38 protein-coding genes and 17 tRNA genes are annotated in these 42,679 nt (G+C 40.9%); 29 read left to right on the top strand and 26 right to left on the bottom strand.

The window, feature by feature from the left end:
- Positions 1-59: 59 nt before the first annotated feature.
- The 16 genes from H5186_RS18620 to lolB form a co-directional block, all read right to left on the bottom strand.
- Positions 60-134 (bottom strand) — tRNA-Gln (locus H5186_RS18620).
- A gap of 38 nt (positions 135-172) precedes the next feature.
- Positions 173-257, bottom strand: a tRNA-Leu gene (locus H5186_RS18615).
- Positions 258-423: 166 nt separating this feature from the next.
- Positions 424-498 (bottom strand) — tRNA-Gln (locus tag H5186_RS18610).
- Positions 499-538: 40 nt separating this feature from the next.
- A tRNA-Leu gene (locus H5186_RS18605) sits at positions 539-623 on the bottom strand.
- 84 nt (positions 624-707) lie between these two features.
- Positions 708-782 (bottom strand) — tRNA-Gln (locus tag H5186_RS18600).
- Positions 783-822: 40 nt separating this feature from the next.
- Positions 823-907: transfer RNA gene (locus tag H5186_RS18595), tRNA-Leu, on the bottom strand.
- Positions 908-1,002: 95 nt separating this feature from the next.
- A tRNA-Met gene (locus H5186_RS18590) sits at positions 1,003-1,079 on the bottom strand.
- Positions 1,080-1,084: 5 nt separating this feature from the next.
- A tRNA-Gln gene (locus H5186_RS18585) sits at positions 1,085-1,159 on the bottom strand.
- Between the two features lie 38 nt (positions 1,160-1,197).
- Positions 1,198-1,282: transfer RNA gene (locus H5186_RS18580), tRNA-Leu, on the bottom strand.
- A gap of 63 nt (positions 1,283-1,345) precedes the next feature.
- A tRNA-Met gene (locus H5186_RS18575) sits at positions 1,346-1,422 on the bottom strand.
- Between the two features lie 278 nt (positions 1,423-1,700).
- A complete protein-coding gene (gene ychF, locus H5186_RS18570) occupies positions 1,701-2,792 on the bottom strand; it encodes a redox-regulated ATPase YchF (RefSeq protein WP_145240629.1) in 1,092 nt (363 codons plus the stop codon).
- A gap of 34 nt (positions 2,793-2,826) precedes the next feature.
- The gene (pth, locus tag H5186_RS18565) at positions 2,827-3,411 is read right to left on the bottom strand and encodes an aminoacyl-tRNA hydrolase (protein ID WP_145240631.1); all 585 of its coding nucleotides are present in this window, start codon (positions 3,409-3,411) and stop codon (positions 2,827-2,829) included.
- A 17-nt stretch (positions 3,412-3,428) separates the two neighbouring features.
- Positions 3,429-4,034: a 50S ribosomal protein L25/general stress protein Ctc gene (locus tag H5186_RS18560; protein WP_145240633.1), complete on the bottom strand. Its 606-nt coding sequence runs from the start codon at positions 4,032-4,034 to the stop codon at positions 3,429-3,431.
- A 160-nt stretch (positions 4,035-4,194) separates the two neighbouring features.
- Entirely contained in the window at positions 4,195-5,142 is a 948-nt protein-coding gene (locus H5186_RS18555) for a ribose-phosphate pyrophosphokinase (RefSeq protein ID WP_145240635.1), read from the bottom strand.
- A gap of 100 nt (positions 5,143-5,242) precedes the next feature.
- On the bottom strand, positions 5,243-6,100 hold the full coding sequence (gene ispE / locus H5186_RS18550) for a 4-(cytidine 5'-diphospho)-2-C-methyl-D-erythritol kinase (protein WP_259400373.1): 858 nt from the start codon (positions 6,098-6,100) through the stop codon (positions 5,243-5,245).
- 1 nt (position 6,101) lies between these two features.
- Complete coding sequence (gene lolB / locus H5186_RS18545; RefSeq protein ID WP_149980714.1) at positions 6,102-6,689, bottom strand: lipoprotein insertase outer membrane protein LolB; 588 nt, start codon at positions 6,687-6,689, stop codon at positions 6,102-6,104.
- An 83-nt stretch (positions 6,690-6,772) separates the two neighbouring features.
- Here lolB and hemA point away from each other — a divergent pair, with 83 nt between their 5' ends.
- From hemA to H5186_RS18480, 13 genes are all read left to right on the top strand, one after another.
- On the top strand, positions 6,773-8,029 hold the full coding sequence (hemA, locus tag H5186_RS18540) for a glutamyl-tRNA reductase (RefSeq protein WP_182719176.1): 1,257 nt from the start codon (positions 6,773-6,775) through the stop codon (positions 8,027-8,029).
- A 7-nt stretch (positions 8,030-8,036) separates the two neighbouring features.
- Positions 8,037-9,122 (top strand): peptide chain release factor 1, encoded by a 1,086-nt coding sequence (gene prfA / locus H5186_RS18535; protein ID WP_145240641.1) that lies wholly within the window; start codon positions 8,037-8,039, stop codon positions 9,120-9,122.
- Between the two features lie 2 nt (positions 9,123-9,124).
- Positions 9,125-9,967: a peptide chain release factor N(5)-glutamine methyltransferase gene (gene prmC / locus H5186_RS18530; protein WP_149980712.1), complete on the top strand. Its 843-nt coding sequence runs from the start codon at positions 9,125-9,127 to the stop codon at positions 9,965-9,967.
- 50 nt (positions 9,968-10,017) lie between these two features.
- On the top strand, positions 10,018-11,559 hold the full coding sequence (locus H5186_RS18525; RefSeq protein ID WP_182768073.1) for a response regulator: 1,542 nt from the start codon (positions 10,018-10,020) through the stop codon (positions 11,557-11,559).
- Positions 11,560-11,670: 111 nt separating this feature from the next.
- Positions 11,671-12,045 (top strand): SirB2 family protein, encoded by a 375-nt coding sequence (locus H5186_RS18520; RefSeq protein ID WP_182740343.1) that lies wholly within the window; start codon positions 11,671-11,673, stop codon positions 12,043-12,045.
- Positions 12,046-12,169: 124 nt separating this feature from the next.
- On the top strand, positions 12,170-12,997 hold the full coding sequence (locus tag H5186_RS18515; RefSeq protein WP_145240647.1) for a tetratricopeptide repeat protein: 828 nt from the start codon (positions 12,170-12,172) through the stop codon (positions 12,995-12,997).
- A gap of 16 nt (positions 12,998-13,013) precedes the next feature.
- A complete protein-coding gene (locus tag H5186_RS18510; RefSeq protein ID WP_182794762.1) occupies positions 13,014-14,267 on the top strand; it encodes a DUF819 domain-containing protein in 1,254 nt (417 codons plus the stop codon).
- 9 nt (positions 14,268-14,276) lie between these two features.
- Entirely contained in the window at positions 14,277-15,131 is an 855-nt protein-coding gene (kdsA, locus tag H5186_RS18505; protein WP_145240651.1) for a 3-deoxy-8-phosphooctulonate synthase, read from the top strand.
- A 119-nt stretch (positions 15,132-15,250) separates the two neighbouring features.
- On the top strand, positions 15,251-16,147 hold the full coding sequence (locus H5186_RS18500) for a transcriptional regulator GcvA (RefSeq protein ID WP_145240653.1): 897 nt from the start codon (positions 15,251-15,253) through the stop codon (positions 16,145-16,147).
- A gap of 1 nt (position 16,148) precedes the next feature.
- Positions 16,149-16,787 carry an alpha/beta family hydrolase gene (locus tag H5186_RS18495; protein ID WP_182784626.1) on the top strand — a complete coding sequence of 213 codons (639 nt, stop codon included), beginning with the start codon at positions 16,149-16,151 and terminating at the stop codon, positions 16,785-16,787.
- A 25-nt stretch (positions 16,788-16,812) separates the two neighbouring features.
- The gene (locus tag H5186_RS18490) at positions 16,813-17,181 is read left to right on the top strand and encodes a DUF423 domain-containing protein (RefSeq protein WP_182768075.1); all 369 of its coding nucleotides are present in this window, start codon (positions 16,813-16,815) and stop codon (positions 17,179-17,181) included.
- Between the two features lie 38 nt (positions 17,182-17,219).
- The gene (rlmM, locus tag H5186_RS18485) at positions 17,220-18,305 is read left to right on the top strand and encodes a 23S rRNA (cytidine(2498)-2'-O)-methyltransferase RlmM (RefSeq protein WP_182740340.1); all 1,086 of its coding nucleotides are present in this window, start codon (positions 17,220-17,222) and stop codon (positions 18,303-18,305) included.
- A gap of 47 nt (positions 18,306-18,352) precedes the next feature.
- Entirely contained in the window at positions 18,353-18,706 is a 354-nt protein-coding gene (locus H5186_RS18480; RefSeq protein WP_145240659.1) for a YkgJ family cysteine cluster protein, read from the top strand.
- 58 nt (positions 18,707-18,764) lie between these two features.
- On the opposite strand, the gene cysZ is transcribed toward H5186_RS18480, so the two are convergent.
- Positions 18,765-19,475 (bottom strand): sulfate transporter CysZ, encoded by a 711-nt coding sequence (gene cysZ / locus H5186_RS18475; protein WP_220491324.1) that lies wholly within the window; start codon positions 19,473-19,475, stop codon positions 18,765-18,767.
- Between the two features lie 275 nt (positions 19,476-19,750).
- On the opposite strand from cysZ, the gene H5186_RS18470 reads away from it, so the two are divergent.
- Together H5186_RS18470 and H5186_RS18465 are read left to right on the top strand one after the other, a co-directional pair.
- Positions 19,751-20,224 carry a nuclear transport factor 2 family protein gene (locus H5186_RS18470; protein ID WP_259400372.1) on the top strand — a complete coding sequence of 158 codons (474 nt, stop codon included), beginning with the start codon at positions 19,751-19,753 and terminating at the stop codon, positions 20,222-20,224.
- 102 nt (positions 20,225-20,326) lie between these two features.
- Entirely contained in the window at positions 20,327-20,947 is a 621-nt protein-coding gene (locus H5186_RS18465; RefSeq protein ID WP_182794761.1) for a sulfotransferase, read from the top strand.
- Here the strand turns inward: H5186_RS18465 and H5186_RS18460 are convergent.
- Positions 20,938-22,329: a hypothetical protein gene (locus tag H5186_RS18460; RefSeq protein WP_182794760.1), complete on the bottom strand. Its 1,392-nt coding sequence runs from the start codon at positions 22,327-22,329 to the stop codon at positions 20,938-20,940. The genes H5186_RS18465 and H5186_RS18460 overlap by 10 nt on opposite strands.
- Before the next feature lie 297 nt (positions 22,330-22,626).
- On the opposite strand from H5186_RS18460, the gene H5186_RS18455 reads away from it, so the two are divergent.
- From H5186_RS18455 to msrB, 14 genes are all read left to right on the top strand, one after another.
- Entirely contained in the window at positions 22,627-23,094 is a 468-nt protein-coding gene (locus H5186_RS18455) for a GNAT family N-acetyltransferase (RefSeq protein WP_182740336.1), read from the top strand.
- 351 nt (positions 23,095-23,445) lie between these two features.
- The gene (gene speA, locus H5186_RS18450; RefSeq protein WP_149980707.1) at positions 23,446-25,359 is read left to right on the top strand and encodes a biosynthetic arginine decarboxylase; all 1,914 of its coding nucleotides are present in this window, start codon (positions 23,446-23,448) and stop codon (positions 25,357-25,359) included.
- A 1-nt stretch (position 25,360) separates the two neighbouring features.
- Entirely contained in the window at positions 25,361-26,284 is a 924-nt protein-coding gene (gene speB / locus H5186_RS18445) for an agmatinase (RefSeq protein ID WP_182740335.1), read from the top strand.
- Positions 26,285-26,561: 277 nt separating this feature from the next.
- Positions 26,562-26,765, top strand: a complete 204-nt coding sequence (locus H5186_RS18440) for a DUF1656 domain-containing protein (protein WP_149980705.1) — start codon at positions 26,562-26,564, stop codon at positions 26,763-26,765.
- 5 nt (positions 26,766-26,770) lie between these two features.
- Positions 26,771-27,631 (top strand): HlyD family secretion protein, encoded by an 861-nt coding sequence (locus tag H5186_RS18435; RefSeq protein ID WP_182761986.1) that lies wholly within the window; start codon positions 26,771-26,773, stop codon positions 27,629-27,631.
- Between the two features lie 9 nt (positions 27,632-27,640).
- Entirely contained in the window at positions 27,641-29,677 is a 2,037-nt protein-coding gene (locus H5186_RS18430; RefSeq protein WP_182740333.1) for an FUSC family protein, read from the top strand.
- 75 nt (positions 29,678-29,752) lie between these two features.
- Entirely contained in the window at positions 29,753-30,484 is a 732-nt protein-coding gene (locus H5186_RS18425) for an RNA methyltransferase (protein WP_149980702.1), read from the top strand.
- An 80-nt stretch (positions 30,485-30,564) separates the two neighbouring features.
- Positions 30,565-33,960, top strand: a complete 3,396-nt coding sequence (locus tag H5186_RS18420; protein ID WP_182794759.1) for a chromosome segregation SMC family protein — start codon at positions 30,565-30,567, stop codon at positions 33,958-33,960.
- 40 nt (positions 33,961-34,000) lie between these two features.
- Entirely contained in the window at positions 34,001-34,753 is a 753-nt protein-coding gene (gene zipA, locus H5186_RS18415) for a cell division protein ZipA (RefSeq protein WP_149980700.1), read from the top strand.
- Positions 34,754-34,846: 93 nt separating this feature from the next.
- Positions 34,847-36,868 (top strand): NAD-dependent DNA ligase LigA, encoded by a 2,022-nt coding sequence (ligA, locus tag H5186_RS18410; protein WP_149980699.1) that lies wholly within the window; start codon positions 34,847-34,849, stop codon positions 36,866-36,868.
- Positions 36,861-37,205 (top strand): DUF3392 family protein, encoded by a 345-nt coding sequence (locus H5186_RS18405; protein ID WP_145240691.1) that lies wholly within the window; start codon positions 36,861-36,863, stop codon positions 37,203-37,205. The genes ligA and H5186_RS18405 overlap by 8 nt, the downstream gene beginning before the upstream one ends.
- Entirely contained in the window at positions 37,202-37,705 is a 504-nt protein-coding gene (locus H5186_RS18400; protein WP_149980698.1) for a DUF2919 domain-containing protein, read from the top strand. Before H5186_RS18405 ends, H5186_RS18400 begins: the two co-directional genes overlap by 4 nt.
- Positions 37,706-37,733: 28 nt before the next feature.
- On the top strand, positions 37,734-38,174 hold the full coding sequence (locus H5186_RS18395) for a hypothetical protein (protein WP_149980697.1): 441 nt from the start codon (positions 37,734-37,736) through the stop codon (positions 38,172-38,174).
- A 313-nt stretch (positions 38,175-38,487) separates the two neighbouring features.
- Positions 38,488-38,928 (top strand): peptide-methionine (R)-S-oxide reductase MsrB, encoded by a 441-nt coding sequence (msrB, locus tag H5186_RS18390; protein ID WP_182794758.1) that lies wholly within the window; start codon positions 38,488-38,490, stop codon positions 38,926-38,928.
- Positions 38,929-39,084: 156 nt separating this feature from the next.
- On the opposite strand, the gene H5186_RS18385 is transcribed toward msrB, so the two are convergent.
- From H5186_RS18385 to H5186_RS18350, 8 genes are all read right to left on the bottom strand, one after another.
- Positions 39,085-40,746 (bottom strand): tetratricopeptide repeat-containing response regulator, encoded by a 1,662-nt coding sequence (locus H5186_RS18385; protein ID WP_182719191.1) that lies wholly within the window; start codon positions 40,744-40,746, stop codon positions 39,085-39,087.
- Positions 40,747-41,648: 902 nt separating this feature from the next.
- Positions 41,649-41,724, bottom strand: a tRNA-Val gene (locus H5186_RS18380).
- Between the two features lie 19 nt (positions 41,725-41,743).
- A tRNA-Val gene (locus H5186_RS18375) sits at positions 41,744-41,819 on the bottom strand.
- A gap of 42 nt (positions 41,820-41,861) precedes the next feature.
- Positions 41,862-41,937: transfer RNA gene (locus H5186_RS18370), tRNA-Val, on the bottom strand.
- 19 nt (positions 41,938-41,956) lie between these two features.
- Positions 41,957-42,032: transfer RNA gene (locus H5186_RS18365), tRNA-Val, on the bottom strand.
- 35 nt (positions 42,033-42,067) lie between these two features.
- Positions 42,068-42,143 (bottom strand) — tRNA-Val (locus H5186_RS18360).
- Positions 42,144-42,315: 172 nt separating this feature from the next.
- A tRNA-Val gene (locus H5186_RS18355) sits at positions 42,316-42,391 on the bottom strand.
- A gap of 169 nt (positions 42,392-42,560) precedes the next feature.
- A tRNA-Val gene (locus tag H5186_RS18350) sits at positions 42,561-42,636 on the bottom strand.
- Between the last annotated feature and the right edge of the window lie 43 nt (positions 42,637-42,679).

Genomic DNA, 42,679 nt, shown 5'->3' with positions numbered 1-42,679 from the left:
GATAAAAGATAAAAGATAAAAGATAAAAGATAAAAGATAGAGAAGGGAGTTGATAAAATTGGCTGGGATACCAGGATTTGAACCTGGGAATGCCAGGATCAAAACCTGGTGCCTTACCGCTTGGCGATATCCCAACTTTAAATTTTATTAGTTTTAGTTCTAGGTAAGAACATGGTGCGGAAGGAGAGACTTGAACTCTCACATCCTAAGATACTGGAACCTAAATCCAGCGCGTCTACCAATTCCGCCACTCCCGCATCGATCATATACAGTATTAATGTATTGGAACCTAAATCCAGCGTCTAATTCAAGACAACTGCCAATTCCGCCACTCTCGCATAGTCTGTATAATTATATACGTTTTTGCTGTTTATACTCGTAGCTAGAGTTATTCTTTAACAACATTCTTTGGTAGAAGAATGTTGGCTGGGATACCAGGATTTGAACCTGGGAATGCCAGGATCAAAACCTGGTGCCTTACCGCTTGGCGATATCCCAACAAAGAAACAGTTGATAGTTTTAATTCTTATCAAGAAAATGGTGCGGAAGGAGAGACTTGAACTCTCACATCCTAAGATACTGGAACCTAAATCCAGCGCGTCTACCAATTCCGCCACTCCCGCATAGTCCGTATAATTATATACGTTTTTGCTGTTTATACTCGTAGCTAGAGTTATTCTTTAACAACACTCTTTGGTAGAAGAAGTTGGCTGGGATACCAGGATTTGAACCTGGGAATGCCAGGATCAAAACCTGGTGCCTTACCGCTTGGCGATATCCCAACAAAGAATCAATTGATAGTTTTAGTTCTTATCAAGAACATGGTGCGGAAGGAGAGACTTGAACTCTCACATCCTAAGATACTGGAACCTAAATCCAGCGCGTCTACCAATTCCGCCACTCCCGCATTATCACTTTGAATTAATCAAAGAAATGGTAGTTATTTTAAACTCTTCATTGAGTTGCAATTTAACTCTTGCAGAGCCACTTCTAAAAAAGAAATGGTGGCTAAGACGGGATTTGAACCTGTGACCCCATCATTATGAGTGATGTGCTCTAACCAGCTGAGCTACTTAGCCATTGTTGGCTGGGATACCAGGATTTGAACCTGGGAATGCCAGGATCAAAACCTGGTGCCTTACCGCTTGGCGATATCCCAACAATAACAATTGATAATTTTAATTCTTATCAAGAACATGGTGCGGAAGGAGAGACTTGAACTCTCACATCCTAAGATACTGGAACCTAAATCCAGCGCGTCTACCAATTCCGCCACTCCCGCATACGTTGTGTAATAAAACACTAGGTAGTTATTTTAAACTCTTCATTGAGCAACAAAAAATAATGGTGGCTAAGACGGGATTTGAACCTGTGACCCCATCATTATGAGTGATGTGCTCTAACCAGCTGAGCTACTTAGCCATCTTTTTTGTTAGCACTTCATCGCTGAGTGCGGGGCGTATTATGCTGATATGACCCAAATCCGTCAACACCTTTTTTGCAAAAAAACACGTATCTTGGTTTGTTTGCGGGAAAAATAGGCTAACAGGCTAAATTTTAATAAAAATGGTGTTTTTTTAACTGCTTTATTGTGACTTATTCACAACAGCTGATATTTAATGATAGTGCAAAAATAAAAAAGGCTCGTAAAAACGAGCCTTTAAAAATCACTAAAGGTGATAGGTCACACTGGGATGGTGTTAAACATTGAACAAGAAGTTCATTACATCGCCATCTTTAACTATGTATTCTTTGCCTTCTTGGCGCATCTTACCTGCTTCTTTTGCACCACTTTCACCTTTATAGGCGATGTAGTCATCAAAAGCGATGGTCTGTGCACGGATAAAGCCACGCTCAAAGTCAGTGTGGATTTTACCTGCAGCTTGTGGCGCAGTTGCACCTACTGGGATTGTCCATGCACGTACTTCTTTTACACCTGCAGTAAAGTAGGTTTGTAAATGAAGTAACTCATAACCACCACGGATCACTAGATTCAAACCTGGCTCATCCAGACCAAGATCGGCCATAAACTCAAGTTTATCTTCTTCATCTAATTCCGAAAGCTCAGATTCAATCGCGGCGCATACAGGCACAACAACAGCATCTTCAGCAGCAGCAATTTCGCGTACACGGTCAAGATATGGGTTATTTTCAAAACCATCTTCAGCTACGTTAGCAATATACATAGTTGGTTTGATTGTTAAGAAGTTAACAGAGCTAATAGCCGCTTTTTCTTCTTTAGTTAATGCTAAAGAACGTAAAGTTAAGCCTTCATCAAGGTGTACTTTTACTTTTTCAAGTACGGCATTTTGTTCTTTTGCGTCTTTATCGCCACCTTTGGCTTTTTTCGCGTTACGGAAAAGGGCTTTTTCAGCGCTATCCATATCAGCAAGTACTAACTCGGTGTTGATCACATCAATATCATCAGCAGGATCAATGGTACCTGCAACGTGAATGATGTTGTCATCTTCAAAGCAGCGTACTACGTGGCCAATTGCATCGGTTTCACGAATGTTAGCTAAAAACTGGTTACCAAGACCTTCCCCTTTCGATGCGCCTTTTACAAGACCTGCAATATCCACAAATTCCATACTCGTTGTAAGAATACGTTGTGGTTTTACAATCTTTGCAAGTTCGTCTAGACGAGGATCTGGCACCGGTACCACGCCCGTATTTGGCTCGATGGTACAAAAAGGAAAGTTAGCGGCTTCAATACCCGCTTTGGTTAATGCATTGAAAAGTGTTGATTTACCAACATTAGGCAAACCGACGATGCCACATTTGAAACCCATAGTTAAGATACCTTGTTTAGATCCGCTTAACCAATTATGGCTTAAACGAATGTAGTCTGTTTTGTGCTTTTAACACACCGTCTTTTGCAAGTATTTCCATACAACGAACTGCTTCATCTACTGCGGCATCCATTTTCTCTTGGTCTTCTTTGGCTGCTTTTCCAAGCACCCATCCGGTCACCATTTCACGGTGTCCTGGATGACCTATGCCAACGCGCAAACGCATGAAATCTTTTTGATTTGCCATCTTTGCAATAATGTCTTTTAAACCATTATGGCCACCGTGTCCGCCACCTTTTTTTAATTTGGCAACACCGGGTTCTAAATCCATTTCGTCATGGGCAACTAGGATGCTCTCAACAGGAATTTTGAAAAAGTTGGCTAAACTACCGACAGCTTTACCACTTAAATTCATATAAGTAGTAGGGATCAGTAATTTGAATTCTTGACCTTGGATGATCACTTTGCCGGTAAGGCCGTGATACTTAGGATCGTGTTTTAGCGTACAGTTGTAGCGTGCAGCGAGTTGCTCGATGAACCAAGCACCTGCATTGTGGCGTGTGTTTGCGTATTCGGGGCCTGGATTAGCCAGGCCCACAAGCATTTGAATAGAATTCAAGGTGCAAACCTTAAAATTTATTCTGCAGCTTCGTCTTCAACTGGCGCAGCTTTGTTAGCTTTGATAGTTACGATAGACTGGTCGTGATCAGCACCTTTCGCTAAATCAACAGATGAAACACCTGCTGGAAGTTTAACGTCAGAGATGTGTATTGAGTCACCAGCAACTAGGCCAGCTACGTCAACTTCTACGAATTCAGGAAGTGACTTAGGAAGACACGTGATTTCGATTTCTGTTAATTGGTGAACTACAGTGTTACCCGCTTTAGTTACCGCTTCTTCACCGATGAAGTGAACTGGTACTTTAGTGTTAAGTTTGTGAGTAGCATCTACACGTTGGAAATCAAGGTGAGTGATTTTAGGCTTGAACGGGTGACGTTGGATATCTTTAAGGATAGCTTCAACTTTTTCACCAGCGATATCAAGAGTAAGGATGTGAGTGTAAAAACCTTCACTTTCTTGTGCTTTGATAATATCTTTGTGTTCAAAAGTAAGTGATGCAGCTTCTTTGTCAGCACCGTAAAGGATCGCAGGGATTTTATCTTCACGACGTAGGCGGCGGCTCGCACCTGTACCCGTAGCTGTGCGTAATTCTGCATTAAATGTATATGTTTCGTTAGACATGATGTCTCCAATAATTAAATAGTGTAGGGCCTTTGCGACCAAGGTCCCTAGCCAAAAGGCGCGCTATCATACCACCGCGACTAATTAAAAGAAACACGATACATAAAAAAAGCGCCAACGAGGCGCTTTATTACATCAGGATATTTTAACTAAACCAAGTTTAGTGTTCGAACATCGCTGAAATAGATTCTTCATTGCTGATACGGCGAATTGTTTCAGCTAGCATGTCTGCAAGTGTTAACACTTTAATTTTATCAATTGCTTTTAATTCAGCAGACAGTGGAATTGAGTCAGTTACAATCACTTCATCAATTACTGAGTTACGAATGTTTTCTAATGCTTGGCCAGAAAGTACAGGGTGAGTAGCGTAAGCGAATACTCGCTTAGCACCGTGTTCTTTAAGTGCTTCAGCTGCTTTACATAAGGTACCGCCAGTATCGATCATATCATCAACGATGATACAGTCACGGCCTTCAACGTCACCAATAATGTGCATTACTTGAGAAACATTCGCTTGTGGGCGACGCTTATCAATAATGGCAAGATCGGTATCGTTTAATAACTTAGCAATAGCACGGGCACGAACTACACCGCCGATATCAGGTGATACAACAACAACATCATCAAATTGACGCTCTTTCATATCTTCAAGTAGCACTGGGCTACCGAACACATTATCAACTGGTACATCAAAGAAGCCTTGGATTTGCTCAGCGTGTAAATCAACCGTTAGAACTCGGTCAACACCTACACTTGATAAGAAATCAGCAACAACTTTTGCTGTGATTGGTACGCGAGCAGAGCGCACGCGGCGATCTTGACGTGCATAACCAAAATAAGGAATGACGGCTGTTATACGACCTGCAGATGCACGACGTAAGGCATCAACCATTACAATAAGCTCCATCAAGTTATCGTTAGTAGGGGCACAGGTTGATTGCACAATAAAAACATCCGAGCCACGAACATTTTCATTAATTTGAACACTGATCTCACCGTCGCTAAAACGGCCAACAACAGCATCGCCAACTTCAATATATAAACGTTTTGCAACTTTTTGAGCTAACTCAGGTGTTGCGTTACCAGCGAAGAGCTTCATGTCAGGCACGGTAGGGTTCCTCAGGCACTGAATTTTTGGACTAATAAGCGATAAAAAAAGTATAGCTTATTAACTTAAACTTTATTTACTTGTACATTACTTCATTGCTTCAATGTATAGCGTCCAACTGCGTATGAGCAGGAGAGATATTAACGCTGCTGGCAATAAAACCGTCCCAGTTATGGGGGAGATTTTCAAGAACATGTTGCGCTTCTTTTTGCGTGGCAAATTCAACAAAACAGCATGAACCTGTGCCAGTCATCTTCGACGGAGAGTATTTTAGCAACCACTGGAGGGTCTTTTCAACCTCAGGGCAGAGCTTTTTAACTAAAGGCTCGCAATCGTTGGCTAATGTTTGTTGTTGCCAGTGGCCTTTTAGCTTCGGTGTATTGCGTTTTAAATCTGGGTGAGTAAAAATTTTCGCGGTGCTGACATGTTCACTTGGATGCACTACACAATACCATTTTGACGGCAGCTCTACATTCACTAACTTCTCGCCAATGCCTTGAGCTAGGGCGCTTTTGCCGTTAATGAACACCGGCACATCTGCGCCTAACTGCACGCCAAGCGCTGCTAATTCAGATAGTGATAACTGGCATTGCCATAATTTATTAAGCGCTAAAAGTGTGCTGGCCGCATCTGAAGAACCACCACCAACGCCGCCTCCCATTGGTAATATTTTAGTTAAATTTATTTTTGCGCCAAAAAGGGAATTTGTGTGTTTTTGTAATAAAACGGCCGCTTTATAGATCAAATTATCTTTTAGGGGGATATCGGTGGTGTCACCAGTGACTTCAATTTCAGTTGTTTCAGTCAAAGTAAATGTGAGTTGATCGCCATAATTTAAAAAAGTAAATAAGGTTTCCAGTTCATGATAGCCATCTTCACGACGGCCATTAATGTGTAAAAATAAATTGAGCTTGGCAGGAGCCAATAACGAAAATGAAGTCATAGTGTGCGTAGTCATGTTAGTTAAAGTGCCACTCGTAAAGTTGAATTTTTATTTTAATATCTTGGTGTTTTAACGTGAGCTTTTTAGGTAACCAAAATCCGGCGTATTGTTGGTAATCAGCGTAGCTTATTTGCCATTGATCGCCATCGGGTGCGTGCCAAGTTACATTTTTTGCTCGGCCTAGTTCATCAACTTGCAAACTTGGATCGTCAACAGTGCCTTTTAACCAATTATCGGCGCTGTCCATCGGTATATTAAAACCAGTGAGCCTAGCAAGCAGGCGCGATGCATTAATGTCATGGTAAATGTGATCATCGTATTCAAGTTCAGCGCCGTTAGTATTTTGTGTTAATGCTAAAACACGGGTACCGATAAAACTCGTTAGAATAAGTTGGTTTAACTGTTCTTGTTGTTGCCAATTTAAGTTTGCTGATTGGCGTTCATCTGGACTAATAAAAGCCAGTTTTCCTTCAACTTGCCAATTGGTTTGTTGTGATAATTGCGACTTCCAATCGTCATAAAGAGCTGTTTGAGGGCTAATTTGCTGCGCACAACCACTTAAAAATAAAAAAAATATGAGTAAAATCAAATATAGTCGAATCAAATGTCGTTCCTTACTTTCCATATTCCGCTGATTTTTGGTAAAATTATCGTCTTTCGAGCACGGCTTAGCAATATTTGGCACATATGACCATAGTAGCACTTGGTATTAATCATAAAACCGCATCTGTAGAATTACGCGAAAAGGTTGCCTTTTCGCCTGAGCAATTGTCAGAAGCATTACAGCAACTGAGCGATCACGATCAGTTTAATGAAGCGGTTATTGTGTCCACATGTAACCGAACAGAAATCTATTGTAGCCTCGCTCAGCAAAATTCCCAAATACTGTTGCAATGGTTAGCTAGTTTCCACGGTTTGGATGAATACGAACTGAGCAGTAATGTATATTGTCATCAAGATAATGATGCTATCAATCATTTAATGCGTGTGTCATGTGGCCTAGATTCTTTGGTGCTAGGTGAACCGCAAATTCTTGGTCAAATAAAGCAAGCTTATAATAGCGCCAAAAATCACAATTCGGTGAGTGTGGTATTTGACCGGTTATTTCAAAAAACCTTTTCGGTAGCAAAACAAGTAAGAACGGAAACCGATATAGGCGCCAGTGCGGTGTCTGTTGCTTATGCTGCGGTTAATTTAGCTAAACATATATATGGCAAGTTAGATAAAACCAAAGTGCTATTAATTGGTGCCGGGGAAACAATTGAGCTGGTAGCGAAACATTTATATCAAAATGAACCACAACAGATCACCGTGGCGAATCGCACCATAGAGCGTGCACGCCTTCTGGCAGAAGATGTTAATGCCGACGTTATTGCGTTAGCGCAGTTACCTGAACGCTTACATCAGGCGGATATAGTGATCAGTTCGACAGCAAGTACTTTGCCAATTATTGGTAAAGGGGTAGTTGAACAAGCGCTAAAACAACGCCGTAATAAGCCAATGTTATTTATTGATATTGCAGTACCGCGCGATATTGAAAGCCAAGTTGGTGAATTAGATGCGGCCTATTTGTATTCGGTTGATGACTTACAGGCAATAGTAAGCGAAAATATCGCTTCAAGAGAACAAGCCGCCGATGAAGCGCAAGTGATTATTACCCAGCGCTGTGCGGAATTTGTGATGTGGATGCGTTCACTCGACTCTGTCGATCTGATCCGCTCTTATCGCCAAGATGTACACGATATTAAGTCTGAGCTGGTTGATAAGGCAATAAGCCAATTAAACACTGGTAAAGACGCAGAAAAAATTATTTTAGAGCTGGCCAACAAGTTAACCAACCGCCTAATGCACGCGCCTACCCGTGCAATTCAAGATGCGGCTAAAAAAGGTGAAGTTGCTCAGTTAAGCCAATTAAAGAAAATGTTAGGTATTGATCAGGAATAGCAGTTACATGAAAGAGTCCGTTTATCGTAAGTTAGAAACCTTAGTAGAGCGTTATGAAGAAGTACAAGCGCTGCTAAGTGATCCGTCAGTTATTAGCGACCAAAATCGTTTTCGTGCGCTTTCAAAAGAATATTCTGAGTTGGAAGAAATTGTTAAAGCATTTTTAGGCTATCAGCAAACACAAGATGATGTTGCTACAGCAGAAGAAATGCTAAAGGATTCGGATCCTGATATGCGTGAGATGGCGCAAGAAGAATACAAAGAAGCCAAAGCGCAAATCCTTGCTATCGAAGATCAAATACAAGTGTTGATGCTACCAAAAGATCCGCGCGACAATAATAATGTGTTTTTAGAAGTACGTGCCGGCACGGGAGGCGATGAAGCAGCCATTTTTGCTGGTGATTTATTCCGTATGTATACCCGTTATGCTGAAACTAAAAAGTGGAAAGTAGAGATTGTGAGCACCAATGAAGGTGAGCACGGTGGTTACAAAGAAGTCATTGCTAACATTAGTGGTGAAGGCGTGTACGGGCAATTGAAGTTTGAATCTGGTGCTCACCGGGTACAACGTGTGCCAGAAACTGAATCGCAAGGACGAGTACATACCTCTGCGTGTACTGTTGCGGTAATGGCTGAAGTGCCAGAAGCTGAAGCGATTCAAATTAATACCGCTGATATTAAAGTTGATACGTTCCGTGCCTCAGGTGCCGGTGGTCAGCACGTTAATAAAACTGACTCGGCAATTCGTATTACCCACTTACCAACAGGTGTCGTGGTTGAGTGTCAAGATGAACGTTCACAGCATAAAAATCGCGCGAAAGCGATGTCAGTGCTTGCTGCACGTCTACAACAAGCGGAAGATGAAAAACGCCACGCGGCTGAAGCATCAGAGCGTCGTAATTTAGTCGGTAGCGGTGACCGTTCGGAACGTATTCGTACTTATAACTATCCGCAAGGACGTATTACAGATCACCGTATCAATCTCACTTTATACCGTTTAAATGAGGTAGTTGCCGGCGACTTAGGTTGTGTGATTGAGCCGCTAATGCAAGAGCATCAGGCTGATTTACTAGCCGCTATGGGTGATGAGTAATCGTGACCGACACGATTGAAAGTGCTGTTTCGCGTGCTACTTTGCTGCTGCAAAGTAGCAGCGATAGTGCCAAATTAGACGCTCAAGTATTATTGCTCGACGTATTACAAAAACCACGTAGCTACTTATTTAGCTGGCCAGAACAAAAGTTAACACCGCAACAACAACAGCTATTTGAAAGTTATTGTCAACGTCGCTTAACAGGTGAGCCAGTGGCTCATATAACGGGCACGCGTGAATTTTGGAGTTTGCCACTGCAGGTTAATCCCACTACGCTGATCCCTCGCCCAGATACCGAAACACTGGTTGAATATACGCTCAGTTTGCCTTTACCTGTGGCCGCTAAAGTGCTTGATTTAGGCACTGGGACTGGTGCAATTGCGCTTGCACTTGCCAGCGAAATGCCACTTTGGCAAATCACAGGGGTTGATAGGGTTGCTGATGCTGTAGCGCTTGCGAATACAAATAAGCAGCGGTTAGGCTTTATTAATGTAGACTTTGTGCAAAGTGATTGGTTTAGCCAAGTTACAGCACAACAGTTTGATCTAATAGTTAGTAATCCGCCGTATATTGAATATGATGATATTCACTTAAATCAAGGTGACGTTCGTTTTGAACCTCTTTCTGCGTTAGTTGCCGATGATGACGGTATGGCTGATATAAAGTATATTATTACTCAAGCACGCAATTTTTTAACGTCAAATGGTTACCTTGTTATTGAGCATGGATATCAACAAAGTACTAAAGTGCATAGTTTTTTTGCACAAATGGCGTATACAAATATACTTACAGTTAAAGATTTAGCAAATAACGATCGTGTAACGCTCGCACAGTGGCCGGGATAATTATAACAATTACAGTGCGAGAGCAAAATAAACGCCTTTGAGGACTCAGTATGATGGATGATTTTTTGTTTTCGGATGAACCACAAGATGTAGAAAGTGAAGTAGTTAAGGGGACATGGAAAGTCATCATTGTTGATGATGAGCCTGAAGTTCATGCTGTCACGAAACTGGCATTGAGTGATTTTGAGTTTCAAGACAAGCGTTTAGAGTTTATTAGTGCATACTCAGGGGCTGAGGCTAAAGTACAAATAGATAATAATCCCGATGCTGCAATTGTACTGCTTGATGTGGTGATGGAAACCGACGATGCAGGTTTGAAAGTCGCGCAATATATTCGTGAAGTCGCTAAAAATAATCATATCCGTATTATCCTTCGTACTGGTCAACCCGGCCAAGCGCCAGAGCGCCAAGTCATTGTTAGTTATGATATCAATGACTACAAATCAAAAACTGAACTTACCGCACAAAAACTATTTACTGTAGTGATGTCGAGCTTACGTTCTTATCGCGATATTTTATCGATTGAACAATCTCGTCAAGGGCTTGAAAAAATCATTAAAGCATCTCGAGATATTTTTTCAGCGCACTCACTTGATCATTTTATTGAAGGGGTGATGCAACAATTAACATCGTTGCTCGGCACTGTTGATCAAGCAATGTACGCCACCAGTTTAGTGGCAGGTAACCCACAAGATAATCAGCATAAATTAGTGGTGTTTTCTGGGCGAGGCGATTTTGAACGCAGCGAAGGTAAAGCAATTGAAGAGGTATTAAATACCGAGCAGCTATCAGCATGTAAACAAGCATTTAGAGATAAAAACATTGTTTATAAAGACAATTATTTGTTTGCATACTGTTGCAGCGAACACAATCATAATTCAATGCTTTTTATATCCGGTATTCCACACGACTTATCGGATACACAGCGCCATTTAATTGAAATATTTTCGCAAAATGTACAGTTAGCGTATGAGAATGTGCAATTACAATCCGAGGTCGAAGCAACTCAGCAAGAATTAGTGCTTCGTTTAAGCGAAGCTCTGGAGCAGCGTTCAACCGAAACGGGCAATCATGTTAAGCGGGTTTCGCATATATGTCATACTTTAGCACTGGCGTATGGTTTATCGAAACGTGAGGCTGACTTAGTTCGTTTAGCGTCGCCACTTCATGATGTTGGAAAAGTGGGTATTCCTGATGCTATTTTAAATAAGCCGGGTAAATTGACCTCCGAAGAGTGGGAAATCATGAAAACGCACACTCAAAAAGGTTACCTCATCTTACAAGATTCTCGTCGTGAAATCGTTAATGCAGGTGCTCAAATTGCACGTGATCACCATGAAAAATGGGATGGTTCAGGTTACCCACAAGGGATCCAAGGAGAAGACATTCATATTTTTGGCCGTATAGTGGCGATTGCCGATGTGTATGATGCGCTGCGCCATAAACGCTGTTACAAAGAAGCGTGGACGCTTGATGATGTCGTTAATGAAATCAATCAGCAAAAAGGCAAACACTTTGAGCCTAAACTGGTCGATGCATTTAACGACAACCTAGCGGAGCTTGAAGAAATTTTAATGCGTTTTCCAGATTAAAAAATAATACCCAGTGCATTGAACTGGTGAGTTATTTAACGCATTAGAATAGGCATGTTTAACAACATTGGTACAATTTCTTTTTTAACATTAATGAGTAGTTAGGGGCATATGGATTATTTAGCAGTCAAACACACACACATGGCAATTGCAGTTTTAAGCATTGTTCTATTTTATCTACGTTCATTTTCTCGCCTCGGCAGTGGTGCAATCGCTAAAAATAAATTGGTATTTATTGGTAGTCACGCAACCGATACGTTTTTACTTATTTCAGCCTTCGCGCTGATGGCTATTGCAAAAATTAATCCACTAGAACAAACCTGGCTGCTTGAAAAGATTATTCTTGTAGTGGCGTATATTGCACTGGGTATTATTGCCAGTAAACAGCAAAAAACCAGTATAAAAATTGTGTTTTTAGTTGTTACGACTGTGGTCATTGCCTTCATTGGTAAGCTAGCGGTTGCCAAAACAGCGTTTATTTTGTAACTAAAGGTGTTCAAAGGCTGCACTAAACAGTCTTTGAACGTTAATCTAACGTGCTACGTTGGTATCTGTGTAAAAAAATAGGTAAACTAGTCATTCATTTTCTATTAAAGATGTTGCCGTATTAATGACCACCCCTTGGTTTGAAGATCAAAATGAATCCTATCAAGATGAGGCTTTTGACACATTCGTTCCCCAAGCGTTGTATCGTTGTATAAGCGCTGAAGCGAAGTGGGATCCTCAAGCTGATTTAAGTGATAGCTTTGCCACACTGAGCGACTTTGAAAATCAAGTCACCGAACTATGCCAACAATACCCTGATATTCACGAACGGTTTGATGCGCTAGTTGATATGTTTTTTACTCAGTGGTTATTTAGCGTATCCAGTTTAAAAGTCCCAGAATACACCTTAAATAGCTTTAGCTATATGCTGAGTATGCGCAGTGGTTCTGAAACAACACTGGGTATTTTATTATGCCATTTGCTGAACCATGCAGGTTTTGATGCAAATGTAACGATTAATAATAGTGAAATAAATGTCCATGTTGCTATTAGCGATGAGGAAGGTTATTTACTTGAGCCGAGTTCAGGTCAACAAAGTTGGTATATTATTCCTGAAAACGCCAGTGAAGAAAATGGTGATGAGCAAGAGCCGCTTGAGCTCATTTTTGACGAAGAAGTGTATAAGCTTTATCTAGCACAACAAAAGTGGGCCTTTATTAGCAGTAATAAATTTGGTCATGCTTTGAGCTGTGTTGAGATGCTGATGGAGCTAATAGGCGATGACCCGTACGAAAGACGCGACAGAGGCTATTTACTTAACCAGCTTGATTGTCCGAAAATGGCACGTGACGACTTACAATTTTTTATCGATGAGTGTCCAGATGATCCTGCAATTGATATTATTCAGCATCAACTTGAAGAACTTGAAGATAATCACAAAACTCACCATTAACTTTTAAGGAATTTACATGGCTGACGCCCATACTGCCCTGATCACCAATGACGCGGTTGTCTTTGGTTTATTAGCAGTAATATTAGGCTTTATTTTTAAAACATCGAACAGTCAAAATAGCGCACTGAAAAAGTTTTACAAATATGTCCCAGCATTATTACTGTGCTATTTTTTACCTTCACTATTGAATACTTTTGGCATTGTTGATGGTCATTCATCTAATGTGTACTTTGTAGCATCACGTTACTTGCTTCCGGCGTGCTTAATTTTACTGACCATTAGTATTGATTTACGTGCCATTATTAATCTTGGTCCGAAAGCATTAATTATGTTTTTAACCGGTACTGCGGGTATTGTGATCGGCGGCCCGTTGGCCATTTTGATCATGAGCGCAGTGTATCCAGAAGCAGTCGGTGGTCATGGCCCTGATGCAGTATGGCGTGGCATGACCACGATTGCTGGAAGCTGGATTGGTGGTGGTGCAAACCAAGCATCGATGAAAGAAATGTTTGAAGTTGGCGGAGATATATTCTCAGCAATGGTTACGGTAGATGTGATTGTCGCTAATTTATGGATGGCAGTATTACTGTTAATGGCTGCCAACCATAAAGCCATTGATGCGAAAACAGGCGCGGATACTAGCGCGATTGAAGAGTTAAAAAATCGCGTTGAAAAATACCAAGCCGAGCACGCACGTCTGCCAACACTCAATGATTATATGCTGATCATTGCAATTGCATTTGGTATTACCGGTCTGGCGCATTTTTGTGCAGACTTTTTAGGACCTTACTTTGACGCTAACTTTCCATGGGCACAAGAATATAGCTTAAACAGTAAGTTCTTTTGGTTAATTGTTATTTCGACGACCATAGGTATTGCATTGTCGTTTACTAAAGTACGTCATATTGAAGCCTTTGGCGCATCTAAAGTAGCCTCCAGCTTTTTATATATTTTAGTGGCATCAATTGGCCTTCATATGAATATTACGGCTATATTTGAATCACCTATGTATTTCGTTATTGGCTTAATTTGGATGCTTACCCATGCCAGTTTAATGTTAATTGTGGCAAAAATAATTAAAGCGCCGCTATTTTATATGGCCGTTGGCTCACAAGCGAATGTGGGCGGTGCGGCATCGGCACCAGTGGTTGCTTCGGCATTTCACCCATCGCTTGCGCCAGTTGGGGTATTATTAGCCGTTCTGGGCTATGGCGTAGGCACGTATATGGCATATATTTGTGGTTTAATGATGCAAGCAGTTGCACCTTAAGGAATAAAAATGAACAACCATTTAATTAAAATTAATGATATTGAACTGGCAAACGAAAAACCGTTTGTATTGTTCGGTGGCATGAATGTACTTGAGTCTCGTGATTTAGCAATGCGTATCGCTGAGCATTATGTAGAAGTGACCACTAAGCTTAATATTCCTTATGTGTTTAAAGCGTCATTCGATAAAGCAAACCGTTCATCAATTAATTCATACCGTGGTCCAGGCATGGAAGAAGGCTTAAGGATTTTTGAAGAAATCAAAAAAACGTTTAATGTTCCTTTGATCACTGACGTCCATGAGCCGCATCAAGCAGCGCCTGTGGCAGAAGTGGTTGATGTTATCCAATTACCAGCATTTTTGGCGCGCCAAACAGATTTAGTGGTCGCAATGGCGAAAACGGGCGCAATTATTAATGTTAAAAAGCCACAATTTTTAGCCCCGCACGAAATGCGCCACATCATTACTAAATTTAATGAAGCGGGTAATAACAATGTTGTATTGTGCGAGCGTGGCTCAAGCTTTGGTTATAACAACTTAGTCGTTGATATGCTGGGTATGGATGACATGAAACCAATGGCTCCGGTTATTTTTGATGCCACTCATGCTTTACAACGTCCAGGTGGGCGCAGTGATTCTGCCGATGGTCGTCGTGCACAAGCGGCAGAACTTGCTCGCAGCGGCATGGCATTAGGGTTAGCGGGTTTATTTATTGAAGCGCATCCTAATCCTAATGAAGCTAAATGTGATGGCCCATGTGCACTTGCATTAAGTAAGTTGGAAGGCTATTTAAGTCAAATGAAAGCCGTGGATGATTTAGTTAAAAGCTTTGGCCCATTGGATACCAGCGCCAGCGACTTGTAATCGCAAAGCGTGATAAGAAAAGCGACGAAAGTCGCTTTTTTTATGTCTTGAATATACACTTCCTTGGCATGTGTATATAATCTTATCCATAAGAAAAACTAATTCTAAGTTTGATCACTATGTCTCGACGTGTTCCGCCACTAAACGCATTAAAAGCATTTGAAGCTGCTGCTCGCCATTTGAGTTTTACTAAAGCGGCTGAAGAGTTATACGTCACACAGGCGGCGGTAAGTCATCAAATAAAAACTTTAGAAGAGCATCTTGGCTTAAAACTATTTTTGCGAAAAAACCGTTCTTTATTACTCACCGAAGAAGGCCAAGGTTACTTTTTAGATATTAAAGAAATATTTACTCAGCTAATTGATGCTACCGAAAAGCTATTAGCCCGTGGTGCAAAAGGCTCATTAACCGTGAGTTTAACGCCCAGCTTTGCTATTCAATGGTTAGTGCCACGCTTGAGCTTATTTAACGAACTGCACCCTGAGATAGATGTACGAATAAAAGCCCAAGATCAAGACGAAAACTCACTCACCGATGATGTTGATGTGGCTATTTATTATGGCCGTGGTCATTGGAGTGGCGTGCAAACGCATAAACTGCATACAGAATACCTAGTGCCTTTGTGTAGCCCTATGCTATTAACAGGGCCAAAGCCGCTGGATCAGCCAAGTGATTTGGCAAACCATACTTTATTACATGATACCACCCGTAAGAACTGGAAAACGTGGATGAAAACCGCCGGTGTACGTAATGTGCAAGTAAACCAAGGACCAATATTCAGTCACTCATCAATGGTGCTGCAAGCAGCTGTGCATGGTCAAGGCGTTGCTATTGGTAACAGTGTGCTTGCTAAACCTGATATTGATGCAGGACGTTTAGTTATTCCGTTTAACCACAGTTTAGAAAGTAAAAATGCGTACTATTTAGTAAGTCGTGAAACGCAATCTGAATTAGGCAAAATAGTATCGTTTAAGCAGTGGATGCTGAGTTTAGTTGAACAAGAGCAAGAGTATTAATATGACTATCGAGTGGATTAAAAGTGACCAACAACCCGCTTTGGCACAATTTATTTTTGCCCATGGTGCTGGAGCCGCTAGTGATTCAGAATTTATGCAGAAAATGGCAAGCTTGCTGGCAGAAAAAGGTATTGATGTTGGCTTATTTGACTTTGAATATATGCAAATAGCCAAGCAAAACAATAAGCGTCGCCCGCCAGATCGTGCGCCTAAATTACTGCAATACTTTGCACATATATTAACCTTTGTACAGCCAAGCTTACCGTTATTTATTGGTGGCAAGTCAATGGGCGGGCGGATGGCATCAATGCTTGTCAGTGAAGAGCGAGTAACAATGCCACCAATTTCAGGCGTATTGGCATTTGGCTATCCATTTCATCCACCAGGCAAGCCTGATAAATTACGCATTGATCATTTTGGTAAAATACCATGCCCGTTTATGGTGCTCCAAGGCGAGCGCGATACATTTGGTACCCGTGACGAATTAACACAGCTACAACTGGATAAACGCCCAGAGTTTGTGTGGCTAGCTGATGGCGATCATTCCTTAAAACCACGCAAACGCAGTGGCTTTACAGAGTTAGGTAATGTGCAAACTGCCGCTGAGCACGCTGCTAGTTTTATCAAACAGCATATTTAAAGGCATCTTTAGCAGGAAAAAAATCATGATTAAACTATTTTTAATGACTGGCAGTTTATTTTGCATGCTATCAGTGGTGTTGGGCGCCTTTGCGGCTCATGGTTTAAAAAGCCGTGTTTCTGAATATGCTATTGGCATATTTAAAACTGCGGCAGAGTATCAGATGGTGCATGGCCTTGCGTTAATTGCGATTGCCATTTTAATAAAATGGGGAATTAACCTCACATCGGCTGGTTGGTTTATTATTGCTGGTATTTTGTTGTTTAGTGGCAGTTTATATTTATTAGCAATCACCGGTTATAAGTGGCTTGGCCCCATCACACCCGTTGGTGGTTTATGTTTTATTATTGGTTGGACTATTTTATTAGTGCAAGTAGCACGGTTTAAATTTTAATAGAGAATATCGCTCAAAAGAGCAATTAAAGGGTTTTTATGTCAAGTGTAGTGATTTACTGCCGTAGTGGTTTTGAAAATGATGCCGCTGCAGAAATAACATTTCATGCCGCAGAGCAAGGTTTTGCTGGGTATGTAAAAGCAAAGCCAAATACCGGCTATGTTATTTACGAATGTTTTGAAGCGCAGCATAGTGATGAAATCATCAAAAAGGTTGATTTCAAAAATATGGTATTTGCCCGTCAGTGGTTTGCCGGCACTTTACTTGAAAACATGCCCGTCGAAGACCGTGTTGGCGAAATAGTAAAAGCAGCGGTCGATTTTCCACTTTGCTCAGAGCTACGGGTAGAAACACCCGATACCAATGAAGGCAAAGAGTTGTTAACTTTCTGCAAAAAAATCTCTACCCCACTTAAAAAGGCTTTAGAGAAACAAAACACCGTGTTACGCGAACCTAAAGCCAATCGCCCCGTAATGCACATCATGTTTTTAACTAATAACACCGCGTTTGTCGGTCATTCATATAGTTATAATAATTCCCCATTTTTTATGGGAATATTACGACTAAGAATGCCAAGTGATGCACCGAGTCGCTCGACCTTAAAACTGGATGAAGCGTTTAATGTGTTTATTGCGGAAAAAGATCGTGAAGCGCGGGTTCAAGCCGGTATGCGCAGTGTTGACTTAGGTGCCTGCCCAGGTGGTTGGACGTATCAACTAGTGCGTCGCGGTATGTTTGTTAGCGCCATTGATAACGGCCCAATGAATGATGATTTAATGCAAACAGGTCAAGTTAAGCACTTCCGTGTTGATGGTTTTAAATACCGCCCTGAGAAAAGAAATATTACTTGGTTAGTATGCGATATGGTAGAAAAACCAACCAAAGTAACCAGTCTTATGATTGATTGGGCGGTCAACGCATACGCGAAAGAACTTATCTTTAACTTAAAGCTGCCAATGAAAAAGCGCTTTGACAGTGTGTATGAGTGCTTAACGATGATCAAAGAAGAGCTTAATAAATACGGTATAAGCTATGAATTACAAGCTAAGCATTTATATCATGACAGAGAAGAGATCACAGTACATCTGAACGTGACAAAAGTGCCGCAAAGCCTATATAGCTAATTAATTTTAGTGCGGCATGAATACTGGCTAAATAAAGGTAAAAATTGATGTATAAAAACCAAAAAGTAATCTTGCGATTACGCGCTAACATTCCATCGTTTGAATGTGTTGAAGGTTGTCATGATTGTTGCGGTCCAGTGACAACATCATCTGAAGAAATGTCTCGATTACCGGTAAAAAGCGATGCAGAGCACGAAGCGGCATTAAATGAATTTAATTGTGTACACTTAGGTCCAAAGGGATGCACTGTATATGATGAACGGCCATTAATTTGTCGTTTGTTTGGCACAACTCCAAGGATGCCATGCCCAAATGATCGCGCTCCAGAGCAGCCAGTTGATCCTAAAATTGAGCGCGAAGTGCATCATTTCATCGCTAATACACGGCAAGTTTTAGTGTAAATAGTGCTGCAAATAGGGGACTTAATAATGGCTTATATTGTCGTCCCCTCTGAGCGTTTTATTCGCGATACTTAGGGCGGTATTGATCAACCCACAAGCGAGTTGCGCCGCACACAGCGACTGGCATAACAATTAAATTCACGATAGGAATGGCTGTAAGCAACAATACGGCTAAGCCGAATCCATACGAGAGAGTTTGTTTTTGTTTTAAGTCTTCTTTCATTTCTTTAAAGCAAATTTTGTGATTATCAAACGGATAATCTTTGTATTGCACGGCATACATCCAACAGGTAAACATCACCCATAACACTTGGCCGATAACAGGCAATATCCACAGTAAGATAAAAAAGCCAATGGCACGTGGTAGGTAATAGCACAACTTAGTCCACTCACGGCCAAGCATTCGTGGCACATCTTTCACTATATCCGCTAAGCCATCATCATTAATTTTTTGACCTGTTAAATACAGCTCTACTTTTTCACTGAGTAAGCCGTTAAAGGGCGCGGCGATGAAATTAGTGATCACCGAAAACAGCATACTGTAGCTAAATAAAATCACTAATACTGCAATAGGCCACATCAGCCACTCCAGCCAACTTAACCACGTTGGTAATAGATCATTTAAATAAGCAAACCCATCGGTAAGCCAGCCATATAAAAAGAATAATGAGCTACCAAAAAGCACGATATTGATTAATAAAGGAATAAATACAAATCGCTTCAAGCCTTTTTGGGTAATTAATTTGAAGCCCGAAAAAAAATATTCCATACCTTGTGTAAACTGCACGCTAAAACCTCTGATCATATCGACATTGCCCTCAGTATAAATTGCTCAGATATTTTGAACAGTATTTTTGCGTAACAAAGTGTTTAATATCTAATGAGCAATAGAGTGTATGGTCTAAAAAGCATTATCTTTATATTGATAGAAAAATCGGAGTTACTGATTGAATCGCAACAAACACTGGGATATGGTTTATATATCAACAATAATAAATTAAACGAGAGATGTTATCGGCTCGTTTATTACGCAGGAAGCTTTAAATGACTATGAAAAAGTTATATCTGTTTGCATTGTTACTAATGCCGCTGGTAAGTCAGGCTGATGTTACTGATTTGCAAAGTAAAATGATGCGTTTAGATACAGCACTTTTTGATTCTTTTAATCATTGTAATAACCCAGTACAACTTGCTAAGCACGCTAGCTACTTCGCAGAAGATGTTGAGTTTTATCATGATAACGGTGGAGTTACCTGGGATCGCAATTCCATGATAGCTAATACTAAACAATATGCATGTGGCAAGTATACGCGGGAGTTGGTCAGCGGCACGTTTGAAGTGTTTACCATTAAAGATTTTGGTGTGATGACCAAAGGAACTCACATATTCTGTCAAAATGGCGGCAATAAATGTGACGGTAAAGCTGATTTTGTGATGCTTTGGCATGACTTAGGCGACAAATTAGAAATTACTCGAGTATTGAGTTATGGGCACCGTAGTAATATGGATAATAAATAAGGGAGCTTGCGGTTAAACTACCGCTTAACTATGTTGTTGCTCTGTGGGTGATGCTGTCATTTAGGTATATACTAGCAGCCTTTTAAAAATGAGTGACGTTAGATGTCTAAGATATTTATTATCGGTCTGCCTCGAACCGGCACCACGAGCATCAGTGTTGCGTTGTTAGAAATGGGCTTGTTGGTTGCGCATACTGCGTTTACTAAAAAAGCGTTTGAAATAGCTGATGCTATATCTGACGCACCGTGTTTTAGTGACTATATGCATTTAGACGGGTTATTTCCTGGTGCTAAGTTTATTTATTTAAACCGAGACCTAAAAGCATGGTTGCCATCCATCACGATGCTGCTTGAAAAAATGGCGCCACATCTTGATCTTAAAACAGGGCACTTTAGCCCGGTTCTAAAGCGCAGCTTTCATCAAACGTTTCCCTCTATTTACCCGTTGAGTGAGCGCGAGTTAGCCGATTGTTATACTAAACATCAGCAGGCGGTATTTAAGTATTTTAAAGATCGAGATGATTTTTTATCGCTTGATGTGAGCGAACCTGGCGGCCTGTTGAAGCTAAAACAGTTTTTGGGAATGTCGCCAGAGGGCGATACTGACTTTACGAGATTAAATGTTGGCCGTAATGTGGCAAACTGGCGTGAGTATAAACACCCTAATAAGGTGAATGCCAACTTAGCCGGAGCAGAGCACCGTAAGTTCTTTGATTACGGTTGATTTTCAGCTGATTGTGGCTCTTCACTATCTACTGAACTACGAATGTTGCCACTGCTGTAAAAGGTAAGATCACCGATTAATTCAGGAACGAGTCGCTCGCTATTATAATCATAAATTTTATTCATTTGTGTTACGTGGAATGCGCCTTCTATCCGAGCAATATTATTTATTGCCCATGCCTCAACTGAATCTGAGCGAGTAAACTGCTCGGGCATTTTTTCTTTATCATCAAGTAGTGTTTGCCATAATTCGTTTTGGATCTGTGCGGGACTCCCTGTGAATTGCTCTAGCGCATCGTTTATCCAGCCCATGCCAATGTCGTTATAGGCGTTTAAGATATTGTTATAAAGCTCACGTCTATTAGAGTCAGAGCTAATATTATCTTGTTGTGCAACAAACTTACCATTATCCATTTGGTAATACTGCTTATTGGCTTGATAATTAGTTTGCTGTGCAAGGTAACTAAATAAGTTAGGTTCACGGTCTTTATCAACTTCATTGAGCATTGCCAATACATCATCCGTTTGGTGGTTTTTAACTAAGCTCATCATGTCGATGATACCACTGCTTTGTGTAAGCGTACTGTCAGATAAGTGGTCATTTAACTGCATAAGTTGATCTTCGCTGAGGTTTTTTTCTATTAATAAATTGGTGTAGTCATTTGCCAATTCATATTTTGCACTGTTAGCCTTATAGTTTGATTTAAACCAGTTTATGGCTTCAGGCATACTGATCATTTCGACTCTTTCATTACCATGCTCATTTTCACCTAATGGTGACACCGGCTTCTTATAATCATTCCCTTGTTGTAATAATTTATCCATTGTTGCAAGGGTACTGCTCAAGGCATCATCTGACAGTTTGCTTAAAGCTGAAATTAACTGTGCACTGCTGTTGTTGTTTTCTGTGCCAAAGTGATAGCTAGATGTTGTAACAACAAATTGACTAAATACAGCAAGCTCTTCATCACTCATTTTTTGCACCAAATCAAGTAGTTCTTGTGTTGGTTTTAGGTGTTGGAACATAAATTTATGTTCACCTTCAAGCCGGTCTACTTGATCTAAAAAAGCATTTATATCATCGGGATCTGTAAAGTCACCATAGCGATAGGTCGGCTCTTTAATCGGTTCACCTATGTTAATGGTGGTGCTAGAGGTGACTCTATAACGGTTCATACCAATATAAGAAGAGGGGGTGTAATCTTGATTAAGTTTGCGGCCTTTAAATGGATCATAAAGGGGCGTACTTGCTGCGTCTTCGAGCGTTGAAAGGTGGTCTTGTGGTTCGACAAGAGAAGCGGCGGCTTTAAACTCCGTGGCGCGATTAGCCGACACCGTTTGCAAAGCTATTTGCTGCGCTTGACCAAGATTGGGGAGTTTCATTGTTATTCCTTTAACGTTAACTTAGTTATTTATCGACGCAGGGCGTTAAAACTTTAGTCGTTAATCTATTTTTTAACCCGTACTTTATAAAAGGCGCTAACGTTTAACACCACAGCAAACTATTATTTTGACGTGCTTGCTACTTTTTAGAAAATAGCTAAGTGTTGTTATTTTGACATACGACAAAGTTGTGACTAATAAGATAGCAAATAAATGAAAAATCCAAAGTTCTGGGTTGTTCATTTGCAACAATTCGGTATAGTTTGTTATCAAACAATAAATATAATTAGAGCTTTTATGCAGTTAGTCGACTTAACCCCTGATGATCCGGATGTGATTAATGTTTTTTCTGATATCGATAGGCTTATAAATTCTCTGTACCCAGTAGCCACGGCACAATCGCTGTCGGTGAGTGAGCTTGGTCAAGCTAATGTTTACGCCATTGGCTTAAAAAGCGAGGAGGGTATTGTTGCATGTGGTGCGATTGTCAGACAGTTTGACACAGTACCTTATGGTGAAATTCGCCGTCTGTATGTCAAACCAAGTCATCGTGGTAAAGGCTTGTCTCGGCGTATAATGCAAATTTTATTGCATCATGCTGGCGAAGAAGAGATCCCTTTGATCCGGTTAGAAACAGGCCCGAAACAGGCTGAATCGATTAGTCTGTATGAAAATTTAGGTTTTCAACGCTGTACAAGTTTTGGTAATTATACCGATAATCCACATAGCTTGTTTATGGAGTTAGGGCTCAGTCAAGAAGGCTAATTAGTGGCTAGAAACTGGCTACGCTTTGTGTTTTAGTTTTTGATTACTTCATCGATTTTATCTCCTACACAACTACGGCTTATACACGGATATAAGTCGTAAATGGCCTTGGTCAGCGCCAATTTTATCATTGAGAGTCACGTTTTCGGCTAACTTTTTTATATATATTCCCTTTTAAGCCTTCTATTTTTTATACTAAATACGCCAGTGCCCAACAAATAAAAGGGCCGTTGTTATCGACACTAAAACTCACTCGTTACGAGCAAAAATACTTGTTGGACTTGATAAGCTATTTTTCCTTTAATGCGCGCAACAGCCGCAAGGCATTCATCAAATAAAAGAGAAAGATAAATGAAAGAGACAACATCACTAGAACAAGCTCGCACGAGTTACAATGTTCGTCATTGGAGCCAAGGTTTTTTTGGTATTAATGATCAAGGTGATGTGTATGTTGCGCCCAAGGCTGATGCCCCAGAGCAAACCATCGCACTTATTGATATTGCAAAACAACTTGAAGATAAAGGCTTGAGTTTACCTGCGTTGGTTCGTTTTCCACAAATTTTGCATCACCGCGTGCACAGCTTATGTGCTGCATTTAATACTGCGATTGAAAGCTATGGTTATCCAAAAGATTACTTGCTTGTTTATCCAATTAAAGTAAACCAACAGCGCGAAGTGGTCGAAGAAATTGTGGCAAGCCAAGCGAACGTAGAAAAGAAACAACTTGGTTTAGAGGCGGGCAGCAAGCCTGAGCTATTAACAGTATTGGCATTAGCTGAAAAAACCAGTGCGGTGATTGTCTGTAATGGCTACAAAGACAAAGAATATGTTCGCTTAGCATTAATTGGCGAAAAGTTAGGCCATAAAGTGTACATCGTACTTGAGAAACTCTCTGAGCTGGACATGGTACTTAGCCAAGCTAAAGAGCTGAACGTAAAACCGCGTATTGGTATTCGCGTGCGCTTAGCGTCGCAGGGTAAAGGAAAATGGCAAGCTAGCGGTGGTGAAAAATCAAAATTTGGTTTATCCGCTTCACAAGTATTACATGTTGTTAATCGTTTAAAAGAGACTGATCAACTTGATTTAGTTCAGTTGGTGCATTTTCACTTAGGCTCGCAAATGGCGAACATTCGCGATGTGCGTTTAGGTGTTAGCGAAGCGGCGCGTTTTTATTGTGAACTACGCAAACTCGGTGCACAAATTGAATGTTTAGATGTCGGTGGTGGTTTAGCGGTTGATTACGACGGCACTCGGAGCCAGTCTCACAACTCGATGAACTATAGCTTAGCTGAGTATGCAAATAATATTGTCTACACCATTGGTGATATTTGTAAGCAGTACGAGCAACCATTCCCGACTATTATTTCTGAGTCTGGACGTGCATTAACAGCGCATCATGCTGTGCTTATCTCTAATGTAATTGGCACTGAAAGCTATGAGCCGGAAGAAATTCAGGCGCCAACAGATGACGCGCCATTATTATTAAACAATATGTGGACATCATGGCAACAATTACATGTGCTGACAGACGACCGTGCATTAATTGAGATATATCATGATAGCCAAGGTGATTTAGCTGAAGCACATAACCAGTTTGCGATGGGATTATTAGATTTAACTCAACGCGCCTGGGCTGAGCAAATAAATTTACGTGTGTGTTATGAGCTTAATAAACACATGGATAACAAAAACCGTTTTCATCGCCCGATAATAGATGAACTTAATGCCCGTTTGGCGGATAAGTTTTTTGTTAATTTCTCATTGTTTCAGTCATTGCCTGATGCGTGGGGGATCGACCAAGTGTTTCCGGTATTGCCATTAAGTGGCTTAACTGAGGCACCACAAAGACGCGCAGTATTGTTAGATATTACCTGTGACTCTGACGGTGCACTAGATCACTATGTAGATGGGCAAGGCATTGAGAGCACCTTACCAGTGCCGGCATTTAGTGCTGAAAAACCCTATTTAATGGGCTTTTTCTTAGTGGGTGCATACCAAGAAATTTTAGGTGACATGCATAACCTATTTGGCGACACCCACAGTGCAATGGTACACATGGATGAGCAAGGCGACGCAAGCATTGTAGAAATAAACCAAGGTGACACTGTAGCTGACATGATGCGCTATGTTCACCTTGATGTAGAAGGTTTTCAATCATCGTACGCACAGCTGGTGGCTGCAAAATTACCAGCAGACGAGCAGCAAAGTGTACTTGATGAATTGCAAGCAGGTTTAGACGGTTATACTTATTTAGAAGAGCTTTAATATGACCACTTTGTTTGATCATCCAGATCACTCATTGTATTCTAATGGCATGACGTTCTTACGTCAGCCAATGGTACAAAATATTACTGACATCAATGCTGATGTTGTGGTGTTAGGTTTGCCATTTGATATGGCAACCTCAGGACGTCCAGGTGCGCGTTTAGGCCCTGATGCGATTCGTCGTGCATCAGTGCATTTAGCATGGGAAGAAACAAAATACCCATGGACGTTCAAATTGTTCGAACGCCTAAAACTGGCTGATGCTGGAGATTTTACTTACCCTGTCGGTGACGCTGAATACTTTACCGCTAAGCTTGAACAAGCTGCTGCGGGTATTTTAAGCCAAGGTAAAGCAATTTTAGGTTTAGGGGGCGATCACTTTGTAACTTTACCGTTGTTACGTGCGCACGCTAAGCGCTTTGGTAAAATGGCGTTGGTGCATTTTGATGCCCATACTGATACTTATAGCAATGGCTCACGCTACGACCACGGCACCATGTTTTACCATGCGCCGATGGAAGGGCTGATTGATGTTGATCATAGTATCCAAATTGGTATTCGTACTGATTTTGATCAAAGCAAACACGAGTTTGCAGTGATTGATGCGATGGCGGCCAATGATTTATCGGCGCAAACGATTGCTGAGCAGATTAAAGCGAGAGTAGGTGATTTACCTGTGTATATCACTTTTGACATTGATTGCTTAGATCCGGCGTTTGCCCCAGGTACTGGAACACCGGTATGTGGTGGATTAACATCAGATAAAGTACTTAAGATATTACGTGCCCTTAAAGGCATTAATATGATTGGTATGGATGTTGTTGAAGTATCACCTTCGTACGACCAAAGTGAACTTACTGCGATTGCCGCAGCCACCATTGCCAGTGAGCTACTGCATTTGTGGACCTATAAAAATAAATACTGAGCAATAGCTCCAGTAGTAATCCCTCAAAACGTGCTCTAGGCACGTTTTTTATTTACCAGATCCTTATTATCCTCAATATTTTGCTTAAAGCTTAATTTATAATATAACGCGACTGATTAATTTGCTGAGTATGGTGTAACGATTACCGCTATTAACAGCATGTTAAGTAAGATAATGTGATAATTAGCTGCTACTATATTGATAGACACTGTCGCAAAAATTTTACTTGTGATGCTTTTTAGTTTGTTGTCAAAGTACATATAACAGGGGATTGATTATGCACCACGCTGTAGTTATTGGCGGCTTAGAATTTAGCCCGTTAGTGATTTATTTCCCAATGGCATTTATTTTAACCGCTTTGACTCGCTTTATTTTACATCGTTTGGATTGGCATGATCGCATCTGGAAAGTGGCCTGGTTTGAAGTGTCTTTATTTATGTGTTTTCTCGCCTTGAGTGTCTTTTTATTAAGTGGAAGATAAATAGAATGGTTAGATATTTACGTATTATGCTCACTATTTTAGTTGTTATCGCGGCTATTTTTGCAGGCCGTTGGGTATGGACTGATTATATGCACACACCTTGGACACGCGATGGTCGCATTCGAGCTGATATTGTTACTATTGTGCCAGATGTATCAGGCTGGGTAACAAAATTAAATGTCAAAGATGGGCAGCAAGTTGCAAAAGGTGAACTGCTTTTTAGTGTTGACCAACAACGTTATCAGGCGGCTTATGATAAAAGTAAAGCAAATACTAACAATAGTTTATATAGCTGGGAACTGGCTAAACATAAGTATGAACGACGTAAAGCATTAAATACTCAACAAGCTATCAGTGAGGAAAGCTTAGAAGCGACCCGCATTAGTACTGAAATTGCCAAAGCAAATTACGACTTAGCGAAAGCGGATCAAACGGTGGCGCAATTAAATTTATCTCGCACGCAAGTTACGGCTCCAGTTGCCGGGCAAATTATTAATTTAAATCTACGCCAAGGCAATTATGTTGCACAGGGCATGCCTGTGTTCGCTATTGTTCAATCAGATTCATTTTATGTAACAGGCTATTTTGAGGAAACCAAAATCCCACTGATCCACACCAATCAAAAAGCGACAATAGAATTACTGAGCGATACAAAGCCATTAACCGGTCAGGTAGTGAGTATTGGTAAAGCAATCGCGAATATCAATACGCAAAGTAATAACCAACTTTTACCTCAAGTGCAGCAGACATTTAATTGGGTACGTTTATCGCAGCGTATTCCGGTTGATATTAAGCTAGATGCTTTGCCAGAAGGGATCCAGCTAAGCGCAGGTATGACAGCGACTATTCACCTTGCTACGGAATAGGTATTAGTTTTGCATCTTGTTTTAAATAATCTTCTATGCCCCAAAGAACAGGCTATCAAGTTTGCATTAAAAGGGGTGATTGCCATGGCAATGTCGTTGACAATTGCCATTTATTTAAATCTAGATCGACCTTATTGGGCACTTGTTTCTGCGGTGTTTTTACAGATCCGCCCTGAAAGTGGTCTCGTTATTGAAAAAGCGCTTTGTCAGATTGTAGGCACTTTGGTGGGTGGCCTATTTGGTATTTTAGTACTCACTCAGCTCAGTGCTTACCCTTATTTAGCGCTGGGTGGATTGGCTTTTTGGCTCGGTTTAAACTCTGCATTGTCAGCTATGGTGCGCCAAGCAAATTTTGTTTACGCATTTGCTATGGCCGGCGTAACGGCTGCTATCATTATTTTGTTAGTGATGGTAAACCCAGCAACGGTCAGTAGTGAAAGTATCTTCGCGGTGGCGCAATCACGAGTAAGTGAAATTATAGTCGGTTCGGTATGCGCAGGGTTAGTGAGCCATCTATTATGGCCTGTTAAGGTCAAGCAGCTCTTACAAACGCAGGCAAAGTCTGTCATTAATCAAACGTTACATTATTTGGTAACTGAGCTTGATAAAGCGGGCTCTTCTGAAAACCGTCATCAGCAAATAGATCGCATAATGGCAACGCTTGGCAGTATTAGTGAAGACTCAAGTGCAGTTCGCTACGAAGGGCCAAAAGGTCCAGGGCGTTCACGGGCTGCCAATCAAATCGCACAAAAAGTTTTATCTCTTCTTGCCTTAGTACAAATAATGGGGCGCTTACAGCGTAATCATCCTGAGCAAATCACACCAAAGATTACTCAGTTAATCAAGCAATTAAAAGATATGTTTACGCTAATAGAAAAATCAGACTGTTTTGAATACTGTGCTAAAGAAGTAAAACAGTTGCGGCGCGCATTAACTGATCACCGGGCGCAACAAACCTGTGAGCTGCCATTTGAATCACATATTTTAAATGTCAGTTTAGATATCGCGAATGAATTAACAATTTTATTGCGGGCATATAAAGCATTAGAGCAACGAGATAAAACACTGCTTAATGCTCCGAGCATGTTGACATACCGAGATCCATTAGCAGGTATTATTGTTGGTTTTCGAACCAGCTTGGTATTTTCAATCGGGGCATTTATTTGGGTTAATACTGGATCATCCGCTGCATTATTGATCATGATTTTACCCGTTATTTTTTCGATTATGTTGGCCCGTATCCCGCTGGCAATTTTACAAATAGTTATGAAGCGATTGTTAGTTGGTGTTGTGGTAGCCTCGTTTGTGGCTATTTTTTATGCTTTAAACTTATTATCACAAAGTGGTGGGCAACTTGAAATATTATTGTTGGTGTTAGCTGGGCCATATTTTATTGGCTTATTGCTACTAGGCGATCAGCAAACGTTACCTTACGGGCTAGGGTTCTGTATTCCATTTACGATTTTAGTTAAGCCCAGTACTGACATGAGCCTTGCGTTTTCAATCAATTATACGCTCAGCTCAGCTTTGGCTATTTTTCTTGGAGTATGTATTTTATTTTGGATTTTCCAACTATTTACAGGTCCGAGTGTGCAGTTGTTAGTGCATCGCGTGTTTAAAGCAACCTATAAAGATTTATCAGAAATTCATCAACATAGCTCACCCGCTCTTTGGTATAACCGACGTATGGCTGATCGGTTACTGCGTTTAACCAATTATGATCAAGGCTCAGAATCACGTGCTATTACCGATCTTGCTTTAACTGGGCTTAATCTAGGTCATGCGTCGGTGCGTTTACACTCAATTTGCCAACAGGCAGTGGGTGATAATCAGCTTAAATATTTACAACGGTGGCAAAGCTCACTGGCTAGAGCCTTTTTGCTGGCTACAAAAGGCCAGTGCGATGATACGTTTACAATGGCTTGTGATGAGCTTTACAACGAACTGATGATACATGTGAGTGATACATATCAGCTTGAAGCCATTAAAGGTATGTTTATCCGTATTAATATGACTTTTGAACGCAGCGCAAACAGCATTAATTGATCCTGTGAGGTTTTTTCAAGTTCAGAACTCGATGTTAAATCTGCTATACTGTGCCCATCATTTTATGGGGCTGTTATGATTTCAAAAAACCAACTCAAGTTAATTCGTGCATTAGGTCAAAAAAAGTACCGAAAGCAACATAATCAATACCTTGTGCAAGGTGAAAAAAACGTACTTGAGTTATTGGCAAGTGGTTTAACAATTATTGATATATTTGCGACAGCAGCCTTTATTGCGCAGTTCCAGCAGCAGTTTACTCACGTAAACATGATTGAAGCCGATGAAGATGTGTTAACTAAAGCAAGTACTTTAGTGAGTAATAATGCAGCTATTGCGATAGTTGACATGCCAACAGCGAGTGCACCGCAGGCAAGCGGTTTAATCTTAGCCCTTGATGGCGTATCTGATCCAGGCAATTTAGGTACCATTATCAGAGTAGCTGATTGGTATGGGATCAAGCATATTGTCACCAGCACAGATAGTGCCGATGCTTATAACCCTAAAACTATTAGCGCCACTATGGGCTCGTTTGTTAGAGTCTCAGTGAGTCAAGTTGAGTTGCCTGCGTACTTAAGTGGTTTAAACTTACCTATTTATGGCGCTTTTTTAGATGGAAAAAGCGTGCATAAAACTCAATTTACAGGCCAAGGTGTTTTGTTAATGGGTAGTGAGTCTCATGGAATACGTCAAGCTTGCGCAGCATTGGTAACAGATAAAATAACCATCCCCGCTTTTGGTGGTGCAGAATCTCTCAATGTAGCCATGGCAACGGGTATTATTTTAGATAATTTTAAACGCCAAGCTTAATCCCTGTACTTACTTTTATCGTCAAGAACGGTTAAATTAAATACTCAAGCTATAACAATAACAATCGGTAAACCAATTAGATGCGTTTGAGCACCATAAAATTAGCGGGTTTTAAATCTTTTGTAGAGCCCACTAAAATTCCATTCCCAGATCAAATGACCTGTGTCGTTGGCCCAAACGGCTGCGGCAAGTCTAATGTCATCGATGCTGTGCGTTGGGTGCTTGGCGAAAGCTCTGCTAAAAATCTGCGTGGCGATGCCATGACCGATGTTATTTTTAATGGCTCAACCAATCGCAAACCTATTTCTCAAGCGTCGGTTGAGTTGATTTTTGATAATACCCAAGGGCACTTACCGAATACTTTTGCCGATCGAAATCAAGTGGCGATTAAACGTTTGGTAACACGCGACGGGCAATCGCTGTATTTTCTCAATGGCAGTAAATGCCGCAAACGAGATATTACCGATATATTTTTAGGCACAGGTCTTGGTCCGCGTAGTTATGCGATTATCGAGCAGGGCATGATCTCGCGTTTAATTGAGAGTAAACCGGCAGATTTACGGGTGTTTTTAGAAGAAGCAGCAGGCGTTTCAAAATACAAAGAGCGCCGTCGTGAAACGCAAACCCGGATCAAAAGTACCCGCGAAAACCTTGAACGCTTACTCGATGTTCGCCAAGAGCTGCAAGCACAAGTTGATAAACTGGCAGTACAGTCAGTTGAAGCAAAAAAATACCGCGGGTTAAAAACCCAAGAGCGCACTTTAAAAGGGCAACTAGCGGTCTTAAAATGGCAAAAGCTACATCAGCAACAAGTGACTAAAGCCGACACAATGGCCAAGCTGAATGAGCAAATTAGCTTTTTTAAAACTGCTCATTCAGGTCATGACGATGTACTAGCAAGCCTTGAAAACCAAGTGCAATTGCAACTTGAAAAACTCAATGATGCGCAGCAAGCCCAGCACCAAACGCACACTGAATTGACTCGTGCTGAGCAACAGCAAATAAACTTAAAACAACAACAACAAGCGTTTAGTCACAATCTGATCAAACAGCAACAGTTGCAGTTACAAAATCAGCAGCTGCAACAACAACAAAAAGACCATACTGATGAGCTACAAAATGCGTTACAAGAGGCAATTGAACATACTTTAATATGTACAGAACAAGTCACTGAGATGGCCGACGCGGTGGCACAGTTGCACAGTGCCAAGCAGCGCAGTGCTACTGATTGGCAACGAGTTAATGAGCAGTTTCAGGCTATTAATACGCAATATAGCAAGCAACAAAATATAGCAGATCAACAGCTGCAAAATTTGCACTATATTAAAAACCAGCAAACGGCATTAGAAAGCGAATTAATAGAGCTGGCAGAAAATCCAATTGCTGAACAAGTAGCGCAGCAGCAGCAGTTAATGCAGTCACTAACGCAAGAGTTAGCAGCAAAACAAACTGCCTTAAACAAAGTAAATAGTAATCATCAACAAGCTCAAACCGTGTTATGCACCTGCCAAGATGCACATCAAACACTAGCACAACAACAAAACGAGAATAAAGCCAAAATAGCAGGCTTGAATACAATACTCGCAGATACTCCAGCGCAAGGTAGTGGCGATGTTTTGGCACAGTTAGTTGTACGTACTGGATTTGAGCATGTGGTTGAACAAGCATTACAAGGGCTTGAACAATTAAATGTGTCATCTATAGCAACACCTAACGGAGTATGGCCAACTACCGACACCGCACCGCAAAGCTCATTAGCGGTGTTTATAGAGCAAGGGGTTTACCCTGATTTATTACATCGTATTAAGTATAAAAATGATTTTGAATATAATGATTTAGCGGATGAGTATTGGCTTGCAGTGATAGATCGCCAAGGTAATATTCAGGGTCGCAATTGGTATCAACAAGCCAGTAAAAGTGCAGAAAATTCGTTGCTGATCAAACATAAACAGTTGGCCGAAGCAACGCAGTTAGCATCTCAACTCAGTGACGAACTAGCTATACAAAGCAATAAGCTTACAGAACAACAGCGAGTCTGTGAGCAATTGAAGGCACAAAGCGAAGAGTTAAAAGCAGCGGTACATCAGCTTGCTCAACAAGTGGCCTCAGGAAGCACTCGTCGCGATATGCTCAAAGAGCAATTACAGCAGTTTCAGAATCAACAACATAAATTACAAGCGAAGCTACAGCAGTTAAACGTTGAACACACGAGCATAGAGAATAAAGTTTTTGAACAACAGCAACATATAGCAAGTGTGGCAAAACAGCGTGATGAAATAAGTGTTGCGCTTAATGATGCTCAAGTGCAGCAGCAACACACTGATGAGCAATATAAACAGGCAAACGCTCAGCTTGAACACTATAAAACGCTTGCCCATCAGGCGACACTAAGTGAGCAAAAAGCGCGCAGTGAATGCCAACTCAGTGACACTAAATTACAGCATGCAACGACCGCCAGCGAAACTGCCAGTGAAGCTGTCAGTGAGTTAACCGCGCAAATTGAAGAGTTGGTGATCCCATTAGAAGAGGTCGCAGAGCAAATAATATTATTGTTGGAACAACATCAACAAAGTGACATTGAACTCAAAAATTTGCAAAGTGCATTGACGGAAGCTAAAACAGCTCTTGTAGATAAACAAACAACGCTTAAAGCGTCGCAGGGAGAGCTGGTACTTTTACAAGAACAATTACAACAACTTGCCCTCGAAGAGCAGAGCTTATTAATTAAAGCACAGGCAGCTCTTGAACCTCTGGGTGAGTTACAGCAAAACTTGAAAGAAGTATTGGCACAGCTCCCTGAAAACGCCAATATAAACACTTATCAAGGACAGCTTAATAAAGTAGGACAAAGTTTAAGTGACTTGGGCGCGGTGAACTTAGCGGCGATTGATGAGTTTGAACAAGCGCAGCAGCGTAGCCAGTATTTAGATCGTCAAGTCGAGGATTTAAGCAAAGCATTGACGACACTTGAAGGTGCAATTGGAAAAATTGATCGCGAAACCAAAACGCGTTTTAAAATGACTTTTGATCAAGTAAATCACGATTTTGGTCAGTTATTTCCTAAAGTATTTGGCGGCGGCAGTGCATATCTTGAATTAACCAGTGATGACTTACTGGAAAGTGGTGTTAGTATAATGGCACGCCCACCGGGCAAGAAAAATTCAACAATTCACCTTTTAAGTGGTGGAGAAAAAGCGCTGACCGCATTATCATTGGTATTTTCAATATTCAGGCTCAATCCAGCTCCGTTCTGTATGCTGGATGAAGTTGATGCACCATTGGATGATGCGAATGTTGGGCGATTTTGCCGATTAGTGGAAGAAATGTCACAATCGGTGCAATTTATTTATATCAGTCATAATAAAATTGCCATGGAAATGGCTGGCAGGTTGACGGGTGTAACAATGGCTGAACCGGGCGTTTCGCGTGTGGTCGCTGTAGATATTGAACAAGCGGTGCAAATGGCACATGCATAAATATTAATATTTGAGTAGATAAATAATAAAAGGTGAGGGGATGGCCGAACAATTAAGATGGGTTTTAATCATTATCAGTGTAATTGTCATTGGTGGATTATTAATACATGGCCTATGGTCAGTTCGTAAAAAAGATGCACCCGTTGCGACTAATGATGAGCGGGTTGAGCCTGCAGATCAAGCGCCTACTGAGCGTCAAAGCGTAGCTGAGCCAGCATCTCATACTGAGCGTGATGAACCGCAGTTTGGGGATTTAAGTTTCAGTGCTGATGAAAAGCAACCACACTCTTTTGCAGCGTCAGATGACGAACCTGCCGCTGAGGTTGATGATGTGACTACTGCAACAGATGCAAGCGTAGAGGATGAAGCTGAGCAACCGGCTGCAAGTGATTTTATCATTGTGCATATTCAAATGCCTGAAGGCTTGAGTATGGAAGGCAGCAAATTATTGCCAGCAGTAAACACACTTGGCTTTAAGTACTCTGAAGAAGGCTTTTTTAATCGCCATTTAGATCCTGCTGGTCATGGTCCAGTGCTGTTTCGGTTAGTGAACATGTACAACCCTGGTACTTTTGACATAGATAATATGGAACAATTTAGCACCGCTGGAATTAGCTTGTTTATGACCTTGCCGTGTGATGGTGACGGGCTTGCTGCATTTAATATGTTGCACAGTGCGGCTAAAAAGTTAGCAGATGAATTTGGCGCCGTTATTTTAGACTCACAACGAGAAGAAATGACCGTTGATAGTGTGCGCAATTATGTTGAAAAAGTGAGACGCTTTTCAGCTTAATCACCTGCAATATACAGTTAATTAATTAAGAATTTTATAAGCCACTTGGCGATAACTCGTTTAAGTGGCTTTTTTATGTTTTTTGAGGTCAGTATGTCCACTTTAGTGTTAGCGCAAATAACGCAACTTCGTCAGCAGTTAGAAGATCACAATCATAATTATTATGTACTTGATAACCCAAGCATTCCTGATGCAGAGTATGACCGTTTATTACAACAATTAAGTGCGCTTGAGGTAGCAAATCCTGAGTACTTGAGTACTGATTCACCGACCCAGAAAGTAGGCGGTGCGGCGCTTGCTAAGTTTGAGCAAGTCACTCATCAAGTGCCGATGTTGTCACTTGATAACGCTTTTAGTGAAGAAGAGTTCAGCGCTTTTAATCGCCGCATTAAAGAACGTTTGATGGATAACAATGAGCTGACCTTTTGCTGTGAACCAAAACTTGACGGTTTAGCGGTGTCGATTTTATACCGTAATGGTGTGTTAGTGCAGGCGGCAACGCGTGGCGACGGGCACACCGGCGAAAATATTACCACTAACGTTAAAACGATTCGTAATGTACCGCTAAAATTACGTGGTGATGACTTTCCCGAGGAAATTGAAATTCGTGGTGAAGTGTTCATGGATAGCGCCGGATTTGACAAACTTAATGCTGAAGCCGAAAAGCGTGGCGACAAAGTATTTGTTAATCCACGTAATGCAGCCGCAGGCAGCTTGCGTCAACTCGATTCAAAGATCACCGCCAAGCGACCTTTGATGTTTTATGCCTACAGTATTGGCGTAGTAACAAATGGTGAATTACCAAGTGATCATTACCAGCAATTGGCTAAGCTAACTGACTGGGGGTTACCACTTTGCCCGGAAACAAAATTAGTCGAAGGCCAGCAAGCTGCTTTGGATTACTATCAAGATATACTTGAGCGCCGCAGCAGCTTAAAGTATGAAATTGATGGTGTGGTGATCAAAATAAATAACAAAGCACTACAAGAGCGGTTAGGTTTTGTAGCGCGAGCTCCGCGTTGGGCGATTGCGTATAAGTTTCCTGCGCAAGAAGAAATCACTCAGCTACTGGATGTTGAATTTCAGGTAGGGCGCACTGGCGCAATTACCCCTGTGGCTCGTTTAGAGCCGGTATTTGTTGGTGGTGTCACGGTTTCAAATGCAACGTTACACAATCGTGATGAAATAGAGCGTTTGGGTGTAAAAATTGGCGATACTGTGATCATTCGCCGTGCTGGTGATGTGATCCCACAAATTACTCAAGTGGTATTAGAGCGCCGTCCAACTGATGCCAAAGAGATTGAGTTTCCGGCTACTTGTCCAATTTGTGACTCCCATGTTGAACGCATTGAAGGCGAAGCCGTAGCGCGCTGTACAGGAGGCCTCGTGTGCCAAGCACAGCGTAAAGAAGCGATCAAACACTTTGCTTCACGCAAAGCACTCGATATCGATGGCCTTGGCGATAAAATTGTTGAACAGCTGGTGGACAGAGAGCTCATTAAAACGCCCGCAGACTTATTCATACTTAAACAAGGACATTTTGAATCGCTTGAGCGCATGGGGCCAAAATCGGCGAAAAACTTAGTAGCTGCACTTGATGATGCAAAACAAACGACGTTGGCCAAGTTTTTATACTCATTAGGTATTCGTGAAGTTGGTGAAGCGACGGCGCAAAATTTAGCTAATCACTTTTTAACGCTAGATAAAGTAACTGCGGCAACAACTGAAGCGTTAGTCGAAGTTAGTGATGTTGGGGAAATTGTAGCCAAGCATGTGCGTGGTTTTTTTGCTGAGCAACATAATTTAGATGTCGTAACTGCCTTGCTGGAGCAGGGTATTCATTGGCCAGAACTCACGCCGCCAAGTGAAGACTCACAACCGTTAGCAGGCTTAACCTATGTGTTAACGGGTACTTTGAACGAGCTTAATCGAAATGATGCAAAAGCACGCTTGCAGCAGTTAGGGGCGAAAGTTTCAGGTAGTGTATCAGCTAAAACCGATGCGTTAATAGCGGGTGAAAAAGCCGGTTCTAAGCTCACGAAAGCACAAGATTTAGGCATTGAAATACTGACCGAAGATGATTTAATTGCATTACTGGCGCAACATAATGGATAGCATTATTACGCTTTTTCAGGATTTAGCACTGACCTTTGGTCAGTGGCTAAAGCCTTACTTATATAATATCGCATTGTTACTGGTGGTGTGTTTGGTGTCTTTGTATGCAAATGAGATTATCAAAACCACGAAACGCTTTGTAGCAAGGCGCCACTTTATACTCAGAGTATGTGCATTTGTACTGGTAACCGGGTTTGGTTTTGGCTTGTTAGTAGTATTTGTCACTCCATTACTAAGCCAGTTACTGATGTTCTTTGGTGTGCGCTGGTTAGGTGTTACAGCCGTGGCAGCATTCATATTACTTGGCGTAGTAGCCGAGAGGAAAAACCAGTTATGAAGCGTTATGGACCAGAGTATTGGGACAAATATGGCACCTATCGCACTCCAATCGCGTTTCATTTGAGTTTACTGGTATTACTTCGTGCCTACTTTATTTGGATCATTGCGGCACTGAGCAGGCGTCCTGAGCTTGATTTAATGTCATTAGTGTTTAGATCTAAAGCTGACTTTTTCAGTGCATTGGCTATTGGTGCAATAGCCATTATTCCTGCCGTAATTTTTTGTTTGCGCAGGCCACAAAAAAGCGCAGACAGTGCAGCATGGTTAGCGCGAGTGTGGCGTTTTATGCGGTGGCCATTATTAGCATGTGCAGCGATAGATTTAAGCTGGCTGATTATTCAAGCCGCTCATAGTTATTATCAGTTTTCGATGTTTTTAGCGCTGCAAATGGTGACGGTATTGTGGGTATTATTATATTTAGCAAAAAGTCGTTATTTAACGGTGTTTTTTAATGATTGGCCCGATCCTGAAACCGATGAAAAAAGTGCAAGTAAGTAATTTAGGTTAACGTTGCAAGGAGTCTTTGATGCGTAAAATTAATCAATTACTGGCGCTGATCGTTGGCTGTTTCGGTATCGTGTTATTATTGTTGAGTGTATTTACCATGTTATTTCAGCAAGCGTGGTTTGTATTGTTAATAGCTGTATGGCTATTTGTATTTAGCTCATGCTGTTATCGGCTAACACCACTATTTAAAGCACGTAATAGCCTAGATAAGTTTATTCGACGCGAACAACAGCACCTTTTGGTCTTTACCCTTTCAGGTTTTTTTGACCGTACTCACGGCCCACAATGGCTGCTTATTGATAGTATCAAGGAAATACAGTGCCATGATGACCAATTCTTAATTCTCTCCAGCGAACAGCGTCAATGCTCAATAGGCTTACCGGCAACTAAAGCAGAGCTAACACAATACTTTAATACACTATTGACTGAAAATGAAAAAAAATTAATTACCATTGTATGAAACTAAATAGTGATCAACAGGGTATATATAGTATGTAACAGCAAATAGGCTTAGTAAGAAGCTGTCATTGGTGTACTGAAGCTATTTAGCTCACTAATAGGCGTTGAGTCTGTTGAGATGGCTGGTTTAACAGTGCAGATAAACGTAGCTAGTGAGTTTAAACATTCCCCTAGCCAGTACCAAAATTATTTTTCACCCCCTACAAAACCATTTTGTGCAGTGCGGATAAATCCAAGCTGACAATGTTATTAGCGCGATACCATGATAATGTGGATAGCAGTAAATTAACCCATCTTACTCAATGAGGTCAGTTATGTTGAATTGGAATGATATTCTAAACGTTGCCAATAAAGGCAATCCAGAGCCGAGCCGTAAAGTAGTAAAAACCGAGCAGCAATGGCGTGAAAAATTAACCGAAGAAGCCTTTTATGTGACTCGTAATAAAGGCACAGAGCGCCCACACAGCTCAGATAGCTGCACCTTGTTTGAACCTGGTAAGTACGCCTGTGTATGTTGTGATAACTTATTATTTGATGGTGATGAAAAATTTGATAGCGGCACTGGCTGGCCATCATTTACTCAACCCGCGCAACTAAACTCGATTGCTTACAATGGTGACAAGACCCATGGTATGCAAAGAATAGAAACTGTATGTAATGTATGTGATGCGCACTTAGGTCATGTATTCCCAGATGGACCAATGCCAAGTGGTCTGCGTTATTGTATAAACGCGGTCTCATTGAAGAAGGTGTAATTTATTAGCTCGTAATTGACAATAACCAATGCCTTACTGAATTTACATGATCCGATTCCAGTAAGGCTGGATTTTAAAAGTCATATCACCGCTTGTCAGCGATATTTTGAATTCCTCATTCTTATAAACAACACCTTATCTAAACTATTTATTATTCTATTTGGTTTTGCCTGGCTCTTCTAGATTAGCAAGTGTTAGCCCCATACTCGTTGCTTGTTGTACTATTTTATTAAAGCGTTGTTGCTGCTCGTTGTCTAATGTTGTCGTATTGAGTAACGCATAGCATTTTTTTGCCATCATTAGGTTTAACGTTTGGCCATTTTGCTTGGAACTATCAAATAGACACTGCAATAAATTTAAAGCAATACTTGGATTACGAGGCATTACTCTAAATGCTTGTGTGAATGCTTCAAGAGCGGTATTTAATTGACCACGGTTAAACTGTGTAACTGCATGGTTATTCAGCTCTTTAGGGCCCATTTTTATATCACGGCGTTCACTTTGTTGTTGTTGAATATAACGTAAATAAACAGCATCGCTCACTGTTGGATGACGTTCACAATGACTAATAATTTGGTTAAATAATGACTGTGCTTTGTGGTGAAACCCCAGTTCATGAAATGCCTTTGCTTTATCAAGTGCGCCGTCTACAGAGCGAATGTGGCTATCGTCATCGTCGAGCTGCTCAATCAACATTTTCGCTTTTTGATGCTCATCTTTCAAATAGTGTAAACGGGCATTTAAAACATCTATTTGCGCCTGATTGTGACTATTTGGAAATTGGCTTTTTAAATCAGCTAAGTATTTATTGGTTTGTCTTGAAATACGTTGAATCTGATCGCTTTGATCTGTTGTTAGTGCAAAATCAATACCCGCCCGTGCTGCATTTAAATATACGTCAGGGTGATCGTGAATCGAATGTTTGGCAAAGTTGGCGATGTCTTTTTGTGTAAGGTAATTTTTTTCATAATCATGATTTACCAGCGATACATGGCTAAGTGATTTTTGGCGTTCGATATTGCGTGGAGCTATATCAACGGCTTGGCTTAAAAAATCTTGCGCTAATTCAAATTGGTTTAATTTAATCTCCAGCTTACCAAGTAAATCGAGTGCGACTAATCGTGTTTCATGACGGAGCAGCATCGTTTTTAGCATTCTTTGCGCAAGAATATGCTCGTTATTCGCAATCAATGCTTCAACTAAACCTACCTTTGCCCATGTAAATTTTTGAATATCAAGAACTGATTTAAAGAAAGCTTTTGCGGTATCTGCTCGTTTTAAGCGAAGTAGGGCGTCACCTTTTAAACGCAATAATATTGCACTATAAGCATTGCCTTTTTCATCAAGCGCAGTATTGATTGCTTTTAGCGCTTTAGAGTCATTCCCATCGTCAATGAAATTATATATTGCTTGTAAATGATTTTTACGCAGCAAAATTCGTTCTATACGTGTTTTAAGATCATATATGGTGAATGGCTTGACTAAAAAGTCATCGGGTTGCAGTTCAAGCACGCTGTGTACCAAAGAACCACTGGTTTCAGCTGAAATAAAAATGAACCCAGTAGAGTTTTTTATTAAACGCTTAACGCGTAACTCTTCATATAGCTGATAGCCGTCTTGCTGCTTACTTAAATTAAAAGAGCAAACAATCAGATCAAACTGTTCACTGGTGCACTGCTCTTTAGCCGAATTTGCATGTTCAGCAAAGCGCAGCTGTCGAAAGCCAAGTTTTTCGAGCGACTGTTTCATATAGCTTTGAGCAAGAGGTTGCTCTTCAACTATAAGTATTTTTGCATTAGAAAAAATCTTTGCTGGCATTAGACTTGTGACCACATGAACGTATCAGAGACTATAATAAACAGTCTAGTCGCTGACAAGGGAATTTAAAATTTAATACCGCAGACTTCGTTTATTTGATCAGTTATGAATTTTCAAGCAGCTTGATTATCCAAATTTAGGTAGCGCTAGTTATTGCTTGAGGATTTTTATAGAGATAGGAGACCCTAGCTTTGTAAAGCGCCTAGGTTGATGCTTTTCAAACTTAATTATCCATCAAGGAACACATTAAAAGAGTTTCAGGTTTGGAAAAGAATTAGCGTATTTAGAGGCTTTTTGAATTTTATTTTTAACAGAATTACTAAGAGGTTTTATATGTGGTGGGTGATACTGGACTTGTACCAGTGACCCTCGCCATTATTTGTAAAGGGTGGCGATGCTCTTTTTTTTCAACTGAGCTAATTATCGATTAAAGAATATAACGTAAGGTTTGATTGAGGGTATTAAAAGGTTTTATATGTGGTGGGTGATTCTGGACTTGTACCAGTGACCCTCGCCATTATTTGTGAAGGGTGGCGATGCTCTTTTTTTCAACTGAGCTAATTATCGATTAAAGAATATAACGTAAGGTTTGATTGATGATATTAAGAGGTTTTATATGTGGTGGGTGATACTGGACTTGAACCAGTGATCCTCGCCATTATTTGTGAAGGGTGGCGATGCTTTTTTTTTAAACTGAGCTAATTATCGATTAAAGAATATAACGTAAGGTTTGATTGATGATATTAAAAGGTTGTATATGTGGTGGGTGATACTGGACTTGAACCAGTGATCCTCGCCATTATTTGTGAAGGGTGGCGATGCTCTTTCTTTTCAGCTGAGCTAATTATCGATTAAAGAATATAACGTAAGGTTTGATTGAGGGTTTTAAAAGGTTTTATATGTGGTGGGTGATACTGGACTTGAACCAGTGACCCTCGCCTTGTAAGGGCGATGCTCTCCCAACTGAGCTAATCACCCACATATAATTTTGATTAAATGGTGGGTCGTACTGGACTTGAACCAGTGACCCTCGCCTTGTAAGGGCGATGCTCTCCCAACTGAGCTAACGACCCCATATAATCAATTACTAAACTTTACGATAACCATTTTATAAATGGTGGGTCGTACTGGACTTGAACCAGTGACCCTCGCCTTGTAAGGGCGATGCTCTCCCAACTGAGCTAACGACCCGTAAAGTTTTATATCTAAATGGTGGGTGATACTGGACTTGAACCAGTGACCCTCGCCTTGTAAGGGCGATGCTCTCCCAACTGAGCTAATCACCCATTTAGATATCATGTAATATGCACCATTCTAAGAATGGTGGGTCGTACTGGACTTGAACCAGTGACCCTCGCCTTGTAAGGGCGATGCTCTCCCAACTGAGCTAACGACCCATATTACAAATTTAAAACGCTACTATTAAAATAAATAGTACTGGATTTTAACCAGTGAACCTCGCCGTTAGTTGTAAATAGCGGTGATGCTCTCTTTTCTTGTAACTGAGCTTGTGACCCATATTACAAATTTAAAACATGCAACTACTAATAAAATAACAGGTTTTATATGTGGTGGGTGATACTGGACTTGAACCAGTGACCCTCGCCTTGTAAGGGCGATGCTCTCCCAACTGAGCTAATCACCCACATATAAATTAAAACGCTACTATTAAAATAAATAGTACTGGACTTTAACCAGTGAACTTCGCCGTTACTTGTAAATAGCGGTGATGCTCTCTTTTTTCCAACTGAGCTTGTGACTCATATTACAAATTTAAAACATGCAACTACTAATATAATAACAGGTTCTATATGTGGTGGGTGATACTGGACTTGAACCAGTGACCCTCGCCTTGTAAGGGCGATGCTCTCCCAACTGAGCTAATCACCCACATATAAATTAAAACGCTACTATTAAAATAAATAGTACTGGA

The sequence above is a fragment of the Pseudoalteromonas sp. SG41-2 genome (genome assembly GCF_014164535.1).
GTDB classification, from domain to species: domain Bacteria; phylum Pseudomonadota; class Gammaproteobacteria; order Enterobacterales; family Alteromonadaceae; genus Pseudoalteromonas; species Pseudoalteromonas rhizosphaerae.
This window is presented reverse-complemented; position numbering and strand designations above follow the sequence as displayed.

Coding starts and splice junctions, on each gene's coding strand:
- H5186_RS18420 (WP_182794759.1), top strand. CDS start 30,565: ATGCGTTTGAGCACCATAAAATTAGCGGGTTTTAAATCTTTTGTAGAG.
- H5186_RS18460 (WP_182794760.1), bottom strand. CDS start 22,329: ATGAAACTCCCCAATCTTGGTCAAGCGCAGCAAATAGCTTTGCAAACG.
- speB (WP_182740335.1), top strand. CDS start 25,361: ATGACCACTTTGTTTGATCATCCAGATCACTCATTGTATTCTAATGGC.
- H5186_RS18510 (WP_182794762.1), top strand. CDS start 13,014: ATGGCTGACGCCCATACTGCCCTGATCACCAATGACGCGGTTGTCTTT.
- H5186_RS18470 (WP_259400372.1), top strand. CDS start 19,751: ATGACTATGAAAAAGTTATATCTGTTTGCATTGTTACTAATGCCGCTG.
- H5186_RS18500 (WP_145240653.1), top strand. CDS start 15,251: ATGTCTCGACGTGTTCCGCCACTAAACGCATTAAAAGCATTTGAAGCT.
- H5186_RS18405 (WP_145240691.1), top strand. CDS start 36,861: ATGGATAGCATTATTACGCTTTTTCAGGATTTAGCACTGACCTTTGGT.
- rlmM (WP_182740340.1), top strand. CDS start 17,220: ATGTCAAGTGTAGTGATTTACTGCCGTAGTGGTTTTGAAAATGATGCC.
- prfA (WP_145240641.1), top strand. CDS start 8,037: ATGAAAGAGTCCGTTTATCGTAAGTTAGAAACCTTAGTAGAGCGTTAT.
- zipA (WP_149980700.1), top strand. CDS start 34,001: ATGGCCGAACAATTAAGATGGGTTTTAATCATTATCAGTGTAATTGTC.
- H5186_RS18480 (WP_145240659.1), top strand. CDS start 18,353: ATGTATAAAAACCAAAAAGTAATCTTGCGATTACGCGCTAACATTCCA.
- H5186_RS18525 (WP_182768073.1), top strand. CDS start 10,018: ATGATGGATGATTTTTTGTTTTCGGATGAACCACAAGATGTAGAAAGT.
- H5186_RS18495 (WP_182784626.1), top strand. CDS start 16,149: ATGACTATCGAGTGGATTAAAAGTGACCAACAACCCGCTTTGGCACAA.
- H5186_RS18560 (WP_145240633.1), bottom strand. CDS start 4,034: ATGTCTAACGAAACATATACATTTAATGCAGAATTACGCACAGCTACG.
- msrB (WP_182794758.1), top strand. CDS start 38,488: ATGTTGAATTGGAATGATATTCTAAACGTTGCCAATAAAGGCAATCCA.
- H5186_RS18490 (WP_182768075.1), top strand. CDS start 16,813: ATGATTAAACTATTTTTAATGACTGGCAGTTTATTTTGCATGCTATCA.
- H5186_RS18515 (WP_145240647.1), top strand. CDS start 12,170: ATGACCACCCCTTGGTTTGAAGATCAAAATGAATCCTATCAAGATGAG.
- speA (WP_149980707.1), top strand. CDS start 23,446: ATGAAAGAGACAACATCACTAGAACAAGCTCGCACGAGTTACAATGTT.
- kdsA (WP_145240651.1), top strand. CDS start 14,277: ATGAACAACCATTTAATTAAAATTAATGATATTGAACTGGCAAACGAA.
- H5186_RS18440 (WP_149980705.1), top strand. CDS start 26,562: ATGCACCACGCTGTAGTTATTGGCGGCTTAGAATTTAGCCCGTTAGTG.
- hemA (WP_182719176.1), top strand. CDS start 6,773: ATGACCATAGTAGCACTTGGTATTAATCATAAAACCGCATCTGTAGAA.
- ychF (WP_145240629.1), bottom strand. CDS start 2,792: ATGGGTTTCAAATGTGGCATCGTCGGTTTGCCTAATGTTGGTAAATCA.
- ligA (WP_149980699.1), top strand. CDS start 34,847: ATGTCCACTTTAGTGTTAGCGCAAATAACGCAACTTCGTCAGCAGTTA.
- H5186_RS18455 (WP_182740336.1), top strand. CDS start 22,627: ATGCAGTTAGTCGACTTAACCCCTGATGATCCGGATGTGATTAATGTT.
- H5186_RS18520 (WP_182740343.1), top strand. CDS start 11,671: ATGGATTATTTAGCAGTCAAACACACACACATGGCAATTGCAGTTTTA.
- ispE (WP_259400373.1), bottom strand. CDS start 6,100: ATGACTACGCACACTATGACTTCATTTTCGTTATTGGCTCCTGCCAAG.
- H5186_RS18395 (WP_149980697.1), top strand. CDS start 37,734: ATGCGTAAAATTAATCAATTACTGGCGCTGATCGTTGGCTGTTTCGGT.
- H5186_RS18400 (WP_149980698.1), top strand. CDS start 37,202: ATGAAGCGTTATGGACCAGAGTATTGGGACAAATATGGCACCTATCGC.
- H5186_RS18385 (WP_182719191.1), bottom strand. CDS start 40,746: ATGCCAGCAAAGATTTTTTCTAATGCAAAAATACTTATAGTTGAAGAG.
- cysZ (WP_220491324.1), bottom strand. CDS start 19,475: ATGGAATATTTTTTTTCGGGCTTCAAATTAATTACCCAAAAAGGCTTG.
- H5186_RS18435 (WP_182761986.1), top strand. CDS start 26,771: ATGGTTAGATATTTACGTATTATGCTCACTATTTTAGTTGTTATCGCG.
- H5186_RS18465 (WP_182794761.1), top strand. CDS start 20,327: ATGTCTAAGATATTTATTATCGGTCTGCCTCGAACCGGCACCACGAGC.
- H5186_RS18425 (WP_149980702.1), top strand. CDS start 29,753: ATGATTTCAAAAAACCAACTCAAGTTAATTCGTGCATTAGGTCAAAAA.